The following is a 57,671-nucleotide window of genomic DNA, read 5'->3' on the forward strand; positions in this document are numbered from 1 at the left end:
TTCTAGGTGCTGATCTAAATAAGAAAGGCGATAAAACCATGATGGAAAATCAAAAGAAAAAGCTCAAAAGAACGGTATCTCTGGTTAAAATACTGGCAAAGTATGGATTTGGAGAGTTACTCAACTATACGAATAATCAGACGGAAGGAGAGATTTCATCACTCAGTGTTTATGAGCGCATCAGGATGGCGCTGGAAGAGCTGGGACCTACCTATGTGAAATTCGGACAGGCTTTTAGCAGCAGAGAGGATCTTTTGCCCAAAGAAATGATTCTGGAACTTCAGAAATTGCAGGATAATGTGGAGGCTAAGCCGATGGATGTCAGGGAATTGCTGAATACCGATTTGGGTGTAGATCCGGACGAATTCTTTGCAGAAATTGATCCGGAGCCCTTTGCTTCCGCCTCTATCTCCCAGGTATATAAGGCAACACTGATCAACGGACAGCGGGTGATCTTAAAAATAAAACGTCCCGGAATCCGGGAGGTTGTCGCTTCAGATATGCTGATCATGAAAGATATCGCAAAGCTTTTAGTCAATTACAGCGAAGCATTCAGGAGGATAAACCTGGTTGAGGTACTGGAAGCATTTGAAAAATCTATTTTTCAGGAATTGTCTTTTCTTAATGAACTGGCCAATATTGACCGTTTTTCCAGGAATTTTAAGGGGAATGAATCCATTTATCTGGCTAAGGTTTACCCGGAGTTATCCAACGACAATATCCTCTGCATGGAATTTTTGGACGGTGTAAAAATAAGTGATAAAGACGCGCTCCTTTCCATGGATTTAGATCCTGCTGCCATTGCAAGAAAAGGGCTTGATCTCTACCTGATTCAGGTATTGGAGCACGGTTTCTTTCATGCAGACCCTCATCCGGGGAACCTGATGGTACTCAGAAGCGGAAAGATTGCCTTTATTGATTTTGGTTCTATGGGGAGCCTGACACCTGTAGAAAAAGAAATGCTGGAAGATTTTGTTTCTCATTTCATGGCCCAGGACGCAAAGCGCCTAATTGCGGTCATGAAAAAGATGGCGATACGCTTCAATGTAACGGATGAAAATCAACTGGAAAAGGATATTCATGGTTTTTTTGACTTGTTGGATGGTGCCTCACTGGAGCAAATGGACATTAAAGAAGTGTTGGGTAAATTTTCGGCAATTCTGAATAACAACGAAATCCTTATGCCCGACCACCTTTATCTTCTGGTCCGTGGAATTGTACTGATCGAAGGAATTGGCCGTGCCCTTGTTCCCGATTTAAATATCATAGAAAGTTTAAGACCTTATATCTTAAAAATAGCTTTCCGTAAACTGAGCCCGGAAGAATTAAAAAAGAGTGGCTTGAAGTTGTTGAGAACGCTTACTGAGGCGATGAAAACAATGCCCGACGATGTGCAGTCTATCATCAGCAAACTGAATAGCGGGGAGTTAAAAGTTCAGCAGGAAGTACAGGGCTTATCTGCTTTGAATAAAATGATGGGCAAAGGGATCAACAGGATGGTGATGGCGGTGGTAATGTGTGGATTACTCATCAGCTCCTCCGTATTGATCTTAGCGGATAAACCGCCTAAACTTAGCGGAATACCTGTGCTTGCGTTAACAGGTTTTTTAATCAGTATCGCCTTAGGCCTTTATATTTTAATCTCTTCCCGTCCTAAAAATTAATCCCTGTAATTTAGTGAAATGAACAATACATTTGACCCCGAAAAAGATTATCTTCTCGAAGATAATTATGCCTTGCTAAGACCTTTAAAGTCAGGTGATTTTGAACTGTTAAAGAACTTTGGAATTAATGAACCGGAATTATGGAAGTTCTCTTTGCAGAATGCCGGAACTGAAGAAGGTATGCGGGAATACCTGAAAGCGGCAATGGAGAAGAGAAAAAAAGGAACAAGCTATTCTTTTATCGTGTTTGACAAGACAAAAAATGAATATGCCGGTTCTACCAGGCTTTATGACATTGATGTTGCCAGCAGGAATTTATCATTAGGATATACCTGGTATGGGAAAAACTTCCAGGGAACAGGCCTCAATAAACATTGTAAATACCTGCTTTTTGAATTCATCTTTGAGCAGATGGAATTTGAACGGGTGGAGTTCAGGTTAGACAGCGAAAATGAAAGAAGTATGCAAGCGATTAAAAGCCTTGGATGTACTTTTGAAGGTGTACTCCGAAACAATGGATACAGAACTGATGGAACGAGAAGGAACTCTGCCGTATTGAGTATGCTGAAAAGCGAATGGCTGGAATCTAAAAAGGAACTGTTAAAAAATAAGCTGATTTGAAAATAGAACATAAAGATTATAAACTTTTGCATCAGTACGAGGAGGATGAAAAACTACGAACAAGTTTCAATCTGCTGACAGAAAAAACGTATCATTTTGATTTCGAAAAATGGTATCAGGCCGGATATTGGGAGGACAACTGTGTTCTCTATTCAATTGCCGACAAAGACCAGGTGATTGCTCATGTTACGGTGAATGTCATAGACTTTATCGTGTTGGGCGAAGAAAAGAGGTTTGTGCAGTTGGGTACGGTGATGACCGATCCTGAATATAGGAACCAGGGTTTAAGTCGTATGCTGATGGAAAACATCATGCTGGAATGGGAACATAAATGTGATATGATGTACCTGTTTGCAAACGATGCGGTATTGGATTTTTACCCTAAGTTTGGTTTTGTACCGGTATCCGAATATCAGGCATTTTATAAACCGGAGGCAGTAATAAAGGGCCCGGCATTTAGAAAAATGAATATGGACGATGCTAAAGACCGTGATTTACTCTATCATACGGCAAAATACGCCAGTCCATTGTTCAAAATCTCCATGAAAGATAATGCCGGACTGGTTATGTTTTATGCCAATTATTTTGACAGGTTTAGCTTCCGGGATAATTTTTATTATATAGAAGCGCTAAAAGCAATTGCGGTTGCCGAATACGAAGAGGGGACATTGGTCCTGTACGATATTTTGGCTTTGGAAAAGATAGAAATTAAAGAAGTTATCCATGCTTTAGCAAATGGTAAGACCGGCAAGGTTTCGCTGAGATTTATGCCGGATCAGACAGAAGGTTATGAAATAAGTCTTTATAAAGAAGATAATTCTACTCTTTTTGTGCAGGCGAAGCAGCGTAAATTGTTTGAGGAACATCAGTTAATTTTCCCCATCCTGTCTCATACCTGAGTTTAGGGGTTAATAGCTAGGTTCTGTAGAGATCAAATGTTCGTCAATCTCCTTTAGCAATTTTTCGTAAAAAGCGTCGGTATTGAATTCATCTAAAGGAACATCCATATTCAGGTATTTACCATAAAAGCTCTTTACCAATAATTTAATCCGATCCGGATGGTCATCTTTATGGCCTCCCGGAATATCAGAGTATTTATCTATGTGACATACATATAGGTAATGATTGCCATTATATTCAAAACTTTTAATCTTGGAATCTAATTTATTAGGGTCAACCTCTAGAGATAACCTGACCTGGTCCTGATTTTTCATACAACTAATGTACTATTTTAAATTTTGAAACAACACAGGGCCGGTCCCATTGTCCTCTTCATTTTTATTTAAAATGCTAAAGATCTTTACGTATTTCTCTGCTCCGAACCTCATGGTTACCCGGAAGGTATAACCACCATAATTGACTTCTTTGATAAAAGCGTAGAGTACTGGCTTAAGAAATTCTATAAACCGGATCGAATATCCCTCAAAGTCAGGTTCAATGAATTTCACTTGATAAGCCTCTCTGAATTCATAGAAATTGAAGTTAATAGCCTGTTCAGTAACATCTACAAATCTTGTCTTGTAGGTGATGTTAGCATTTAAGGCATAGTTAAGCCTGATATAGGTGATGATTTTATACTGCAATAAATCTACGGTATCGCGGTAATCAATGGACAGTGTTTTCATATTCCCTCCCAGTTTTGAATTGCAATAATGCTAAAAATATTAGTAAAAATATCAATTATTTTGTCATTTAATCAATTAAATTTTGAGGGCGCAAACTAAAGGCTATCCGATGAGAGATAGCCTTTAATAACCAAAGTGTAAATTAAACGAGTACTTAATGTTTGTGCTTCGCAGCATGAAACCTTAAAAAAGCAACTGGCAATGAGTAACCAGCAGTTTTTTACGCCAGACTGAGCATCTGACTAAAATTTAAACAAAACATGGAAAAGTTTAAGCTAAGTCTGAAGACCTTCGCTACCACTTAGACGTCATGAGCGGAATCGAACCGCCATTCTAGGTTTATGAAACCTGTGCCTCGCCACTCGGCCACATGACTATTTCTGATCAGCTTTCCTGCTGATGATGGAACAAATATATAAAAGTCTACTGAATTAGTAGTATTTATTTGTAATTTTATTTTTAATCCTTATGTTTACAATATTAAGCGCATTCAGAAGGGTATAGAGCCTATTTTTTATGCCATTTGATTTAGCGCTTGAGACAGATAACTAAGAAAAAAACTAATTAATTAAAAAGAACCATGAGTAAATTCGCAAAATTAAAAGAAGTAGTAGCTGCAACAGAAGCAGACGTAGAAAAATTTTATAAAGGTGGTAACAGTGCTGCAGGTACGAGAGTACGTAAAGCCTTACAGGAGATCAAAGGCCTTGCTCAGGAGATCCGTACAGAGATCACCGAAAAGAAAAATGCCGCAAAATAATTAACGGCCTGATGCCGCAGGATCTTTAGGTACAGAACCCTAAAACCAGCTGACTCAAAATAACGGGAATGTTCTATTGGGAACGTTCCCGTTAAAATTATATATTTGCTTTCACACCTAAATATTATAATGTGAAACGGATATTTATCGCCTTATTGTCTTTATGTATTTCCACTGAACTGGTAAATGCACAAGACCTGAAATCGCCAGATGGCAAACTGCTGATGAACTTCAGCATCCAGAATGGAGGAATACCAACCTATAAGCTGACTTATAAAGGTAAAGTCGTACTTAAACCAGGTAAACTTGGCCTGGAGCTGAAGGATGAAAGACCTCCTGCGAAGTTTGGTGCCGAGATGGGAATGAAATCCGGAACTGACAACCCAAAAACTTCTTTATATAATCAATTCGCAATCGCAGAGACCAAAACAACCAGTTTCGACGAAACCTGGCAACCGGTTTGGGGCGAGCTGAAAAATATAAGAAACCATTATAATGAGCTGGCGGTTACGCTAAATCAAAAAAATACAGACAGAAATATCCTGATCCGCTTTCGCCTTTTCAATGATGGCCTGGGATTCCGTTATGAATTCCCGCAACAGAAAAATCTGAACTACTTTGTGATCAAAGAGGAAAAAACTCAGTTTGCCTTATCCGGCGACATGAAAGCATATTGGATCCCTGGAGATTATGATACCCAGGAATATGATTATACGACTTCTAAACTTTCAGAAATCAGAGGATTGTTCCGCACCGCGGTAACAGACAATTCTTCTCAGACTCAATATTCCGAAACAGGGGTTCAGGCTCCGCTGATGCTGAAAAGTAACGATGGCCTTTACATCAGTATCCATGAAGCGGCATTATTGAATTATTCTACCATGAACTTAAACCTGGATGATCAGCACATGATTCTTGAGTCCTGGTTAACTCCGGATGCAAAAGGGGATAAGGGATACATGCAATCTCCTGCAATTTCTCCCTGGAGAACGGTTATCGTGAGTGATGATGCCCGTGATATTTTAGCTTCAAAAATGACTTTGAACCTGAATGAACCTTCCAAAATAGAAGATACCTCATGGATTAAAACCAGTAAATATATAGGGGTCTGGTGGGAAATGATTACCGGGAAAAGTTCCTGGGCTTATACCGACGAATTGCCTAGTGTACAGTTGGGGGTAACGGATTATACGAAAGTAAAGCCGAATGGTAAACATGGGGCAAATACGGCACATGTAAAAGAATACATTGATTTCGCCGCCAAACATGGTTTTGACGGTGTTCTGGTAGAGGGCTGGAATGTAGGTTGGGAAGACTGGTTTGGCAACTCTAAAGATTATGTGTTTGATTTTGTAACCCCTTATCCGGATTTTAACGTAACTGAAATCAGGGATTATGCTAAGAGTAAAGGTGTGAAAATGATCATGCACCATGAGACTTCAGGTGCGGTGAGGAACTATGAACGCCATATGGATCAGGCTTATCAATTCATGAAGGACAATGGATACGATGCCGTAAAGAGCGGTTATGTAGGAAATATGATCCCTCGTGGGGAATACCATTATGGACAGTGGCTGGTGAACCATTATCAATACGCGTTGGAAAAAGCAGCAAAGTATAAAATCATGCTGAATGCACATGAAGCCGTACGTCCGACAGGAATCAACCGTACTTATCCTAACCTGATTGGTAATGAATCTGCCCGTGGTACGGAATATCAGGCATTTGGAGGTAGTAAAGCAAACCATGTTACGATTTTGCCCTTTACCCGTCTGATTGGTGGCCCGATGGATTATACCCCGGGTATTTTTGAAATGGACATCTCCAAAATCAATCCGGATAATAAATCTCACCTGAATGCAACGCTGGCCAACCAGCTGGCATTGTATGTAACGATGGCCAGCCCGCTCCAGATGGCTGCCGATCTGCCGGAAAATTACAATAGATTCCTGGATGCTTTCCAGTTTATCAAAGATGTGGCAATGGATTGGGATGATAGTAAATATCTGGAAGCCGAACCTGGTGAATATGTTTCTGTAGCCCGTAAAGCTAAGGGAACGAACAACTGGTTTGTGGGCTGTGTAGCAGGAGAAGATGGATATACTTCAAAAATTTCTTTTGACTTTTTACAGCCCGGGAAAACTTATGTGGCTACGATTTATAGCGATGCAAAGGATGCCCATTATAAAACAAACCCACAGGCTTATCAAATCCGAAAAGTCCTGGTAAACAGCAAATCAAAACTAACCCAGTTTGCTGCTCCGGGAGGGGGATATGCAATCAGTATCATTGAAACGGATAAATCTCAGGCAAAAGGACTGAAGAATCTGTAAGTATTTCAGTTAATAGAAAAGCAAAAGCCTATTTTTCAAATAAATAGGCTTTTGTTTTTTACAACGGGTGGTTCCGATTTGTACAATTTCGTGACGGATTTAAACTTGAATTTTAGTTAAATTTAAATCATGGAATTCAAACACTTCCTTCCATCGGCAATCTTAAAGCCTTACATCAGGCATTATTATAGTTTTGAGTCAGATTCAGCTACGGAATTTGATGATATTGTATTTCCAAGCGGGGATATGGAAGTGATTTTTAACCTTGGTGGAGGAACCTGGGAATCTTCGGTAGAAGGTAACTTCATCAAAACCCCGCCAATAGAATTATGGGGACAGATTACAAAACCATTGCCCATAAAATCTAAAGGAAAACACAGCATGCTGGGCATTAAGTTCTTTACCCATTCGGCCGCTTATTTTTTTAATGACGAGATCGGCGTATTTAATGATCGGATTTTTGACCTTTCCGATATCCTCGGAACTGCTGTAAAAGGCTTGCATGAGCAACTGCTGGAAACCACAGATCTGACCCAAAGGCTCGGACTACTGGAGCGGTTCTTAATTCAACGCCTGGTCGCCAACGAGAAGAAAGTGTTTAAAGTGGATAAAGTAGCCGATATTTTAAAAAGTATAAAAAGGAATCCCGAAGAAAACAGCATCGGTAACATCGCTTCCAATCATGGGATTACGCCCCGCTACCTGCAAAAGTTAATTTATCAGAATACAGGGCTCTCTGCAAAATCTTTTCATAAAATCAACAGGTTTCAGCATAGCCTGCAGCTGATGGCTAAGAATGATCAGCCTTTCACCTCCATCGCTTATGAATGTGGCTATTTCGACCAGTCGCATTTTATCAGGGATTTTAAATCGTTTACAGGTACCACTCCTTCCGACTATATCGAGAACAGATCGCCTGTTAATACCCTATTGCAATCCTAAAATTTTATTCTGTTCCGGTTTGTACAATTTCGGCGTTTTCTGCCTCAATACCTTTGTTTACAATCAATTATTAAACAAAAGTATAAAATCAATTGTATGGGAACTTTTAAAAAATTTGTAGAACTGCATCAGAATACCACTCCTTTTTTGCTGGGAAATATATGGGATGTAAAGAGTGCTCAGGTCTTCGAGGCCAGTGGTTATCAGGCAATCGGCACTTCCAGTCAGGCATTGGCAAATTCATTTGGTTATGAAGACGGAGAAAAACTGCCATTTGAAATCATACTTCAGCTGGCGAAAAGAGTGGTGGAGCTGGTTCAAATTCCCTTTTCGGTGGACCTGGAAGGGGGGCACAGCAGAACGGTCTCCGGAATCATTGAGCATATCGAAAAACTGCATGATGTTGGTGTGGCCGGAATCAACCTGGAGGATACGATTGCCGGCAGTACAAGAACGCTGCAGTCTGTTGCCAACTTCCAGCAGCTGCTGCTGGCAATATCGAACCATATCGAACGCAACAATTTAAAGATCTTTTTAAACATCCGTACGGATGGTTTTCTTCTGGGGATGCCTGCTGCCCTTCAGGAAACACTTTCCCGCATAAATGCCTATCAGAACTCCGGTGCAGACGGAATTTTTGTTCCCTGCATTACAAAGAAGGATGATATCATTGAGGTGGTAAAATCAACCAGCCTTCCAATCAATGTCATGTGTATGCCTGGCCTTCCGGATTTCAAACAGCTGGAGATGTTGGGGGTAAAGCGGATCAGCATGGGCGGATTCTTTTTTAACAGGCTTTATGAGGATGCTTTAAAACGCTCGGCAGCCATCGTTAACGAACGTGATTTTTCAGCTATTTTTTCATGATTAGTCGCCCGTATTCATTCAAATCAAACTAAAATTTATAAATATGAACTTACCAAAAAAAGCAGAAGATGCGCATGCAGCATTAGCTGCGGCCTTCAACACGGGCAATGTGGCCACCGTCATGAGTATGTACGATGTAACAGGAGTGATCGTGCCGGAACCCGGAAAATCCATATCTGGAAAAGAGAACTTTGAGGAAGCAGTCAAAGCCCTTTTATCAATTAAAGGAAAAATGGAAATCAAAACGGTTTATTGCCTTCAGGCAGGAGACATTGCGGTAGCAAGATCTGAATGGAACATCACTGATGGAGATGAAGTCAAGGTCAGTGCCAAAGGGATTGAGGTCCTTAAGCAACAGGACGATGGTGGCTGGAAGATTATCGTTGATCATGCCTTTGGGGCGGAAGCGGATCTGCTTGCCTAAAATCAGCTCTGCCGGTGCTAACCGGCAGAGCTTCCTTATAGATCTATATCTTTCATAGAAGGCATGTCTATTTCCTTGACACAGCTTGCATTGCTGGTCTGGATCACAAAATTTAGTGCACTGATGACATCAGAAAGAGGGATGAGCGTTTCATCATGTTCCGCATCTGTTGCTAAATCTCCCAGGTTAAGTGCGGTAATTCCAATGTTGTCTTTTCTCAGATGGGTTCTTAAGGACTGAACTACGCCACGCAAGGCAAATTTTGCTGCAGAAAAAATAACAGCTTGCTTATTGTGGTTTTCCAGGCCAAGAGTGGAACCTATAAATATGATTTTTGCATTCTCAGACTTTCTGAGGTTGGGTAGAAATGACTGTACAGACAGGATGAGGGAAGTTATGTTGGTATGAATAATTTCTTCGATTTCATCAACAGCCAATTGTTCGAAATCATAATCTGCGTTAAAAGCAGTTTTTTCCCAGATTCCCACATTGTAGATCAGATAGTCAATCTGTTCTCCTCCAATTGCGTGTTGAATTGCTTCTTTCGCATTTTTAACATCAGAAAGGTCGGCCTGGATCCAAAAATGTCTGTCATTTTGTGTATTCAGGAAATCCGGCCTGGTACGCGATATACCAAAGACTTTATCTTCAGCATCTGGTAACTGATTAAAAATGGCCTTCCCCAATCCTTTACTGACACCATAAATTAAAAAGGTTTTCTGTGTAAGTTTCATTTGACGTAAATTTTATTGCTGCGGATTGAAAATGTAAAACTAAATGATTAACCAGATTTTGATGTCATTTAAAAAACAAATACCGGACTGCCAATTTCGCTTAATGATTTGACAGGATCTCAGAATTAATTATGGCTATTGCAACTATCTTTATAATAGCCAATTAAACACATATGAAAAAAAATATCCTGTTGATCACGATGATGATCTTTATGACCTGTGCTGTCTTTGCCCAGAAGAATTATCTGGAAGAATCAAAAGAAGCAAAAACCAAACGCATGCAGTGGTGGGATGATGCGACCTTTGGAATGTTTATCCATTGGGGAATATATGCAGTGCCTGCCGGTGAATACAATGGTAAAGGTGGTGGAGCGGAATGGATTATGGAAACACATAAAATTCCAACCAGTGAATATGAAAAATATGCTGCCCAGTTTAACCCTCAGCAGTTTGATGCGAAACAATGGGTCAGCATTGCAAAAAATGCAGGAGTGAAATACATTGTGATCACTTCGAAACACCATGATGGCTTTAGCATGTGGGATAGTAAAATTACCAAATACGACATCATGGATGCTTCGCCTTTTAAAAGGGACATCTTAAAAGAATTGTCTGATGCCTGTAAATCAGCGGGTATAAAATTCGCCCTCTACCATTCTATTATGGATTGGCACCAGCCGGATGCAAAATCAAAAGGTTCTATCCATCAGAACACTGCTAATCCAGATTTTAACAAATACCGTGAAGAATATTTAAAACCTCAGCTGGCAGAACTGATTAAAAAATATGACCCTGCTATCCTTTGGTTTGATGGGGAATGGATTCCGGAATGGACAGAAGAGCAGGGGAAAGACCTTTATAATTACCTGCGCAACCTCAAACCTTCTTTGATCATTAATAACCGGGTAGGAAAAGGCCGTGATGGAATGCAGGGCGTGAAGAAATACAAAGATGCAGCAGGTGATTATGATACCCCGGAACAGGAGATTCTGGCAGGTGCCGGACAGGATTATTGGGAAAGCTGTATGACGATCAACAACAACTGGGGATTCGTAAAAGCAGACCACAACTGGAAATCTGCACAGACTTTAATCGATAACCTGGTAGATATTACCGCGAAAGGAGGAAACTATCTGTTAAATGTAGGGCCTTCTGCAGAAGGATTAATTCCCGGGCCAAGTGTAGAAAGATTAACGGAGATGGGCGACTGGTTAAAGGTGAACAAAGAAGCGATCTATTCGACAAAAGGTGGTCATCCTTATAATGATGGGCCGAACATCAGGTTTACTCAAAGTAAAGATGGTAAATCAACTTATGCCATTTTTAATAAAGCCGAAAACAACGAGCTGGTAATCAATGCCGTTCAACCAAAAGAGGGAGCTAAAATCTATATGCTTGGCGTTCAGCAACCGTTGGAATGGAGTAAAAAAGGAAATTCTGCAGTCATCAAATTGCCTGCAGTACTTCCCTGTAAATATGCATGGGTAATCAAAATGAATTAACCCTTTTAGGATAACCTGGTTTTGGAATCCCCGTAAAGCGGGCCTTCAAAACCAGGTTTATAATTGATCAGATACAGCTTTAACAAGAGCTGCTATTTAACTCCCTTCGGAAATTTATCCGCAATTAAGTTCAGGTTGATGCCATGTTCCATATAGGCTTTTAGCCCATCAACAACAGTAGTAAATCCGCCACTCGCCCCACTGATCTCTGCCATAAGCTGGTCTCCTGTAGTACGGAAGCCATACTGTGTGATTTTAACATAGGTGGTATCATCGCCCATCGGCTCAAATTCAAAATCAACTATAGTGGAATACTGGTCCCAGTCGACCGATATCTTTCTGTTCTCTATAATTTCCCTGACGAATACGGTGCTGGAAACGTCATACATTTCCCATTCCCAGGTGATACTTTTTCCCGTTTCAAGTTTGCCACTTCCTTTCGTGAACCAGAAATTTTTAGTGATCTCCGGATCTATAAAGGCCTGAAATACTGCGGCTGCCGGCCTTCTTATCAGCATTTGTGCTTCCACATAAGGTGTTTTCTTTGTTTCCATAGGTAGTTTAAAATAGAATGATTACCAAATTAAACATTATAACCTGAATTCTTAGCAAGGAAACAATTTAGGGCTAAAGCCATACGTTTTTTCAATACTTTCGTGATTTAAAACCAGGACAATGGATTTTTTTAGCTTAGTTCAGATTAAAGAGGTAAAAAGCAAATACCCCTTTCTACAACAATATGAAGGATTTGATTTGTATGATGACTGGAACGAGGAGGATTATTTTTTACTGGCAAATGGAGATGTTCATATCGACGGACATTTTTACCTGGATATATTTGAGGAGGAGGTAAAGAGGTGGTTAAACAGGACATTGGTACCTAAACAGCTTAATGCTAATCTAAGAATAGAAGGAATTCTGATTAACGGAAATATAGTTTGCAAGGGTTGTGTGATCAACAAAGAAGGGGATTATGGCCCCTTTGTATATGTAGGCGAAAATATAACCTGTCAAAGTCTGTTACTGGGTGGTTCTTATGTGATTGTAAATGGCAATGTAACTGCGCAGGAAGTCGTGATGACGGATTATAATCATGGTCATTTTGCATGTGAGGGCACTGTTTATGCGCCCGTGTTTATTGCAAATGATCACAATACTTACGTAAAGCAGCATGTAAATGAACGGTTCTATTATCATGACCGGTCAGCGGATCATCCAGAAGAAAACAATTGTTATGAAGATGAAGAAAGTGGAGAAAACTTTTTCTCAAAAGAACTTGCCCAACATGTAGACAATCCCTTAACCCAGACCTTCGAAGACCTGTTGATGGATCTGGAGGGAGGAGAATTTGTATTAAAGGGTCAGACTGGAACACTTAAAGATGCTGCTTACTGGCAAAAAAAAGTGGAACAGAATTACCGCAACTTAAAGCGTGTTCCCTCGGCGTACAAAACAGAAAGCTTATGCCTGCATGCCTTAAAAAACACCTTTTATGCATTGCCTTTTGTCCCCGAAAAATACATTACAGAAGACCTTTGCAGACAATTGGTAGAAAAAAATGGTTTTGCAATAAAAGAAATACCTGAACGCTTTATTTCCCCGGAGCTTTGTATGCTGGCGGCTCAAAAAGGGACGATGCTGCAGTTTATTCCAGCTCAGTTTATCACAGCAGAATTAATTATAGCTGTCTTTACCAATAGTAAGTCAGAACCGGATATTAACGATGTACCCGCATCTTTTATCACAGAGGATTTGCTGATGAGGTACCTCATGCTGGGTAAAGGTTTGTGGCTGGACAAGACCTGTAAAGAAAATAAGATCAATAAAATCGTGGTCATAAAAAGGGTTATAGATGCCGGTATCACCTATGTAGATACCATATTTGCAAATCATTGTAGCCGGGAGGCATTTGATTATGCTAAATTACGGTATGATGGGCCGGGGTATCAGCAGGATTGGAATGCATACATCAACAAGTACAGGAATAAGCTGGGAAGAATAGGAATTGTGGTTTAAGAGAAGTTTGATAAAACCTGTTATAGATAAGATGGGTTAAAAGTAATCGGGGAACAATATGCTGAATGTGGTTCCCTTTTTTATTTCAGAGCGGACTTCAATCTGTAAATGGTGGTGAACGGCAATACTTTTAACGATAGCCAATCCTAACCCATATCCCACACTTTCTTCCAGGTTTGTTTTTCTGAAGCGGTCGAAAATAAATGGCAGGTCTTCTTCCGGAATACCGACACCAGTGTCGCTGATCGTAATCTGGTACCTGTTGTTCGAATACCCGTCGTTGATCATGATTTCTCCATCCTGACGGTTAAATTTTATCGCATTGTGAATGAGGTTGAAAAACAATTGAAACAACAGATCTCTGTTTACTTGTTTTACGGTTGCATTTTCAGAGATATTCAGAAAGATCTGTATATTTTTTTCTTCTAGCCGGTGACTGATTTCTTCAACAATCTCATTAAACAATTCCAGCGGTTTGACTTCTTCTTTCCGGATGTATTGCTCGTTCTCGATTCTGGAGATTAACAACAAAGAACCGGATATCTTTTTTAGTCTGTCCACTGTTTTCATCATTTCTATAATGGCCAGGGTAGAAGGTTCATCAAGAATTTCTTCTGCAAGCAGGTTTTCCATTTTATTCTGCAAAATGCTGATGGGGGTCATCAACTCATGGGAAGCATTGGAGGTGAACTCCCTTTCCTTATGGAAGGCTTCGTTGATCTGGTTCATCAATGTGCTGAGCGATTCGTCCAGGTATTTAAAATCGGTGGTGCTGGTTGGAATGCGTTTCTGATGATCCTCAAAAGGAAATTTCCGGTTAACCAGTTTGCTTTTTATAATTTTTGCAAGCGGACGGATGATCAGGCGGGTAAAAGTAAGGTCGATTACAATCGTTAACACGATTAAGGTAATCAGCACATAAAGGGCAAAACGCTGTAAAGGTTTATTGTATTGATTGATACTGGCAGTCGTTTTTCCGATTTCCAGCAGGTAATTTTTCTGATGGTCTTTAAAAGTATGACTAAGCACCCGGTAATTGAGGGTATCTCTTTCCAGAAGACGCTGGGAATTCTTTATCGTATTGATGTTTAGGGAATCAGGTACCGGAATAATGGCTATAAACTCCTCCTTGAGCATGGTGTAGCTGCCATAATTGTCATCACCCTGGAAATAATATTCCAGTCCGTTTTTTTTAACGATGCTCAGCACTTTTTTTTGCTGCTGATGTAGGGTGTAATTGGTGTATTCTGAAGCAATTTGCCTGACCAGAAAGGGGAGAAGAAGAATGAAAAGTAATACAATCGCTAATTTAGACCCTGTAATAAAAAGGGTAAGTTTCGTTGATAATTTCATGTTATTTTTTAATTCGGTAACCTACCCCACGTACCGTCTCCAGCCATTCTGTTTCTGCCCATACATTGAGTTTCTTCCTGATGTTTTTGATGTGGGCATCAATATAATTTGAATCGTAATCATCATTCACAAAGGTTCCCCAGATGTGCTCGCTTAGCTGTGCCCGGGTGAGTACCCTGTTTTTATGAAGGAGGAGATAGGTGAAAAGGTCGAACTCTTTACGCGAAAGCCCGATTTGTTCCTCCTCAAAGAGAATTAGTCTTTTTTGAAGGTCAATATTGAATTTACCTATGGACAAGAGCTCTTCGCTGATATTGAATCTGCGGCGGGCGATGGCCTGCATTCTGGACTGGAGTTCCAAAAGATAGAAAGGTTTCGCCAGGTAATCGTCTGCCCCAAGGTCAAGTCCGGAAACCCGGTCTTTGAGGTTGGTCCTGGCCGTGATGATGATATAGACTGTATCAGGATTGTTTTTTTTAGTCTGCTTGAGGAGATCGAGCCCATTTCCGTCGGGTAAACTCAGGTCTATCAGAATATAATCATACGTATTCAGCTCTATTTTTTGAAGCGCTTCCTTGAAAGAAAAAGCAATATCACAAAGGTAAAAGGCCTTTTTTAAAAAGGCCTCCATTTCATAGGCCAGTGTTTTTTCATCTTCAACGATTAAGACTTTCATAACTAAAGTTTAAAACTGATAATAGAAAGCAAAGCCAAAAAAAGACTGCTGAGGTTTTAACTCCGGTCCTGATTCCGTACCCAGAACTGACAACTGGTAACTCGCTTCAGCGATATAATTTGCCCGGCTCAGACTAAGTGGAAGTTTAAAGTTATAAGACAACAGGTTGAAACTATCCGTCGCTACGGTGGTAGTTATAGTAGAGCCAGGTTTGCCTGGTTGGTTAACTGGTGGTTTTCCTTTTCCTCTAGCCTGATCACGCTTGCCCTTTTCTATCGTATAGGTCTCATAAAAATGTCGGGTACCTGCAATGAGCTCTATAGCAGGCTCTATGTAAATTGCATTTTTCTCATTAAATAAGCTGCCCAGACTGATTTCTTTTGAATTGGTCAGGCTTAAGAAAACATCCTGCTGTTTGCCAAAGGCATAGTCCGCACTGAGGTAAGTCTTGAGCCATGGCCATAAATAGGTAGCGGAAAGATTGATGTTATTTTCATTTGCCGCCTGTAATAGAGGGGAGTTATCGGGAAAAAAGGAACGTGTATAAGCGATGCCGGCACTCCATTTCTCGTTGATATCATAATCATATCCCAGTCCAAGATCGGTCTCAGATATTCCTGATCCATAATTCAGCAGTTTATAGGCACCTGCAGAAAAGTATAATCCTACCGGAAGTCTGAGGGTAGCATTGGCCAGCACATAAGGAAGTTTCTCGCTGGTCGTTTGTCCATAATAACTAACATTACTGTTGTACAGCGCAGCCAGGGTAAGGGTAGTCCGTTTTGAACTGTCCTGTTGTGCCAGTACGGGAACTGAAAACAGGCAGATGAGCAAAAGAAGAGGGGGGATCTTCATAGATACTACGGTCTTTTAATTTTTGGACGGATTACTTTAATTGGCTTGCCTTTAATATTGGGTTTAATAACTATGGGCCGGGATTGCTTTTTTGCTTTCGGAATTTCCCTGATATCCGGAACATCCTTGCCTTGTTTGCCCTTATCGTCATTTTTCTTTTTTTCTTTCTCCTGTGGAAGATGGCTAACGCTTTCTGTCAGAGAGAATTTTACGGTAGCAGGTTGCTTATACTCCCTTAGCGTTGATGCCCGCAGAAATACGGGGAACATCAAAATAATAATGAGATTCAATAATCTGCGGAAAATGAATGCATTGTCCATGATATAAATATAAAGATTTCAGGGTAAAAAGGCCTGATTAGACAAAGATGATTAGCCAACATGAAAATAAGATGAAAGTTTGGGTGCAAATACTCCTGGAATTTCATGTTGTTTTCATGTTTACCCCCCAACTTTGACTAACGAAAATGTGATATAGTTATTTAAAACAAAAACCTATGAAAAAGAGAATTTTATATGCTGGTCTTGCTTTATTCGTGACGGGGCTAACCGTGCTTTACGGCTGTAAAAAAGATAAGGGGAGTTCTGATGGAACAACAAAGGTAGAAATCCGCATGACGGATGCTCCCGGAGACTTTGATAAGATCAATCTGAGTGTTAAAGAAATTATACTTTTTTCAGATGGCAAACCTTATGTATTTGCATCAAGCGTTAACATTTTTAATATTCTGGATTTCAGGATTGGAACGAGCAGACCTGATATTCTGGTTGCTTCCGGAGAAATGCCTTCAGGAGAGATTACTGAAATCAGACTGGTATTGAATGATAATGGAAATACCATTGTAGTGAATGGCAATCCGGAGAATTTAACTACGCCAAGCGGACAGTCATCAGGCTGGAAAGTAAAACTGAAAGCCAATCCTACATTGGTGCCGGGCGTAACTTATTCGCTGTTACTGGATTTCGATGCCGCAAAATCAATTGTAAAAACGGGTAATGGAAAGTACATACTTAAACCTGTTGTCAGAGGAATTACCGAGGCAACTTCGGGATTGATCTCAGGTACAGTGATGCCTTTGGCAAGTCACCCTGAGGTATTGGTAATTGCAGGAACGGATACCGTAGGTACCCTTGCTGATCCTTTTACCGGAAAGTTCACTGTTGGCGGACTTGGAAATGGAAGTTACTCCGTAAAATTTGTTCCGGTTACCGGGTATAGAGATAGTACAGTAACGAATGTTCAGGTAGCTCTTGGTCAGAATACCAGTCTGGGAACTGTAGTACTTAAACAATAGGAGAGGGATGAGTACACCTGAAGGGTACTCAAAGTAAAGGGTTAATGCGCTGAAACGGCTTGAATTAAGTCGGGGGGCTTAATTGGTTTCAGAATAGTATTAACCCTATTAAATGTAAAAGCCTCCTTAGGGAGGCTTTTATGATTTTAATTTTTTTTCTGCTGACCTGGAGCAAATGGTTTTGCTGACTTCGATCCCGTCCCCTTTTTTGCCTGCCCGGGAGGCACTTTGCCGCTGTTTCCTGCAGTACGATAGCTATAGCAGGAACTGCTGAGCATGATGGTGCTGATGGCAAGTATCAAATAAATCCTTTTCATAATTTTGTTTCTTAGTCCTTTACTAATAATGTGCCAAATAAAAAAAGCCCTCTGATTTTAGAATCAGAGGGCAAATTTGGGTTGCACGCCAAATTTATGTTTTGATCTCCTGCTACACAATAATTAATGAATAAGGATTAGTTAATAGGTTGTTTTTTTATTAATAAAGGTAGTTTAAGGCAATCAGATCGTTTGCATTAAACGTTCTGTTTCCTCCGTTAGAACAAGCTAACATGAATGACTCTGCATCTGCTTTAGATGGAGTTCCAGGGATTCTGATTGCACCAACATCCGAAGCACCTTCGTTTGCTCTTCTTCCACCGCAGCTATAGGCACGGTTCATGTAATCTGTGTGACGGAATCCGATACAATGTCCAACCTCATGTTGTAATACTGAAGCCAAATACTGTAAATTAGGATTTGTGCCGTAAGCATTCACATTGGTGTTCATTTTAATCTGGTTAAACGGTTGTCCTGAAGAGGTAGGGAATCCAGCTGAGCCTAAAGTAATATAGCCTCCGCTAGGTCCTTCATTAAAACCAAAAACATCAATGTTTCCAACTGTTCCGGTAGTGGCTCTCTGGAAAGTCAATGACAAACCTTGAGCATTGTATCTGCTGATCATCTCGTCGACAGCATCGCTGTAAACCTGAGGTAGATTGGTAACAGAAACAGTAATTACTCTTGGAAGATTGGTTACCAGATTGGTAGTTCTGTACTGCTCAGTCTCCGCAATGTTTAAATTGTTACCCTTTGCAGTGCTGGCGAAGTTAGCCTCTGTTAAAAGGATATCTCCTTCCACTAAATAACCGCCTTCTACTTTCCTTGCGTTTTCAGTACTGAAGCCTAAGGAACTGATTTTGGCTAAGGTGCTTTCAGAGATTTCGTTGTTGTTTGTGGTTTCTACTGCATCTTTTTTTGTACAGGCAAATAAAGATACAGAAAGCGCTCCGATTAAAGCGAACGCTAATAGGTTGTTTTTTTTCATAAATTTAAGTTTTTCATAAATATTATGGTGCAGCTAGTAGATCTTTGATCAAATTATAATTCTTTTTTTTGTAATCAAAATATTACGAACGAAATATTTTCATTTATCATGGTTTTTGAGTGTTTAAGTTGTTTTAGTTAGCTTTTTTGCTTTTTAAGTATGGGCTTTCACCATTAATAAAGAATAAAATTTTAATCTACCAGGCTAATAGATCTCTGTAAAAGCTTTCAATACACGATCCTGCTTTCTGCTCTTCCTGTAAATCATGAGGGTAGTGGCGTTGCCCAGTTCCTTTCCAATAGAAAAGGTCTTCAGCTTTCTGTTCGGATAATACTGTTCAATCAGTTCCAGCGGCAGAATGGTGATGGCCAGGCCGGCCTCCACAAAATTAATGATACCTTCCAGGGAGTTAACTACGGTACTTTTATAATTGATGATGCCTTGATAACTGAGCCAGGATTCCAGTCTGGACCTGTAAACACAGCCTTGCTCAAATACAATAATGCTCAGCTGATGATCATTGACGATCTCATTGAGCCCGGCATACTGATCTGAACAGACGATCACCAGCTGTTCTTTTTTGATCAGCTTCTGTTCCAGGTCAGGAAGGGTAACCGGAGTGGTGATAAAGGCTGCATCTAATTTGTAATTCATCACATCCTGGATCAGGTCCGGCGACATGGCCGACTTAAATTCGAGCTCGATATCCGGATAGTCCTGGTTAAACCTTTTCATCAATTCCGGGACTTTTAAAGCCATAGTGGTTTCTATGCAACCTATTTTAAGATGGCCAATTAACTGCTCAGTGCCCGACAACTCCCTTTTAGCTTCTTCGATCAGCTGGCCAATCTGTTTACAATAATGCATCAGCGTTTCGCCGGCTGCAGTCAGCTCTACTCTTCTGGAAGTCCGGTTAAACAAAGAAACCTGAAATTCCTCTTCCAGGCTTTTAATCCTGGCGGTTACATTGGATTGAACGGTAAAGGTGGCTTCGGCTGCTTTGGTGAAACTGCCATGGGCAGCTACCGCTTCAAATATTTTAAAATCATTGGTATTCATAGCTCATCATTAAATATGATTTATTGTTGCAAAATTAATCGCTTTAAGGAATAAAAAAATACTTGTTAATTTTTCGGTTGCCGGGCTATTCTGACGACTCTACTTTTGGTTCGATCATTTGATTTCAACCACAAATGAGTAAAAATAGAAGAATATGGAAAAGAAAAATAACCACTCGAAATGGCTGGCTTTAGTCATTGTCTTAACGGCGCCGATGCTTTATGTGATCGATATTTTTATTATTAATATGGCGATACCTGCCATTAAAGAGGGAGTGGGGGCTACTGATGGAGAAATTCAGCTTGTGATTGCAGGTTACTTACTTGGAAGCGCAGCTTTTCTGATCATCGGGGGGAGGGCAGGCGATTACCTGGGCAGAAAGAAGGTCTTTTTTTGGGGGATGTTTTGTTTTACCCTCACTTCCTGCCTTTGCGGTTTGTCTGATACCGCGCTCCAGCTGAACATCACCCGTTTCTTTCAGGGTTTAAGTTCTTCAATTATGGTGCCTCAGTCGATTGCTTTTATTCAGGTTTTGTTTACCGATCCGAAAGAGCGGGCAAAAGCAATAGGCTGGTATGGGGTTACCCTAAGTATTGCCGCTATTATCGGTCAGATCCTGGGTGGCTATCTTGTGGATACTCATTTTGGAATTGAAGGCTGGCGACTGATTTTCCTGATCAACCTCCCAGTAGGAATAGCGGCTTTATGGGCAATAAAGAAGTTTTTAACGGAAACAAAGAAAGAGGAAGGGCCGGGTTTCGATTATTCGGGGGCACTCACTTTAACCATTGGGCTCATCTGCCTGATTTATCCCTTAAACGAAGGAAGGGAAAAAGGCTGGCCATTATGGAGTATAATATTGATACTGGCTTCAGTGCCCGTTTTTGCTTATTTTATTGCTGATCAGAAGCGTAAACTACTGCAGCATAAAGCCCCTTTGATTGATGTCTCCCTTTTTAGGCTGAGGGGATTCAATATCGGCTTGTTAACGGTATTGTTTCATTTTATGATGCATACCGCCTTTTTATTAATGAGTGCGATATACTTACAAAACGGGCTTGGCTTGTCGGCTTTAGATTGTGGTCTGTATTTCGTATTGCATGCGGTTTTATTTATGATATCGGCCATGCTGGCCTCCGGATGGATTGTGAAATTTGGAAAACGGGTATTGCAGCTTGGCGTATTGATCATCATGAGCTCTTTCATTCTGCAGATACTGATTTTTAGGCCGCAGGTAAGTGGTACTTATGTGATCCTGCTGATCGGATGGTATGGGTTCGGGAATGGAATGGTACTTCCTTCTCTGCTGAGCATCACCTTAGAAAGTATCCCGGCAAAGTTCGCCGGAGTTGCTGCGGGAATATTTTCTACATTCCAGCAAACCGCTTCGGCATTGGGAATCAGTATTCTGGGAGGCGTATTCTATGGAGTAATCAGCCTGGGCGGTGCCAATCCTGATTATCTGAAGGCTTTCGACTACGGCATCTCTGCTAATATTGCCTGTCTTGGTCTCGTGATATGGATGCTCTGGCTGATTCCGGGAACGGGAAAGCTGGCCGGAAAAGAAATCGATCTGGCTTAAATAACCCCTAAGATTGTCGCGATTGACCATCTTGTAACTCCATTCTTTGTTTTAACTTTATATCATCAGCTATTAAAATAGTTACACTAAATAAGCAATTATGAAAAAGCAGGAATTTAAGGTTTTAATTGACGCTCCGCGTGAAAAGGTATGGGATGTTATTATTGGCAAGGAAACTTATCCCCAATGGACTGCACCTTTTTCAGAAGGTTCCAATGTAGAAACCGATTGGAAGAAAGGAAGTAAAGCAATTTTCGGCGATGGAAAAGGTTCCGGAATGGTATCTGAAATTGCAGACAATAAACCCAATGAGTTTTTGTCGATCCGGCATCTCGGAATGATCAAGGACGGTGTGGAAGACCTGGACAGTGAAGACGTTAAAAAATGGTCGGGTGCCATGGAGAATTATACCCTTAAAAACGTAAACGGGAAAACCGAATGGACCGTAGAAATGGATATGGGGGAAGAATGGGCAGACTATATGAACGAAACCTGGCCCTTAGCATTGCAGAAAGCAAAAGAACTGGCAGAACAGTCCTGATGCTGATTGACATCAGGAAAATCAGGTTTTCATGTTTAAATATAATCTATATAGATTATATTTAAACATGCTTCACGACAACCTCATTCTCATCCTTGTCTTACTTTTGTGTGTCACCATCCTGGTGATGATTGGTCACAAACTGAAAGTTTCCTATCCCATATTTCTGGTTTTATCTGGTCTTATCATCGGATTTATCCCTGGTATCCCGCATATCTTTGTGGACCCGGATATCATATTTCTACTTTTTCTGCCTCCTTTATTATATGAAGCGGCATGGACAACTTCCTGGAAAGATTTCTGGGAATATAAAGGTGCCATCTTTTTAATGGCTGTAGGTTTGGTGCTGATCACCTCCATCGCAGTAGCCTATGCTTCGGTAGCATTTATCCCTGGCTTTACCCTGGCGCTGGGCTTTCTTTTAGGTGGCATCGTTTCCCCGCCAGATGCCATAGCGGCATCATCGGTTTTAAAAGGGGTGAAGATTCCTAAAACCATCAATTCACTGTTAGAGGGAGAGAGTCTGATTAATGACGCCTCCAGTTTAATCGTGTTCAAATTTGCACTTGCTGCCGTAATTACCGGGAATTTTGTCTTTCAGGATGCCGCCATCAACTTTGTGGTGGTTGCTGGTTTGGGAATTTTAATCGGTCTTGGGATCGGCTGTATATTTTATGCGATACACCGCTGGCTGCCTACAAATGAAAATATAGATACTGTTTTAACACTACTCACTCCTTATTTTATGTATATCGTTGCGGAGCATTTTAAGGTGTCAGGAGTGATGGCTGTGGTATCCGGTGGACTGTTCCTCTGTAGCCAGTCGCACGTCATTCTAACCCCAAATTCCAGGGTCAAGGTGAGCGCGGTATGGTCTGCAACTACATTCATGATGAATGGTGTGGTGTTTATTCTGATCGGATTGGCTTTACCTGATATTGTAGCGGGCCTGGGTTCAGAATATCCGCTGAAAACGGCAATTGGTTATGGCATCGGGATCAGCTTACTGACCTTGGTGGTGCGCTTTGTCTGGTTATTTACCACAAGCCGGTTCACCAGATTGGTGAATAAGCAATCCCGGATCCGTTATCAGGGGATGACCTGGCATTCATCCGTAGTGATCGTATGGGCAGGAATGAGGGGAGTGGTCTCCTTAGCTGCTGCATTATCAATTCCTTTATTGCTGACCGACCAGACTGCCTTTCCTTTAAGAAACCTCATTCTGTTCATCACTTTTGTGGTGATCCTGGTCACATTGGTTGTTCAGGGGCTTTCCTTACCTCTAATCATCAGATTATTGAAAATACCTGAAAACACTTATAAGCTTTCAGAACAGGAACAAAGTTCTCAGATCAGACTCAGACTGATTGATCGTTCTTTAGAAAGGATGCAGCAGAATTACCAGTCTCAATGTATCCACAATGAGTTGGTGGTTAGTTTTAAGGCCGAACTGGAAAGATCACTGGTGGATAAGAAAAATGCCATGCAGGCATTCCGGGAGGGAAAGGTTGATCTGGAAGAGCTCAAAGTGTATAAGGAAATGATGGTGGATCTGATTCACATTCAGCGACATGAATTACACCTCTTGAAAAAGGATAAAAATTATGATGATGATATCCTCAGAGAGGAAGAAAAACGATTGGATTTAGAAGAATTGAGTAGCAATGGAAAGCTTTTCTAATGATACCAAAAGACTCTCGAGGTTGACGGCAATTCTCACCCAGTTGCAAACCAAGAGACTGATCACGGCAGCTGAACTGGCAGATAAATTTTCTGTAAGCTCCAGAACAATATACAGGGATATTAAAGCCCTGGAGCAAGCTGGTATTCCTATTCTGACAGAAGAGGGGAAAGGTTATGCCATGATGGAGGGCTATCGGCTGGCGCCCGTCGCGCTCTCAGAAAGTGAAGCGAATGCCTTGATTACGGCAGAACAGCTGGTATCAAAAAATAAGGATGCTTCTTTTGTCAGAGATTATAGAGAGGCGATGAGTAAGATCAGATCGGTTTTGAAATACAATACTAAAGATAAAGTGAACCTGCTTGCTAACCGGATTCTGTTTAGCCAGAATACAGAAAATGACCGGACAAGTAATTACCTGTCTGACTTGCAGCTGGCCCTTACCAATTTTAATCTCCTGGAAATTAACTATCAATCTGCGGAATCACCTGAAATGAACAAAAGAATAGTCGAGCCTTTTGCCTTACTGAGTACGCAGGAGAATTGGCTGCTGGTGGCCTGGTGCCGATTACGTAAAGATTACAGGAACTTCAGGCTGGACCGGATTATCCATTTAAACGTTCTCAGTGATAAGTTTGAGCCGCATAACCTCAGTTTGATGGAATATTTTGAGCATTGTAAAAAAAATATAAAACCCTTGACATAGGGCTGTCACAAGCCGGTCTTACTTTTAGAAAAAGAAATCAGGTTTCAACTTAAAAAAATGTAAAAATGGCTATTTCACAAACGTTAAGAGGACTAACTACAATTTGTTATTACGCGCTGGATCATGAAGCTGCAAAGAAATGGTATGCAGAATTACTGGGAATCCCTCCATATTTTGAACGTCCGGGATATGCAGAGTTTAGGATCGGAGATTATCAGCATGAACTCGGATTGATTGACGGCCGTTATGCTCCCGAAGGATGGACACCTGGAGTGCCGGCCCCGGTTACGTACTGGCATGTAGATGAGATCAATGAGAGTCTTGATAAGCTGATCTCTTTGGGCGCCACATTACATGAACCGGTGACAGAACGGGGTCCTGGCTTCATCACGGCTTCGGTAATTGATCCTTTCGGGAATATCCTTGGTATCATGTATAATGTCCATTACCTGGAAGTGCTGAACGCAAAAAAGAGTTAAATGTTCCTGTAAAACAACTGAAAGTTATGGAAATGAATAATGGAATACCGGCCTTTTACGCCAGCACAAATGCAGAATGGCGCAATTGGCTAGCAGAAAACGGGAGTTCTGAAAAGGCGATATGCCTGATTCTGTATCATAAGAAAAGTAAAACCCCTTGTATTGATTATAAGGAATCTATTGAGCAGGCATTGTGTTTTGGCTGGATTGACAGCAAAGCAAATAAACGGGATGAGGAAAGCAGTTACCTCCAGTTTACGCCACGAAAGGCGAAAAGCAATTGGAGTAAAGTGAACAGGGAAAGGGTGGAGCGGATGCTGGAACAGGGGTTAATGATGCCTGCCGGACAGGCCATGATCGACCTTGCTAAGGCCAATGGCAGTTGGGAAGGCCTGGCTGACGCTCAGAATGCCATTATACCCTGGGACCTCCAGAAATTATTCGATAAAAATACTGAGGCATTCGAAAACTTTCAGAAGTTTTCTCCCTCTTCCAAACGGATGATCCTGGAATGGATCGCTAAGGCGAAAAAAGAAGAAACAAGGGAAAAAAGAGTAGTACAGACAGTGGAACTTGCAGCGAAAAATGTAAAAGCAAATCATTAATACAAAAGATCAACAGGTAAGCTTTCTGTTTTTTTACCATTTAAACACAATTAATAGTAATTTCACATAGTTCATCCAATTGTTGCTATGTTTAAGCGTTTTGTGTTATTTATTGGGATTACGCTGGTATTTCTGCTCAATGCTGGCAGGGGATTCTCTCAGATTGCCGAGCTGGATAAATTGAAATCCGGACTGCCCCTGATAAAAGATAGCATCAAGTATGTGAATAGCCTGAACCGCATGGCTATGCTGTCTCATCTTCGTTACCGGGATTCCTGCCTTTATTATGCGACAAAAGCAAAACAAATCGCTCTCCGGTTACAATATAAAAAAGGGATTGCCGATGCAAAGAATTGCGAGGCTGTCTATTATCTTTCTACTAATAATTACTTGTCTGCAAAATATTTCAATGAAGCACTTCAGCTCTATAAATCGATAAACGATCAGGAAAATGTTTGTCAGGTACTTATGAACATAGGAGTATTGATTTTGGTCTATGAGAATGAGAAAAGCGCGCTTAGGTATGTTAAAGAAGCTTTTGAAAAGAGCAAATCTTTAAAAAAGGATTCTATACGCTCAATCATCATTAGTAATATCCTGGATATTGATAAAAGTATCAGCCCGGAGCGTTTCAATTCCCTGTTTGAAGAGGGAATGCGTATTGCTAAAAAATATAAAGATGACCGGTTAATTATTTACTATGAGTCTCTTGAAGGAGAATTGCTTTATCAGAAAGGAAAGCAGGAGCAGGGCCTGGAGATTTTATTGAGGTCTTTGCGGAAAGCAGATAGTCTGGGACTGGAGAATTTAAAGGTTGGTATTTATTTGCCCTTGAGCAAAATGTTAATAGAGCAGGGTAAAAATGACCAGTCTAAGCATGACCTTGGAATCGGTTATCTGCAAACTGGATTGGCTGCCTCTGAAAAGTTTGGTTATGCTGAATTTTACATGCTTTTTGCGGAGAAGCTATACCAGCATTATAGAGACGATGGTCGCCATGAGAAAGCTTATCATTACGTTTCTCTTTTACTAGCCAAGAAAAACAGCATTGCACAGGCTGCAGACCAGTCTGGTTATAATTACCTGAACTACGCACTTCGTGAAAATGAAAATGAAGAACTCAGGAGTAAAGAAGGGGCAAGAAAAACCACGATCGTCTTATTGAGTTGCCTGTTTGCACTTAGTATGGCCCTGTTATTTTTCGTTTATCGCTCATTGAGGGTGAAAAGAGAACATGTGAAAGCGCAACAAAAACTGAATGAAATTACCTTAACGCAAAATGTGGAACTGCAGCAGACCAACCGCTTTAATACCATGCTGATTTCAGTGATTGCACATGATGTGAGGCAACCATTCAGTACCATTGTAATGTTGTCCAGCGTTTTTAATGATGATGTGGATTTGCTGACAGAGGAAGAAAAACTGGAAATCATGAAGGAGCTTGCTGAGACCTCTCAGAAGAGTCTCTCTTTTATGGACGGTTTGCTGGAATGGATCAAATCCAAGAAAACCACCTTTGAATATCAGCCGGAAAAACTATTGGTAAAAGACCTGATTACCGAAGCGAATACTTTCTTTAAAATTGCCCAGGAAAAGAAACACATAAAGCTGATCCTGAATATACCTGAGCTGGCAACGGTTTTAACTCATAAACAAATGTTGCTGTTCATACTCAGGAATATCCTGAACAATGCGACTAAATTTTCACCGGTTGAGGGAAGGATTTCTATTAACGCCTGGATGGAGAATGGGAACATGATCATTGCAATTCATGATCAGGGCGCTGGAATGAGTCAGAAACGGATCGATCGGCTTTTTACTGCGGGATCGGGAGATATAGACCAGCATGAAAATAATGGGGCAGGACTTGCCCTGAGTATTTCTTATGAGATGGCAATGATTATGAATGCAAAGATTTCGGTAACAAGTGAACCGGGAAAAGGAACGACCTTTTTTCTTTTGTTAAAAGAAAACGAATAAATCAGAGATCAGCTCTCCCTGCTTTCATGATCTGTAAAGATAAAGTAGAGCATGGCTTTTACAGGTTGCGTCATCGGTTTAGTTCCATTAATCCATGCAGAAAGACTGTCTTTATCTATTCCTGTATCGGCTACGATATGGTCGATGAAAATATGGTGTTTCTCCATTTTTTCTTTGATCCAGGCGGGGTCTACTACGTCAACAGGAACTGGGGTATAAACTAATGGCTGAACTGCAATAACCGGTTTTTTGGGCAAAATGCTAAAGAGGTCTCTGGTGAGCTCAATGAGTTTGACTTCATCAGCATAACTGCCAGACAAATGCCTGCCTTGCTGCGTTTTGATCATCAGCCTGTTGTGATCTGAGGAAATGATCTGGAAGGTAATGTTGGAATGTCGTAAATATAATTTCGCTCCGGTCTCCAGTTTAGCAAGGTCTTTTTGCTCTACCTGCCCGGACAGCTTCTCCATGTCTTTAATCGTATTTGTCATTGTTGGTTTTCTTAAAACGGAGCGGCTCCCTTTCGTTACCGGAAGGTGTGCAGGCTGAAAATACGAAACGTTTTCATTGATTTTTCTTTTTATTCGAATAATTGATCTTTCAGGTAGGTCAATGGTATGGGCCTGAAAATACACATTCTGATAGGAATTACTTATCTTATAGTGTATTTTGCAGTTTATTGCAATATATTGCATATTTTAATGAATTTGTTGCATATATTTGCACTTGAATCAAAGTAATTCCATGAAGCATTATTCTCCGAAAGTGGTACGGGCAGCGGTTGCTGCCATGTTTTTTATGACAGGTCTGTGCTTTTCAAGCTGGGCTTCCCGTATTGCGACCATACAGCAAAATCTTTCTCTTTCGGATGCGCAACTGGGTGCCGTATTATTTGCATTACCTGTTGGGCTGATGTTGTCTTTGCCACTATCGGGTTGGGCAGTTACTAAAATTGGCAGCCGGAGGTTGCTTGCAGCAGCATTGATTACTTATGGATTGATGCTGATCACCCTCGGAATGGCTACACAGGTTTACCAGCTGGTGATTTGCCTGGTTCTTTTCGGCCTGGCCAGTAATGCCACCAATATTTCTGTAAATACACAGGCGGTAGCCACAGAAGCTTTGTATACCAAACCGATTATGGCCTCTTTTCATGGCTTATGGAGTATGGCAGGTTTTATCGGCGCGGGAATAGGAACTTTTATGATCGGTCAGAACATCAGTCCTACTCCACATTTTCTCCTCATTGCACTGATTACGGTGCTTTCTGTTGTATTTTGCTGGCGATACCTTCATAACGACCGGAAGCCGGTAAAAACAGGTTCAGCTTTCGCCATTCCGGATAAATCATTGATCACGCTTGGCCTGATTGCCTTCTGCTCTATGGTATGCGAAGGGGCAATGTTCGACTGGAGTGTCATCTATTTTAAGAAAATCGTATTGGCAGAGAAAGGCTGGATGGCTGCAGGGTACACTGCTTTTATGTGTACGATGGCCATGGGACGTTTTGTAGCAGATCGCTTTGCCGCCCGTTTCGGATTAAAGAGAACCTTACAGGTCAGCGGAATATTGACCACCATCGGTTTAATGATCGCCGTATTGTTTCCAACATTGACTACGGCCATTATTGGCTTTATGCTTGTGGGCGCAGGCGTATCCTCTGTGGTACCTATGGTATATAGTGCGGCAGGGAAATCAAGCACAATGTCTCCGGGAGCTGCCATTGCAGCGGTTTCCACCATCAGCTTCGTGGGCTTCCTGATCGGACCACCGGTGATCGGTTTCCTGGCAGGTGCATTTACTTTAAAAGTCTCTTTTATATTTATTGCAGTGATGGGCTCTTGTGTGGTGATTTTATCAACAAAGGCTAAGCTCTAATAATTGACGTAACGTTCTTCAAATCTGCCATCTGCATACAAATCAATGAGGCCGTAACCAGGAGCAGTTTCTCTTTTATTGCCTTTCCACCAGGCACCGCTGACGGCTCCGTTGCAAATATAGGTGACATCATTATAGGTTACTTTATCTCTGAGGTGAATATGTCCGCTCAGACATAATTTAACGTTTGGATGCTGATAAAACAGCTTGATTATTTTTGCCGTATCGGTATGCATATCTCCACCCAGCATTTCCCATTTGTTAACAATATCATCTTCAATCATCAGGGTCGCTGTCAGGATCGGGATATGGGACATGATCAGTACAGGGGTATCTGCCTGTGTTTGCTGAAGCTCCTTTTCCAGCCATAGAAACTGTTCTTCTCCGAGTTTTCCAATATACCAGGTCTGATCAATATCCAGATGAACGCTGTCGAGCACAATAAACTTCCAGCCGTTTTTCATAAAGCTGTAATAGGGTTTGGAAAGTTGTAACTGGTCCAGCGCATACTTTTTACCGTAAATCGTCTGTCCTTTATTGTTTTCATCCCACCAGATGTCATGGTTCCCCAGACAATAATGCAGGGGGATGCTGCATTCTTCTTTGAGGATGCGATGGGTTAATTTCCATTGCCCCTCAATAGCGCTGAGCTGTTCCTTGTTCATGTCAAAGACGATATCTCCGCCATTGAGGATCAGGTCTGCTTTGGGCGATTGCTGCTGAACGTGATGCAGGCATTTTACATATTTTGCAGGGGCATCAAAATCATCTTTTAAATGGACATCTGTCAGATGGGCGATTCTTAAAACGGGAGCGGATGCTGTTGCGGTTTTGCTGAATCCAAAGGAAGGGGATAGGAGGATACTGCCGAGGCCAATATTTTTGAGTGCTGATCTTCTGTTCATACCCCGCAAAAATAAAATACTTACCCAGCTCTTTTACCAGGTATGGTGTTATGAATAGATTAAGGAGATGTGAAGTTATGTGCAGATTGATTGTTTGAATTGTGTAATTTTATGAAATCTGTAAAAAGCTGATATTTGCCTGTTTAGGCTATTTGTGGGCTTTTTTGTTTGCTTGTTCACGCTGCTTTAGTTGAATTCCATAAGTGTTTGTTTGAATATCATAATTTTGGCTCCTTTTAAATTGTTAATTTTGTGGCGTCTATGATTACGATTACATCCAAAACAAAAGAAATAAAAGAAGGCCATCAGGGTATCGCTACACTTCTGGCTTTTGCATTACTGCCTTTATCTGGTTTTGCTACTGATATTTATATTCCTTCACTACCAACCATGGCCGGAGAGATGCAGGTCAGCAGCATTCAGGTGCAGCTTACCCTGAGTATTTTCCTGATCAGCTATGGAATTTCACAATTGTTTATCGGAAGTGTACTGGACAGCTTTGGCAGGTATAAAGCGGGACTGGTCTCGCTGTTGATCTTTGCTGTGGCCAGTCTGGTTATTGCGGTAACCCATAACATCTATCTCATTTACCTGATGCGGGTAATTCATGGCCTTACGGTAGGAGCTATTGTGGTAGCGAAACGCGCCTATTTCGTAGATGTCTTTACCGGAGATAAGCTGAAGCATTACCTGAGCCTTTTTTCCATCATCTGGTCGACGGGTCCGATTGTGGCCCCTTTTGTAGGAGGTTACCTGCAAACGGTGTTTGGCTGGGAGTCTAACTTCTATTTCTTAGCCGGATTTGCATTGGTCTTCGCGGTTTTAGAATTGATATATAGTGGAGAAACATTGGTTCATTTTACCGAATTCCGTTTCCGTAAAATTGTAGACATTTATGTGAATATGATTAAAACAGCAAGCTTTACCCTGGGTATCGTGATGCTGGGGCTGGCTTACTGTATGGTGATGGTGTATAATATGACCGGGCCTTTTATCATTGAGCACCACTTAAATCTTACCCCGGTTATAGCAGGGTACAGCTCTCTGGTTCTGGGATTTGCCTGGATGGTGGGTGGTTTTATTGGGAAGGCTACCATCAATAAGCCTTTTTTCAGTCGGCTGGTTGTCAATGTGACCCTGCAACTGGTATTTGTCATTCTGATGATGATCAGCCTCCAGTTTGTTACAAACCTGTATTCACTGATTTTCTTTGCGTTTATCATCCATGTTGGCGCGGGCTACACGTTTAATAATTACTTCACTTTCTGTCTGGGGAAATTTCCGAAAAATGCAGGTATTGCAGGCGGACTTACCGGAGGGATCACTTATGTGATTGTTTCTTTTTTAAGTTATGGCATTGTCAATATCGTTCCTGCTAAAGACGAAGGAAACCTGAGTTATAGTTACCTGATTCTCATTTTATTGTCTATTATTGTAATGTTCTTCATTTTTAGAATGAATAAAAAAGATACCGTATCTGAACAACTTTAATTCATGGCCGCGAACAATGATTTTAAAATCAGGGCCCTTTTTCGTCCGGTTCAGCCCGCAAGGGGTTCCGGTGAAAGGGCGGTAAGTTATCTGGAATTCTTACCGGATGCCAGGCTTCAGGATTTTATTTATTGTTATTGGCAACTGAAATCAGAAACGCATTTAGCGGATGCGTATCCCTATCGGGTGGTGGCTGATGGCTGTATTGACATCTTCTTTGAGTTGAATAACCCGAAAGAAAATTACCTGATGGGCCTTAGCAACAGTTATACAGAATTTCAGCTGAGCAGTGGTTTTAACTATATCGGACTGAGGTTTCTTCCTACCCGCTTTACACAAATCTATGGGATCAGCGCAGCTGAACTGACCAATCTGTGTGAACCCATGGAACAGGTACTTCCTGAAACCTCTTCATTTATCCGAAGTAATTTCTCTGCAGAAATGAGCACTACAGAAATCGTGAATAAGTTAAATGACTATTTTTTGAACCTGATAGGAAAGGTAAAGCTGAAAAGTGATAACCGGGTTGCGGCGGCAATGGATATCATTTTACAACGTGCCGGTGTGCTGAATATTGAAAAGGATCTGGATGTAGGGATAAGCCCAAGGCAGCTCAGCAGGTTGTTCGAATACTATACGGGGGATACCATCAAGACCTTCAGTAAAATTGTCCGCTTCCAGAATTTTATCCGCAGAAAATCCGACACAGAAAATCCCGAAAAAGATCGCTATTACCTCATCGCAGGATATTATGATCAGGCGCATTTTATCAAAGAGTTTAAACAACTCTACGGCAGTACCCCTTTCAAAGCCTTCCGAAGTTAAGTTGTCCGTTTTTTACAATTTTTGTTTTGAATGCATCGCTAGATTTGTAATCAAAATAAAGCGATGAAAAGATCATGTATGCTATTTATTCTAATCCTGTTATCTGGATTATCGAATGCACAACACCTCAGATCACCACAGAAAATGAAATTAAACGCAGGAATTATTACCAGTAAGCTGGCTGAAACAAAAGAATTTTATACCAATATCTTAGGGTTTGGAATTTCTTATGAAAACGATTTTTATCTGCTGCTGCATGCCCCTGGAAAACAGGCGGAACTGAGTTTTTTACTTCCAAACCATGCTTCTCAGCAGCCATTATTTCAGCAACCTTTTCAAGGACAGGGGATGTACCTGACCATTGAAGTGGAAGATGTAGACCGTTTGTATCGAGAATTGAAAAAGAAAAAGGTAGAGATCAAAATTGACCTCCGGAATGAGCACTGGGGAGATCGTCATTTTGCCATCTCAGATCCAAATGGAATTGCGATCGATCTGGTAAAATACACCCGCCCGGAATAGTCCGGATGATCGCAGAATATTTTTGGGGCCGGAAACTTTAAATTCAGGACATTTGCATTTCAGCTAATACTTGGCATAAATACTGCTTAAAGTATTAGCTCTTAGCGTAAATTGAATGATCATATGATTTTAATAGGTTCTTATCGTAAGAATATCAGAATATCTTTAATATTTCTTTGTTTATTGGCAGCTTTTCAATTTTCTTTTGCCCAGAATAAACAACAACCTACCCAAAAAAAGCCGAAACATATTGTTACGGAATCTGAGATTCCATTGCTGGTGAATAAAGTGGAAACTTACACGCTGGCTATTGATAAGAATAATTTCATTATCAGGATCGGTTTTGATTTCAGTGTGATCGAAAAGCCTTTGTCGGAAATAGAAACAAAACTGAAAACCTTCAAAAAGAGGTTTGAAACCCAGGGGCAGAAAATGAACCTGCGCAGCTTAAATAGTGCCGTAATCCTTTTAAAGGAGCAGTCCGACAATCTGCTGAACTATAAAAAGATACTCGTTTCCTATGGGGACCAGCTCAGCAAGAGCAATATCGAAGTCAGGAAAATACTTGCTGATCCGGACCTGAATGTGATTATCCCGGATTCCGTTTTAAACGAACAGCTGAACAGTCTGGTTAAAGACGGAAAGGGACTCGATACCCTACAAAGAAAAATGCTTTCCCGTGTTAATTTATTAAGGAACAGATTGTCAATTAATCTTTTACAGCTGAGTGACCTCTCCTCAAATATGAGCTATTTGTCGATCTCTAAAAAGATAAATATGTTCTCCAGGGAGGAGGCCCCTTTATTTAAACTGAAAGCCGAAAAGTACAAGCAGTCCTTTGGGGAAACGGTTCTGAATGCCTTTGAACGTTCCGGAAAGATCATCTCCATTTATCTTGCAGGTAAAGGCCACCTCGCCACCCTCGCCTTGCTGATCTTTATTTTCATCACTGCCTGGCTGCTGTCTAACATGCGCAGAATCAAAAAACAGGAAGAGGTGGAAAGTGTGTTCATGCAGGTTAACTTCTTAAAACGGAGTGTCATTATTGGCTCCGTAATGGGTTTACTTACCTATGCTCCCTTGTTGTTTGGTAACCCGACAATGTCATTGCTGCATGCCATTGAGGCGCTCCGCATCATTGCCCTGTGTTTTTTGCTGTTCCCCTTTTTAAATGGATCATCAAAATATTTATGGACCGGTCTGGTGTTGATCTGGTTCTTCTATGCAATTGATGACATCCTCCTGGAGAGTTCTGTTGGCGAACGCTGGGGATTGTTTATTGCAGGAATATTACTGTTTTTGCTATGTGTAGATATGATTCGGAGGAGAACGCCTTTCTTTGTGAAAATTGAAGAATCTCCCGTCACTAAAGCTCTGATCATTTTCACGCTCGCACAGGTGGCGCTCTCCATCTTATTTAACTTATCGGGAAGGTTGTCTCTTGCTAAAATTTTCGGGGTGAGTGCGATCCAATGCCTGATGCTGGGAATTTCTTTGAAAGTCTTTTGTACCATGGTCCTGGAGGCAATTTACCTTCAAACGGAAGCCTATCAATCGAGCCGTTTTTCAGATTTTATCAATTTCAAAGAGTTACAGCACCGCTTTCAGCGGACCTTATGGATTCTGGCAAGTATCATCTGGACTATCGGGCTGATCAGAAACCTGACGCTCTATGACCTAATGCTTCGCCTGTCGGCCGACTTCCTGTATGAGTCCAGAAGTATTGGCAGTTACCAGTTCACTTTTGCCAGTATCGGTATTTTCTTTTGTATCATCTGGTTCTCTTCACTCATTTCCAGTTTTATCAGTTTCTTCTTTGGACATGAAAAAGCGAGTGCAGGGGGGAAAAGAAGTGGCTTAAACTCCATGATGTTGCTCATCCGTCTGGCGATATGGACGGTAGGGTTTCTGATTGCCGTAGCTGCTGCGGGAATTCCGATAGACCGGCTTTCTATCATGCTCGGAGCCCTTGGTGTGGGTATCGGTTTTGGTTTACAAAATATTGTGAACAACCTGGTTTCAGGTATCATCCTTGCTTTTGAACGTCCCATACAAATTGGTGATCAGATTGAGATTGGAAACAAATCCGGTATCGTTAAAGAAATCGGGGTCCGTTCCAGTAAAATTCACAATGCAGAAGGGGCGGATATTATTGTGCCGAATGGGGACCTGCTTTCGCAACACCTGATCAACTGGACGATGCAGAATAGAAGTAAAAGGGTGGAATTTACGATGGGGGTGCCTTATGGCAGTGATCTGGATGCGGTAATCCAGTTGATAAAAAATACCCTGAAAGAAAATGCCAATGTTCTGCCTGTTCCTGAACCAGTGGTCATTGTGCAGGACTTTGGAGAATATGCCATTACTGTCCGCAGTCTTTTATGGGTTGGGGACCTGGCTGTTGCCGGAGGGATTCGATCGGGGGCAATGATTGATGTTAAAAGAGCCTTATCTGATGCAGGAATTCAATTGCAGATCAGACCATTGAGTTAAGCCTCCAATAAGTTTGGTACTTATCGGAGGCTGGGAAAATTGTAATTTCTGTTCAAAAAGATTAAAGCAATCCGCGTTTAATCAACATGGGCTTAATCTCTGGCTGATGCCCACGGAAATTAAAAAACATCTTTCCTAAATCTTCGGTATTTCCTTTTGAAAGGATCATATCGCGGAAACGTTGTCCGTTAGCTCTGGATAGTCCGCCATTTTCCTGAAACCAGGAGTAAGCATCATTTTCCAGCATAGAAGTCCAGCTATAGGCATAATAACCCGCTGCATAACCATTGCTCCAGATGTGTAAGAAATAGCTGGAACGGTAGCGCGGAGGAACTTCTTTCAGGTTGAGGTTTGTTTTCTTCAATGCCTCAGCTTCAAATTTATCGACATCCTGTAGCGCTGCATTTGCAGGAAGGGTATGCCATTGCATATCTAAATCAGCCGCTGCAAGCGCTTCTGTAAATTCATAGCCCTGGTTAAATGAACTTGCCTTTTTGATTTTATCTAAAAGTGATTGAGGCATTGCTTCACCGGTTTTATAGTGAACAGCATAGTTTTTCAGGATCTTAGGATCTGATGCCCAATGCTCATTGAACTGAGAAGGAAATTCTACGTAATCACGTGCAACATTCGCCCCTGAAAGACTGACATATTGCTGATTGGCAAAGAGGCCATGAAGACCATGGCCAAATTCATGGAACATGGTAATTACATCATCAAAACTGATTAATGCAGGTTGTCCGGAAGCCGGTTTTGTAAAATTACATACATTATAGATCACCGGTTTTGTTTTCATCAGTTTGGATTGCGGAACCATATTGTCCATCCATGCCCCACCATTTTTGTTGTCTCTTTTGAAATAATCAGCATAGAACAACCCGATCTGACTGCCATCTTTATCGATCACATCGAATACGCGGACATCTTCCTGGTAAACGGGAAGATCCTTACGCTCTTTAAAAGTAATGCCATACAACTGGGTGGCGGCGTAAAATACCCCGTTTTCCAATACTTTATGGAGCTCAAAATAAGGTTTCACCTGATTCTCATCCAGGTCATACTTTGCTTTCCGGACCTGTTCTGCATAGTAAGTCCAATCCCATGGCTCAAGTTTAAATCCTCCTTTTTGCTGATCAATCACCGCCTGGATATCTTTGGCTTCTGCGCGGGCTTTTGCCGTTGCTGCAGGAACAAGTTGTCTGAAGAACGCTTCTACTGCTTCAGGAGTTTTGGCCATCTGGTCCTGAAGCTTCCATGTCGCATAATTCTTAAATCCTAAAAGCTGTGCCTGTTGCGCACGGATCTGTGCAATTCTTGAAATTAATTTACGGGTATCATTGGCATCACCTTTCTCAGCACGGTTCCAGGAGGCTTCAAAAAGCCGCTGGCGTGCCGCACGATCGGCCATTCCCTGAAGAGGGGGTTGCTGTGTGGTGTTGACCAGGTCTTTACCTGCGGCCAGCAATTGGGTGCTGAATTTCGTGCTTAAGGAAGATTCTTCTTTATTTAATTCTTTTAATCTGTCTTTATCGGCCTCCGACAGTTTAGCTCCTGCCAGTTCAAATTTCTGGTAATAATACTCCACTAAACGAAGCGATTCTGCATCTAATTTTAGTTTGGCGCGTTCCTTATAAACGGCTTCTACACGTTTAAATAATTTGGTGTTTAAGTAAATCGCATCAGTGTTTGCCGTGAGCTTCGGTGCTTCTTCTGCCTGTATTTTCTGTAGTTCCGGATTGGTATTGGCGCCGGTAAGTAAGCCAAATACACGGTTTACACGACCTAAGAGCTGACCACTGTTTTCAATAGCCAATATGGTGTTTTCGAAAGTTGCCGGCTCAGCCTGATCAGCGATCTTCGAAATTTCGGCCATTTGCTGTTTCATTCCTTCTTCAATAGCAGGTTTAAAATCGCTGTCTTTGATCTGATCAAAAGCCGGGGCCTGGAAAGGCAGCTTGCTGACCTGTAAGAATGGATTGGAAGGGGAAATGCTTTCGTCGCTTTCGCCAGATGAAGATTTTTGCTGGTTACAGGCACTGGTAATTGCAAGTAAGGCCATTAAGGGTAAATAAGCTATTCGTTTCATTGTTTATTTATAAAGAATAAGTCTTTTATAAAAGTAGGAAATAAAATCTTCTTCAATTGATCCGGTACTTATAAATAGAGATCAACTCATCTGTGGTCCGGAGAAAGACACTTTTAAAGCCCTTTTCCTTCCTGCCTCTGGTCTTTTCCTTGTAAATTAGCCCTGATTTAACTGCAATAAAAATAGACGATATGAAAGTTTTAGTTACCGGAAGTTCCGGACACCTGGGAGAGGCAATGGTGAGGAGGCTGAGCGAATTAAACGATGAAGTAATTGGGATAGATATCAGCAGCTCGCCCTTTACCAGTCATGTCGGTTCTATAACCGATCCGTCTTTTCTGAGGACTTGCATGGAGGGAGTAGAGACTGTTTTTCATACTGCTACGCTTCATAAACCTCATGTGGCCACTCATAGTATGGAGCAATTTATTGATACAAACATTACCGGAACCCTTTATCTCCTGCAGGAAGCTGTTGCTGCGGGCGTAAAGCGCTTTATTTTTACCAGCACCACAAGTGTATTCGGTGATGCGATGAAACCGGGTCCGGGAGCTCCGGCAGCCTGGGTAACGGAAGCGCTGGTACCGGTTCCCAAAAATATTTATGGGCTTACTAAATTAGCGGCCGAGGACCTTTGTCAGCTGTTCCATAAAAATCATGGCCTGCCTTGTATCGTCCTCAGAACATCCCGGTTCTTCCCTGAAGATGATGATGAGAAAGAAAAAAGAGAGGCTTTTCAGGGAGAAAACCTTAAAGCAAATGAATTTCTCTTTCGCCGGGTGGAATTGGAAGATGTAGTAGGGGCACAGTTAGCTGCAGCGGAAAAAGCCGGGATTTTGGGGTTTGGTAAATACATCATTACTGCGAGTTCTCCGTTTTTACCGGAAGACCTGGCTGATTTGAGAACAAATGCAGTTCAGGTGGTGGCTAAATATTATCCTGGTTACCAGGAGTTATATGAGCGTTGTGATTGGGAGATGTCTGCGGAGATCGACCGGGTATACGTGAATGAAAAAGCCAGGAAAGAGTTGGGCTGGATACCAAAATATGATTTTGGCTACCTGCTTGAACAGTTGAAAGCCGGGAATGAGCTTCGAAGTTCGCTGGCAAAACAGGTTGGAAAAAAAGGATATCATGCCCAATCATTTTCTGAAGGGCCTTATCCTGTGGATTGATGAAAAAAACAATATATATGATATATTTGTGGACATGACTAAACTAAAACACTTCTTATTATTGGTTTGCATAGCCGGATGCTTTGCAGCCTGTTCAAAAGATAAATCCGATAACGGTTATTCTGGTGAAATACCAAAATATGAAATACCTGCTGCAGCAATGGCTCAATATAAACTGGACACTGCGGCAATCCGTAAATTTGTGACTGACAACAACCTTCAAAACATGAAGAAAGATGAAAATGGCGTGTTTTATCAGATTTCAGCGCCTGGTACCGGCAATCATCATTTTACTTTGGGTTCAAACATCACCATTGTTTATGAAGGAAAATTGCTGAACGGTACAACTTTCGATAGTTCAAAAGGAAGCGAAGTGAGCTTTCCATTAGGTGCTTTAATTCCGGGTTGGATCATTGGTGTTCCAAAAATTCAACCAGGCGGAAAAATAAGACTGTTGATCCCTTCTGTTTTTTGCTATGGAACAAGAGGGCAGGGGCCAATCGCTGCTAATTCCAACCTTGATTTTACCATCAGCCTGAATAATGTAAATTAAAGGAACATCAATTTTATATAGAGAAACGGGCAATAACCTAAAAATGAGGTTATTGCCCGTTTTTTATTAATATCATTTTACTTTTTATGGTATTTATTCCCAAATGTTGTAAAGTTTGTTTACTTTTAAGATTAATGGACCTGCGTTACCCTTTATGAAGGGGCCGTATGAAGATAATTTGCTCCATTGAAGAAGACCTGAATTATGCTCGAAACAACGCCTCAGTCACTCACCGAACATAAACCCGAAAGCATACGCAGTCTGTACGACAGACATGCAGGCATGCTCCTGGGTTATATTTTCGAAGTTGTCAAAGACAGAAAACTGGCAGAAGAATACCTGGTTAAAGTTTTTTGTGACCTTTCCATTCAATTTAATGATGTCAACTGGAACGGTGTCAGCGCCTGGCCTCCGTTACAAAAATTTACAAGAGAGAAGCTATGGTCTTCAGCGGATATCCCAGTACATGCCAGTCTGAGTTCCGGGGTAAAAATGCCCGGTTCTCCGGATCATGATCTGAAGCAATTGTCGGAGGAGCAAAGGCAGGTATTTTGCGATGTTTACTATCGTGGAAAAACAATTGCAGCTATCGCAGAAACGCTAAATAAAACAGAAGATTTAACCAGGAAGACTTTAAAAGAGGCTTTCGCTATAATGAGAAAAGGTAGTGAAAATTAACGAATACATAGAAAGCGGAATATTGGAAGCGTATGTATTAGGTTCTGCCTCTGAAGCGGAAGCCAATGAGCTGTTACAGCTAAAAACGCAACACCCACAAATTGAAGAGGCACTCTTTAAACTGGAATCAGATCTGGAACGTATCGCGGAACATATGGCCATTACGCCTCCTCCCAATACCTGGGCTAAGATTGAAGGAGGAATCAATGAACTGGTTAAAGCGCCTCAATTTGGATATCTAATAGGAGAGGAACCTAAAGAAAGCAGCCGGGGTTCCAGGTCACGTAAAAGTGAGCAGTTTATAGAGATCGAAGCCGAATCCGGACACATGCGCATCCGTAAAATATGGAGGTGGGTATTTCTCGCAGTTTTTGTGCTTGGAAAGATTTTCCTTGCCTTTGCAATTTACTATTACCTGGAAAACCGTCATACACAGGAAGAAATAGAAAAGCTAAAAACCGAGTTGGAAAATAAAAGATCTGATAATTAGTGCTGGTATTGCGTTAACCTGTCCTATCTGAATCATTCTTCCGGAGCATAGTTTTGTGGTACTAATCAAAAAACAAACTATGAATCTAAAGATGAAAACTTCAGTGCTGATGGTATGCTGTCTATTGCTGCTCGGCATTACTTCCTGTAAAAAAGACGACGACAAGACCCCGGAACAATCTTCTGCAACGCCTTCAGAAATTTTAGCCTCCGTTACCTGGAAATCTACAACCGTTAAGGACCAGACAGGGAAAGATGTAACTGCCGCTAATGGTGGATACGTTGGTCTGGCAAAGTACAATTTAAACGGCGACTTTGAAATCAGGGCATTTGATGGCACATTGAGGAGCTCAGGTCAATGGGCATTGACTGCAGACGGTAAAAAGAGAATGTTAATCGGTACAACTGCTGCCGGTGCTCAGTTTTCAAGAGTGGTGGATATCCTGGTGCTCAGCAAAGAGGTTTTTACTTACCGCATTACGAACCCTCAGGGAGAGGTGGTTGATGTGGAACATGTTCCGAATTAGCCGTTTAGGATCTCCAATAATTAAAAGAAGGGGGATTTCCCCTTCTTTTAATACCATATGTTGATTTAAAACAGTGCTTTAATTTTGTCGTAAGACAGATCGTTATAATTATCTATATACAGGTCACACTTCGGAAGTTCTTCAATCGTATGAGAGCTAAGCACGCCTACTACACGCATTCCTGCATTTAAAGCTGCAGATATTCCGGAAAACGAATCTTCAAAAACAAGGCATTGATCTGGTGATACCCCAAGATTATGTGCCGATTTTAAATATACTTCAGGATCTGGCTTATGTTTTTTTACATCTTCACTGGCTAAAATTGAACCTAGTTTTTCACGAAGGTCGATTTTACTCAGGATCAGGTCAAGATTTGCATAAGGAGCTGATGTGGCTACACCAAGTTTTATCTGATGACTTTCCAGGTCTGATATGAACTGAAGGAAACCGGAAATGGGGTCCACATGAGGTTCGTAGATTTTCCGGAACAGACTTTCTTTCTCCTCTTCTAATTGCAGGAGTTCTTCTCCCTGAACGGGGCGGTTAAAAAAGTGACTGAAAATATAACTGTTACTCTTTCCGAACATGTGTTGGGCAAATTCGGCCTCTGTTGGTGCCATATTCCGAACGGAGAAAAAATCTCGAAAAGCAAGGGAATGGTATGGATTCGTATGGACGATCACACCATCCATGTCAAAGATCACTGCAATTTCTTTATTCATCCGGCAAAGTTAACATCATTTTTGAAGGAGCCGGATTTTTTGTGCAGATCAGCAAATACACGCCGATTTCCCGCAAATAATAAACCGCCGGATGGATCTACAAATAAAATGGTAATATTGATTGATAATCTAAAAAAATGAAAACAGCGTTTACCCTAATTTTAAGCCTGATGACTTCCTTTCTTTATGCGCAAAATGAGGAGAACAGGATTCAAACCGACAGTTCTTTCATCATTGCCACACAACCGGCTTCAGTCTATAAGGGCACTTATAAAAATGGCAAACCTTTCCATGGTTTTTTCAAAAAGGTACTTCCGGGATTAAACCTTTACCTGGTGGATGAATATGAAAATGGAGAAGCCCGGTATCAATATTCGAAATCTGGTCTGGAGCAACATTCCGGAGAAGGCAGTAAAATTCTTGACATCAGATCGGTTTATAAGAATGGTAAAATTACAGATGGACCAGAGTATGTGCTGCTGGAAGGGGGGCTAACCATAAAAGATTGGAAAGAGGGTAAACTGGACCATTTTACCGTAGATCTTTTTGCTATGCATTACTATAACCGGATCAGTCTGAAAAAAACGAGCGATACGATTCTGATCAGAAACCTGGAAGATACAGTATCCAATATAAAAATCTATGTCAAAGATCAACACCTGATCGCTGAAATGTCTGCATCAGGAAAACCTGTTTTTTATAGTCAGCAACTGGACAACATTAAGGGAGTGCTTCCGGCAGAAAGCAGGATTACCGGTATTAAAAAAGACGGTATTGTTTATTACAATGCCAGCAAAAATATTGAACTGACAGAAGAACCTCTCCATGATCATAAAATCAATACTAAACTTCTTATGAGTTTACTGCTGCCAAAAACAACTGATCTGAATGTTGTTTTCCAGCATCTTGGAGATCTTTTTTCTAAAGAAGAAGCCTTGTTGGTCATTTATAAAAGTGGCGCTTCAAAAGAGAAACCCGAAATTTTAAGCTTTTTACAAACTGATGCCCAGGGGAAAATTGATTCCGGAATTACCTGGACCGCAGATGCCAGGCCTTACTATGAAATTTATAATAAGGGTAAAGTCAGCAAAAAGGAATTCATCAGCTTAGCAGCTTTTCAGGCGGTGTTTATGAAATACATGCAGTAAGAAAATCCGGTTAAAATGCGGATATAATGTGTTGCATTTCCCTTTAGTTTTTATTAATGATTACTTCGTTATTAATAGGGGATTGATAGGTCATTTATTGGTCTGTCATACCTTTTAACAACGTTTTTATAACTTAGTAGCTATTAACTTTAATTAGTTACATATTAATAGTATATGCAAAATATTTCGTAAATTACTGCTATTGAACTTAATTAGTTAACTAAAAGCAGTAAAATGGGAAAATTAATAAACGGGCTATTTGGCGGATTCCATGGCAGAATCGGCAACCTGGTAGGTTATACTTTAAAAGGTAAACACATCATTAGAAAAATAGGTATCAGTACTAAACCGCTGACCCCCGCAAGAAAAGCCAATTGCCAAAAAATGAAGGTAGTAAACGAAATACTGAGCCCTTCGCTTCCTGTTATACGGGCTGGATTCCGTCTGGCAATTGTCGGAACGGATAAAAGCGAGTATAATGAAGCCGTTTCTTATAATAAACTGAATGCCCTTCAGGGTGAATATCCAAACATCAGCCTGGATTATACCAAAGTACTGGTCAGCATGGGAGATCTCCCTATGGCGGTTAATCCTGCAATCAGCCAGAATGCTGATGGCAATGAGATCGAATTTAACTGGGAAATACCGGCTGATCTGTCTTACCAATATGATAACGACCGTGCCATGCTGATGATTTATTTCCCGGCATTAAAAGTAAGCTGTTATCATCTGATCGGATCAAAAAGAGCTGAAGGTAAAGACACGATCCGTATCGATGGAGCCCATGCAGGAGAACGCATGGAAGCTTATATCTCTTTTATTAAAGACGATGGAAAACAGGTCTCAAATAGTGTTTATGCCGGTTCTTTAAATGCCGGTAAAGCAACAGAAAGCACTGTAGAAACAGCGCCAAAAACAGCAACACCAATCCTGGATTTCAGTTTTTCAGGCCCGGATTTTGAAATCATAGACGTTCCGAATCAGGAGCTGAGTTCAGCTAAAGGTTGGAATCAGTATTTCTTGAAAAACAAGGCTAGTGATGAGATTATTGGTGATTTCACCTTTAAACTCAGACAAAACAACCAGTATATAGCCGAAATTGAGATCAACATCTCTCCTGTGGAGCAGCGTAAAGGTGATACAAAAGAAGCTGCATCGGCGCTAATGTCTTTCCTGTTTGAAAAAGCAAAAGTTAACCGGATTGTAAAAACGGTGAATGCTAAAGATGAGGCTGCTATAGCCTTGCTGAGGAGCTTAGGTTTCAGTGAAGAAGGCTATTTCGTGGAAAATGCCTTCATAGATGGTAAATGGATCAATCAATATCAGTTTGCCATGCTAAAATCTGAATGGGATTTATTTAAATAAAATTTGTAATTCCTATGGGATTAGTAGATTATTTGTATATTTGCTGCTGAAGATGCTTCTTTAATCTTCCGACTTATCCAGAAAGACTGAGGGAATGGCCCTGTGATGTCTTAGCAACCTCTACCTTCTAACCGGTAAAAGGTGCTAATTCCAATTCGCAAATAGCGAATAAGATAAGCAGTTCAACAGCTACAATGCTGCTGCTTATCAAGCCATCACTCATCACTGAAAAAGAAGGAAACGGGGCGCATCCTAAACTTAAATTTAAGCATATGAACCTACTCTTACTTCCTTACGAAACTAGCTGCGCTAAATCTTTTTATCACCCTGTTGCAAATCACGATATGCGTGGGGCAACACTCATGTGTTGTTGCCGGATCTTTCGTACCAAATTCTAAACTTCTTACACTTATTTCAAAACCAATATGTTAAAAATATACAAAATTTTTATAGGGATTGCTTTGTCCTTTTTTTTCCTGCTGACCGCCGGGGCGCAGTCAGTAAAAGTTACCGGTGTGGTTAATGATAGCGCTGATGGACAGGCGATTCCAGGTGCGTCAGTGACCATCAAAGGAAAAGATAATGCTACAATTACAGATGCAAATGGTAATTTCTCCCTGCAGGCAAATGTGAATGACCTGATCCGGATCAGTTATCTCGGATATGCCAGTAAAGAAATCCGCATTACTTCAGGAACGGGGATTTTAAAGATCAGTCTTGAGCCTTCATTAAACGACCTGAATGAGGTTGTGGTTACCGCATTAGGGATTACGAAAGCCAAGAAATCATTGGGTTACGCTGTACAGGAGCTGAAATCCAAAGATATCACTACCGCAAAAGAAACCAATCTGATCAACTCACTGGCAGGAAAAATCGCCGGTGTACAAACCACCAATAGTCAGGGAGATATGGGTTCTTCGAGGATCATCATCCGTGGAGAAACTTCTATCTCCAGTCAGAATCAACCCTTATTTGTGGTAGATGGAGTTCCGGTAGACAATTCACAGTTTCTTGGCAGCGGAGGTTCCCGGGATTTTGCCAATACAATTTCTGATATCAACTCTGAAGATATTGAATCAATTAGTGTGCTGAAAGGCCCGAATGCCGCGGCTTTATATGGTTCCAGGGCTGCTGCCGGTGTTATCCTGATTAAAACAAAAACAGGAAGAGGGCAACAGGGACTGGGAATCAGTATCAATTCCAATACTACTATTTCTAATTTGCTAACACTGCCAACTTATCAGAATGCTTTTGGCCAGGGTTCAAATGGCAAATTTAGTTATGTAGATGGTAAAGGGGGAGGAGTGAACGACGGTGTGGACGAAAGCTGGGGCCCCGCATTGGATGGCCGCCTGATTCCGCAGTTTAATACAAATGGAAAACCTGAGCCCTTCATTGCCCATCCGGATAATGTGCGGGACTTTTTTGAAACCGGTTATGCCCTGAGTAATGGAGTGGCCATTGCCGGATCTGGGGAGAAACAGGACGTTCGGTTTTCTTATAACAACCTGACTCAGGGTGGGATATTACCCAACTCCTCGCAAAATAAAAATTCACTACTTCTGAATACGACTTATCGCATTACACCGAAACTGACTTTAAATGCCAATGTGAATTATATCAAAAGCAATGCAGCAAATCTGCCGGCATCAGGAGGTAAACGGGCTACCGGTCCGATGCTTCAGTTTACCTGGTTTGGCAGACAGGTAGATGTGAGCCAGCTTAAAAAATATAAAGACGACAATGGAAATAACATCAACTGGAACAACAGTTATTATAGCAATCCCTATTTCATTGCCTATGAAAATACAGTGAGCCAGAAAAGGGACCGCATCATTGGAAGTGCAGAACTGAATTATAAAATTACAGAAGCCCTGTCTGCAAATTTCAGAACCGGAAACGATTATTATACGGATCGCAGAAAGATAAAAATTGCCTATGGCACAAACGGAACTCCTTTTGGCTCCTATCAGGAGGATGCTTATACCGTGAATGAAAACAATACGGAAGGAAGATTGGAGTTTAACAGGAAGATAAACGACGACTTTTCTATTAATGTCCTGGGTGGGGTAAATGTAAGAACATCTACTTTGGAACAGAACGATCAGATGGCTACGAAACTGGCGGTAAATGGCCTCTATACTTTAAACAATTCCAGAGATCCGCTTGTATCTTCCAATTTTTACAGCAAATTGAGAACGTATAGTATCTTTGGATCTGCTCAATTTGGGTATAAAGACTATGCCTTTCTTAACGTAACTTCCAGGAACGACTGGGATTCCAGTTTACCTAAACAAAACCTCTCTTATTTCTATCCTTCAGTAAATGGAAGTGTGGTCCTGACCGAAGCTTTTGATATCAAAAGCGAGGTGTTGAGTTTTGCCAAAATCAGAGGTGGCTGGTCAAAAGTGGGGAAAGCAACCGAGCCTTATCAGCTGGTTAATACTTATAGTTTTACCGCTCCTTTTAATGGAAACCCGCAGCAGGCTGCAAGCCTGGTAGAGCTCAACCCAAATCTGTTACCTGAAATCACCAAATCTGCGGAGGCGGGAATTGAACTGGGCTTGTTTGATAACCGGGTAAAATTTGACCTGAGTGTGTACAATACCAATAGTATCAACCAGATCCTGAAAGTAAACGTGAGTTCATCAACCGGATACAATCAGAAATTAATCAATGGAGGAAGTATCAATAATAAAGGATTGGAAGTACAGCTTGGGTTAACGCCGGTGAAATTGCAGGATTTTAGCTGGGACATCAACCTGAATTATGCACTGAACCGTAGTAAGGTCACGGAGTTGGATAAAGAAGGACTGATCAGCAGTTATACGATCGGAACCAATAGAACTGTAGATGTACTTGCTGCAATCGGCAAACCTTATGGTACTTTCTTTGGAACTGCTTATCAGCGAAATGCTGACGGTGAGATCCTGGTTGGTGCAGGAGGAACACCCGTAATTAACCCGGCAAAACAATATCTGGGTAAATTTACACCCAACTGGCTTGGAGGGATCAGCAACAGTTTTACCTATAAAAATATCAACCTGAACTTCCTGGTAGATGCGAGAATCGGGGGTAAAGTATATTCCAATTCAAACCGGACCGGAACCTATACAGGGGTACTGGCAAGTACCTTAAAAGGAAGAAATACTGAAAACGGTGGTTTGAGCTACTATTTCCCTGGAAATGTGAATTCGGGAACAGCAGTTGGAATTTCCAATGGCGGACAAGCCCCGGGAGGAGAAACGGTCTACACGGATGGGATGATCTTCGATGGTGTATTGGCTGATGGTACAAGAAACAGCCGCATCGTTCCTGCCCAACAATATTATAAAGGGATTACCAATGTGGATGAACAGTTTATCTACGATGCATCGTATGTTAAATTGAGAGAGGTGAAGTTGAGTTATACCTTACCGGGCCAATGGACTAAGAAAATAGGATTTCAGAATGCGACCTTCTCCCTGGTAGGGCGAAACCTATGGATCATTCATAAAAATGTACCAAACATTGATCCTGAAACCGCATTCAATACGGGAAATGCACAAGGCCTGGAAGACCTGAGCCTTCCAACAGCAAGATCATATGGTTTTAACCTTAACCTTAAATTCTAAACATCATGAAATTCAAATATATTCCAGTTCTATTTTCCAGCATTTTTACGTTATCTCTCAGTTCCTGCAAGGATCAACTGGCAGATCTGAATAAAAATCCCAATTCTGCTGAAGTCCCGCAAGCGGATTACCTGCTTACCGGAGCTATAAAAAGTACGGCAGATACCTATTGGGGGGTAACCAATAACATGAACTCCAGTTTGTTATTCATTCAACATTGGTCGAAAATTCAATACACGGATCCAGACCGTTATATTTTTACCAATAATGACCTTCAGGAATTATGGTCGTCCGGTTACACCAAAGGAATTACCAATCTGAACAAACTGGTGAGCCTGGCTGATGAGCAGGGAAATACCAATTACAGAGGTGTGGCGAAGGTCTTGAGGTCCTGGGTGTTTTTATTGCTGACAGATGCTTATGGAGATATCCCATATTCTCAGTCTGTACAGATCAAAGCTTATGTAAATCCTGTTTATGATACGCAAAAGGATGTTTATTTTGGACTGCTTGCTGATTTAAAGTCGGCTCAGGCAGACCTGAATGCTGCGGGTAAGCCAATTCTAGGTGACATTATCTATAATGGTAAAATTGAACTCTGGAAAAAGTTCGCGAATGCTTTGAGGTTGCGTATCGCGCTCCGTATCGCGGATAAAGAGGTAGAAAAAACGAAAGCTGTACTGGCTGAGCTTACTGCAGAAGGAGGGGCGCTGATTGCGGCTAATCAGGAGAATGCACAACTGAATTATTCTACTTCGCCTAATCAGAACCCGGTGAGTAATCTATTCGATACCCGGGATGATTACAGAATGAGCAAAACTATTGTGGATACGTTGAGGTCAATGAATGATCCAAGACTTCCCATATTCGCCAGTCCGACAAAAGATGTGACAGCAAAAACCTATGTAGGTATTCCAAATGGCTTATTAACGGGAGATGCCAGTAATTATGGATTGACCAAAACGTCTAAACCTGGTGTTTATTTTCTGGCGCCTACTGCTCCGGCAGTGATCATCAGCTATGCAGAAGTGTTGTTTAACAGAGCTGAAATTGCAGCAAGAGGGCTGAGTAACGAGAACGCTGCAGCACTTTATAAGCAGGCTATCGAAGCGTCATTGCAGCAATATGGTGTTTCAGCAGCAGCGATTACTGCTTATACGCAATCTCCGGCAATACAGTATGACGCTACGAACTTTAAGAAATCTATCGGATATCAAAAATGGATTGCGTTGTTCGGGCAGGGATTAGAAGCTTTTGCGGAATGGCGCCGGCTGGACTATCCGGAACTTGTTCCGGCAGTTGCAGGGACGCTTTCGGGGAAAATTCCATTGAGGTTTATCTACCCGGGGCAGGAACAATCTTTAAATGGAGCAAATTATAGAGCAGCAGTAGCGAGGCAGGGTGCAGACCTCCTGACTACCCGTCTTTGGTTCGACCTGAAATAAACCGGGCGGAGGACCAGATCAATATAGAAGGACCATACGAAAGTATGGTCCTTTTTTAATCTTGAAAATTTGCATGTAATGCTGTAATATCCATACTTTTTACCTGCTGAAATATGCCAACTTTGTGGAGTCATCAAAAGAGAAATTATGAAAACGTTAAAAGAGAAAGTAGTCTTAATCACAGGTGCTTCGAGAGGGATAGGAGCTGCGATCGCACATAAATTAGCTGAGGCGGGAGCAAAAATAATCGTCAACTACGCCGGAAGTACGGAGGCTGCGGAACAAACCGTAAAAGAGTTGCAACAAAAAGGGGCTGAAGCCATTGCATTGCAGGCTGATGTGAGCAAAACCGCTGAAGTGAAAAGAATGTTTGATGAGGCCATTGCCCATTATGGAAGAATAGACGTTTTAGTCAATAATGCAGGGATTATGATTACGAAGCTGTTAAAGGATACAACCGATGAGGAATTTAGCAGGCAGTTTGATATCAATGTGAAAGGGACTTTCAATACCATGCGGGAAGCTGCTGATCGTCTGGCTGATAATGGCAGTATCATCAATTTCTCTACTTCGGTAAACCGCATTATGCTTCCGGGATATAGCACCTATGTGGCGACAAAAGCAGCTGTTGAACAGTTAACCAGGGTCTTTTCCAAAGAAATAGGTGGTAGGGGGATTAATGTAAACTCCGTGTCGCCAGGCCCGACAAATACCGAATTGTTTACAAACGGTAAACCTCAGGAAGTTATCGATCGTTTAGCTGCTTTGTCTGCTTTCAATAGGATTGGCGAACCTGAAGATATTGCGAAAGTGGTGTTGTTTTTAGCAAGTGATGAAGCCAGCTGGATTACTGCACAGAATCTTGGGGTAAATGGTGGAATGGCATAAAGAGAAATCTACTATATTCATAAAAAAGGCCTTCAGATATCTGGAGGCCTTTTTTATGAGCTGAATTTTATTTTGGTTCCCTTTTACGGGCATTGTCTTTATTTGAGGTCTGGTCGGATCGTTGTCCGCCACCGTTGGTAATGCCTTGTTGTTTTTTATCATCTTTAACACTGTGATGGATGCGGTCTGAAGTCGGATTACCTTGAGCCTGACCTTTCTGTGCTGGATTTTTTTCTCTGTTCATAATACTTTCCTTTCTAATGTTAATTAGTATAAGAACAAAAGAACCGGACTTAAGTTTGGAAATTGTTTCTGTAAGCACATAGGGTAGTGGAGGAGTCAAAATAAGGGGAATACTAGTATTCCCCCAAGGATTAATAACTGAACCAGGTTCTGATTTTGGCGTTGGACCTGATTCAATCTTGTCATTTAAACCTTCTCAAAGTTAAATAAATTAGCAGATAAAAGATTTTCAAATTAATTCTACTTATTTAGTAGAATTAATTTGTATTGTTGGATTCAAATTCTATATTTGTATAAACAATCTAACTCACACAGTATAACGATGTTAAGTTTAAACCTACATCCCGATTTAAGATTCATTTTTACAAATGAAGAATTGATATCCTCCCTTTCCCTGGCAGGATGTTGTTGTTGTTGTTAGTCTGCTGTGCCCCCTGTACAGCCTCCATATTTCTATTAAAAGAGCTTAATATTTAGTAAAGGAACAGAATTCAATTGGCGTTGGTACTGTTCAATCTTGTCATTTAAAATTATCATTATGAAATCTCTTGCAGAATCCTCAGGGAATTCTCTGACCGGCGTATATCCGCCCCTTCCTCACATTCTCCTTTTACTGTCACACCACAAAATCATCATATGACCATTTCAGACTTACAATTGATCGGAAAGAAGATTGCAGTAGGGATTGTAGTAGCTACCGTTCCTCTGGTCATTCTTTTGGGAGGGCTTTGGCTTATCCAGAAAATTTTAACAAAACAGCCTTCGGCTACAAACACCACCGTAAACCTTAAATAAAACATTATGAAAATTGAAGAATCAGTAAAGAAGAGAATCATTAGAAACATCTTTCTGAGCCTGTTTATTTATGCACTACCCATATTGCTGATGTTTTTCACCTTTTATTTTACGGGCCAGAGACCCTGGTTAAAGAAAACAACAAAAACAGGCCAGGTGACTAAGCCTTAATCCATTAACCAAATAAACCACCAAATAAACCACAACATGATTAAAATTATCCAACAAGTCATAGATAACCTGAATGGTTACGGACTCAGTGTATTGGTTCTCGTTTTAGGGATCCTTGAATTCTCCTTCGGCTTATATAAAAAACGCTGGAATAAAAATGAAAAATTAGTAGACATTGCCTGCTTTGTATTGCCAAAATTGGTGATCAGACCCGCTATCGCTTTCTTTGGACTGAAATTCTTACCAGCAGTGATTCCTGCGTTGAGAAATGAGTTCGACTGGGTTTCGTTCGGATGGGGATTGCTGATTATCGCGATTGCAGATGACCTGACTCAATACTGGTATCACCGTCTGCACCATGAAATTCCATGGTTATGGCGTTTTCACCGCACACACCACTCTGCTTCTTATATGGGAATGGCAATGGCCAGTCGCCAGAACGCATTGTATACACTTTTCTTTTCTCAAACTTACGTGACTACCATCCTGGTTTATCTCGGTCTTGGTGCACCAAGAATCCTGGTGGGCGCGATTAAAAGTACCATCACTACCCTGGCCCATTCCAGTATTCCATGGGACAAGCCTTTTTATAAATATAAAGTGCTGCATCCGATAGCCTGGGTGCTCGAGCGCCTGATCTCTACGCCTGCAACGCACCATGCACATCATGCCGCAACAACTGATGATGGCGTAGGGTATTACAAAGGCAATTTCGGAAACATGTTTTTCCTCTGGGATGTCATTTTTGGAACGGCACATATTTCCAGACAATATCCTTCAGCCTATGGCATTTCTCATTATGAAGGAGATCCATGGTATGCCCAATTGTTATGGCCGATTTTTAAATCACATGTACCGGGAAGCGAACTGGCAGCAGACGGGCCCATCGTAAAACAGGATATTCCGATTGAAGAAAGAGATTTATTAACCCTTAGAACGGTTCACCAACATCAGGGAGAACAGGAACTGGCGCTGAAACAAGTGCCCGCTGCGGCAGGTTAAAGCACATCAATCTCAAATCCCTAAAGATTAATCGTATAAAGAACAGGAAATCAATTGGCGTTGGACCTGCTCCTATCATGTCATTTTAAACTATACAAATATGTACTATCTTGCTAAAGAGAGGGAGCGTTATGCCCTGTCTTTAACCTATCCGGCGGACCGGAAAACTACCGCTTCCCGGAAAATCAATGCTTCATTTATAATAAAGTCAAAAGTGGGTTTTTCTGCTTTTCTGACCGCCTGCCTGGTCATCCTGTTGCTGTTTCCTTTTGGGATCAACGCACAGGAGAATCAGCCCATCATTAATTCTACACTTGTCGGCCAGGTACTGGATGCAAAAACCAAAGAGGTGCTGCCCGGAGTATTGATCCAGATTAAAGGAACGACCCATAAAGTCGCCACAGATGATAAAGGCCGGTTCAATTTCAGGACAGGTCAGAAGTTCCCATACACCCTGATCATCAGTTATATCGGTTATGAAAAGATTGAGCTGAACGTAACCGGAAGTCCCGTGGAAGTCCTGTTAAAAGAGATCAGCAATAACCTCAATGATGTGGTTGTGGTTGGTTACGGAACACAACGCAGAAAAGATGTAACGGGATCCGTATCCTCTCTGAAACTGGAGGAAGTAAAAGGGCAGGTAGTCAGTTCTGCTGAACGCCTGCTGCAGGGATCTATTCCCGGGGTGCAGGTGACACAATCTACCGGACAGCCAGGGGGAGGAGTAAGTGTGCAGGTCCGGGGCTCGGCCTCTCTGACTGCGGGTTCACAACCCTTGTATGTGATTGACGGATTTCCTTTTTATAACGATGAAAAGCTCGCAGATGCAGGGGTAAGTAATGGCCCGAAAATTAACCTGCTTTCGGCCATAAACCCAGGAGATATCGAATCCATTGATGTCCTGAAAGACGCTTCTTCTACTGCAATATACGGTTCAAGAGGAGCCAATGGGGTCATCATCATCAATACAAAAAAAGGAACTGCAGGAAAATCTTCGATTACTTTTGACAGTTATTACGGTTCTCAGAAAGTAGTGAAGACACTTCCTTTGCTCAATGCTGCCGAATGGGGGGCATTGAGAAATGACGCTTTGAACAATGCAGGAAAAGCACCTTATTATACACAGGAACAGCTGGATGCATTGGGAACAGGGACGGACTGGCAGGCTGCTGCTTTTCGTAGCGCTCCGGTTCAAAGCCACAACATTTCGGTATTAACCGGTTCTGAAAAAACAAAGTTTGCCCTTTCAGGAAATTACTTCAAACAGGAGGGGGTATTACAAAATACAGATTTCAACCGTTATTCAGGCCGTTTGAATGTAGAACATCAATACAATGAACGCCTGAAAATTGTCGCCTATATTGCCGGGAGCAATTCCAAAGCACAAATCGCCCCTCAGTCGGTGGTGCCGAATTTATTGCTGATGTCGCCGGCTGTTCCCCTATATAATGCTGATGGTACTTTTTACCTGAAAAGCCCCTATGAAGGGGCTTATGGAAATCCAATAAATACCTTGTATAATCAATTGAACGAAACCCGTACCAATCTGGTCCTGGGAAACGCTTCTGCAGATTACCGGATTATTGAAGGCCTGCAAGCAAAGGTTTCTGCCGGTATCCTGATCGTCGACAATAAGCAGAACAGATACTTACCTTCCAGCGTATATGAAGGCAGCGGCACATCTGGTCTTGGACAGGTAGGGAGTTTATTTACTACCAGATGGCTCAATGAAAATACGCTGAGCTATACGAAGAAGGTCAATGAAATTCATAATTTCAATGCTTTAATTGGCTTTACGCAGGAAGCTGCGGTAACCAAAGGTGCCATTGCTGCCGCGGCTGGCTTTGCTTCGGATGAAACGAGTTTTAACAACCTTTCCTCGGGGATTATTTCTCAAACCCCCTCTTCATCGGCTTATGATACCGCTTTAAATTCATTTCTGGCAAGGGTAAACTACGGCTATGGTAATAAATACCTTTTAACCTTAACCCTTCGTGCAGATGGCTCTTCCCGTTTTTCAAAGGGGCATCAATGGGGAACCTTTCCCTCCGCTGCGATTGCCTGGAATTTGAGTGAAGAAAACTTTCTGAAAGGTCATCCCTCCATTTCTAATTTGAAACTTCGTTTTAGCGCCGGACTAACCGGAAATCAGGAAATCCCGGCTTATCAGTCTTTTGCAAGGGAAGTTTTTTATCGTTATAACTTTAATGGCAACAATGTCTCCGGTTTTGCTCCGGGAACCAATGCCAATCCGGACCTGACCTGGGAAAAAACAGCACAGTATAACCTGGGGATTGATCTGTCTTTGTTCAATAGCCGAATTAATCTGGTTTCAGATGTTTACTATAAGAAAACAACAGATCTGTTGTATAACATCACGGTACCTTCAACAAGTGGCTTGTTAGATTTCTCCACACTTCAAAGTCAGATTTACCAGAATATCGGAGCAGTAGAGAATAAGGGATTTGAGCTGGGAATAAATACTAAAAACCTGGTCGGAGATTTCAAATGGGGAACGAATGTGATTTTTGCTGTCAACAGGAATAAAGTGTTGAGCCTGGATGGGGTAAATCAGATTATTCCTGACAGTTCCCTGCCTTCCATTGCAGCGGTAGGGTATCCGATTGGTTCCTTTATCGTGTATAAAACAAATGGATTGATTTCCGCAGGAACTCCTCCGGGTAAGGCCCTGACACCTTCTTCCAATAAAGCTGCGGGTGGACAACAATATGTAGATAAAAACGGGGATGGGGTCATTACCCAGGCCGGCGACAGGTTCATTATTTCCAATCAGCCTTTATTTACCGGTGGGTTGACCAATAATTTCAGTTTCCGTGGGTTTGACCTTTCCGTCTTTCTCCAAACTTCCTATGGAAATAAGTTATACAATCAGAACCGCGGTACTTTAGAATTAGGAACTGGTTATACGAATGCCCCACGTACCTTATTGAACCGCTATTCCGAAACAAACACCAATACCGATGTGCATAGTGCCTATACCGATCCGGCAGTAACCATTGCAGACCGATTCATTGAAAATGCTTCTTACCTGCGTTTGAAGAATCTTTCTATAGGATATACCTTACCTCAGAAGGTGCTGAACAAGGCGAGGCTGAAGAACCTCAGGTTTTATATTTCCGCACAAAACCTCTGGACCTGGACCAATTATACAGGTTATGATCCTGAAGCAAACTTTAACGGACAGTCGGCCATCAATTCGGGCGTGGACAATGGAGTTTATCCCAATAGTAAAACCTTTACGGGAGGCGCATCCCTTTCCTTTTAATTCTATAGAACATCAGAAAATGAATATCCTCAAATATTTTTCATTAATCTTCCTTATTGCCGGGTTAAGCTCCTGCGCTAAACTTAAGGAAGATCCAGGTACTTTTATTACAGCGGAAGAGTATTATAAAACAAAAGCAGATGCCATAAATGCGGTTAATGCAGCATATTTCCTTTTAAACTCAGGTGGGCCTTCTGTTCAGACCCCATACAATACCTTATTCGCTACGGGTATGGACTTCATGTCGGACGACATTGATCCGGGACCTGGGGCAACAAATGCGGATGTACGTTCGCAGGCAGTGCTCAATCATTCTTCCACCGGATTGAGGGTACTTCAGTTGTGGCAACAACACTATGCCGGGATTAAAAAGGCAAATATTGCAATAGACAAGGTGCCGGAAATTGCAGATCCGGCTTTAACTCCCGCACTGAAAACCAGATTGGTAGGGGAGGCGAAACTCTTAAGGGCCCTATATTATTTCAATCTGGTCCGTTTATTTGGCGGAGTGCCGCTGATTCTTCATGATCAGCCCGGAGTAACCATCTCTGACTTTCAGATTGCCCGTAATTCCGTGGCTGAGGTATATGCTCAGGTGGAGCAGGATTTTATAGCGGCTGCGGCGGTATTGCCGGATGTTTATACCGGCGCGGATATTGGAAGAGCTACTGCCGGCGCGGCAAAATCCCTGTTGTCAAAGGTATATCTGACCCAGGAAAAATGGACTGAAGCGGCGGCAAAGGCAGAGGAAGTAACCGGGCCTTTTCCATATGGACCAGGATCGAGTCCTTACCGGTACGATCTTTTTGCCGATTATGCACAGGTATTTCTTCCGGCGTATAAAAATGGAAAGGAACATATTTTTTCAGCCCAGTTTAAGTCCAATTCTTTAAGCCAGGGTAACAACCAGGCGCCAAGAGGTGCCCGTTCAGGGGTACCGGGGATGCAAGGCTCCTATACGGATCAGGTCAGGTTTTATACAGAAGGAACGGATAAATTTTTCAGCATCTATAAACTATATGAAGCCCATGATCAAAGAAAGAAAAGGGGGAGTTTTGTAACCCGCTTTCTGGGTTCTGATGGAAAATGGTATGGTGACCTGAATGATAAGTCTATTCCCGGAGATTCTATTCCCTATCTCAATAAGTACTGGGATCCCGATCAGTCGGCAAATTTAAGTGAATCTGCAGCCAATGTTCCTATCATCAGGTATTCTGAAGTATTGCTGATACTCGCCGAAGCAGAAAATGAAGCCAAGGGGCCTACAGCTAAAGCCTATGCTGCTTATAACCGGCTGAGGGAACGTGCAGGTTTAACGCCGGTTTCGGGATTGAATAAAAATCAGTTCAGGGAGGCCCTATACCTTGACCGCCGGTTGGAGCTGGTATGGGAAAATCAACGTTGGTTTGACCTGATCAGAGAGAAAGATGCCTCAGGAAAAATTATCCTCGAAGATGCCCTCAGGAAAGTTGGAAAAGTCAATGTGTCTGTTCCTAAACACCTGCTTTTCCCGATTCCCCAGCAGGAAATCGATTTGAACCGCAAACTCATTCAAAACCCGGGATGGTAAGTCTTCCTATAAAAAAATAAGATTATGAGTCAGCGAATTAACCTTTTAACCGCCTTATTCTTTGGACTGAATATTAGCCAGGGACTTGCTCAACCGGGAAACTCAGTACCGGGACAACGGGCCGCTGGAAAATTGCGGTCCAGGCCAAATGTCCTGATCATTCTTGCTGATGATCTTGGCTTCTCGGATATTGGTG

The 57,671-nt window shown here is 41.6% G+C and carries 55 protein-coding genes, 1 tRNA gene and 1 riboswitch (2 of these 57 only partly in view); of the genes, 39 read left to right on the forward strand and 17 right to left on the reverse strand.

The features are described from left to right. The 3 genes in view from BFS30_RS15420 to BFS30_RS15430 are tightly spaced (at most 18 nt apart) and all read left to right on the forward strand, a layout consistent with a single transcriptional unit that may run on beyond the window. On the forward strand, positions 1–1,664 hold the 3' portion of the coding sequence (locus BFS30_RS15420; protein ID WP_083252066.1) for an ABC1 kinase family protein. The gene continues 4 nt to the left of window position 1, outside the view; the window shows 1,664 of its 1,668 coding nt (coding positions 5–1,668); the start codon falls outside the window, past its left edge; its stop codon occupies positions 1,662–1,664. A gap of 18 nt (positions 1,665–1,682) precedes the next feature. Further along, positions 1,683–2,285, forward strand: coding sequence for a GNAT family N-acetyltransferase (locus BFS30_RS15425; protein ID WP_069380109.1), 603 nt, complete (start codon positions 1,683–1,685; stop codon positions 2,283–2,285). Further along, positions 2,282–3,184 carry a GNAT family N-acetyltransferase gene (locus BFS30_RS15430; protein ID WP_069380110.1) on the forward strand — a complete coding sequence of 301 codons (903 nt, stop codon included), beginning with the start codon at positions 2,282–2,284 and terminating at the stop codon, positions 3,182–3,184. The genes BFS30_RS15425 and BFS30_RS15430 overlap by 4 nt, the downstream gene beginning before the upstream one ends. A gap of 9 nt (positions 3,185–3,193) precedes the next feature. Here the strand turns inward: BFS30_RS15430 and BFS30_RS15435 are convergent, their stop codons facing one another. The 3 genes from BFS30_RS15435 to BFS30_RS15445 all read right to left on the reverse strand — a co-directional run bounded on the left by BFS30_RS15435 (position 3,194) and on the right by BFS30_RS15445 (position 4,286). Beyond that, positions 3,194–3,499 (reverse strand): hypothetical protein, encoded by a 306-nt coding sequence (locus tag BFS30_RS15435; protein ID WP_069380111.1) that lies wholly within the window; start codon positions 3,497–3,499, stop codon positions 3,194–3,196. A gap of 12 nt (positions 3,500–3,511) precedes the next feature. Further along, positions 3,512–3,910: a hypothetical protein gene (locus BFS30_RS15440; protein ID WP_069380112.1), complete on the reverse strand. Its 399-nt coding sequence runs from the start codon at positions 3,908–3,910 to the stop codon at positions 3,512–3,514. 305 nt (positions 3,911–4,215) lie between these two features. Further along, a tRNA-Met gene (locus tag BFS30_RS15445) sits at positions 4,216–4,286 on the reverse strand. 204 nt (positions 4,287–4,490) lie between these two features. Here BFS30_RS15445 and BFS30_RS15450 point away from each other — a divergent pair. The 5 genes from BFS30_RS15450 (at position 4,491) to BFS30_RS15470 (ending at position 9,236) form a co-directional block, all read left to right on the forward strand. After that, the gene (locus BFS30_RS15450; RefSeq protein WP_069380113.1) at positions 4,491–4,670 is read left to right on the forward strand and encodes a histone H1; all 180 of its coding nucleotides are present in this window, start codon (positions 4,491–4,493) and stop codon (positions 4,668–4,670) included. Positions 4,671–4,801: 131 nt separating this feature from the next. Next, positions 4,802–7,003, forward strand: coding sequence for a glycoside hydrolase family 97 protein (locus BFS30_RS15455; protein ID WP_069380114.1), 2,202 nt, complete (start codon positions 4,802–4,804; stop codon positions 7,001–7,003). A 129-nt stretch (positions 7,004–7,132) separates the two neighbouring features. Beyond that, complete coding sequence (locus BFS30_RS15460; RefSeq protein ID WP_069380115.1) at positions 7,133–7,945, forward strand: helix-turn-helix domain-containing protein; 813 nt, start codon at positions 7,133–7,135, stop codon at positions 7,943–7,945. A gap of 96 nt (positions 7,946–8,041) precedes the next feature. Continuing rightward, a complete protein-coding gene (locus BFS30_RS15465; RefSeq protein ID WP_069380116.1) occupies positions 8,042–8,812 on the forward strand; it encodes an isocitrate lyase/PEP mutase family protein in 771 nt (256 codons plus the stop codon). 43 nt (positions 8,813–8,855) lie between these two features. Beyond that, positions 8,856–9,236, forward strand: coding sequence for a YybH family protein (locus BFS30_RS15470; protein WP_069380117.1), 381 nt, complete (start codon positions 8,856–8,858; stop codon positions 9,234–9,236). A gap of 35 nt (positions 9,237–9,271) precedes the next feature. Here the strand turns inward: BFS30_RS15470 and BFS30_RS15475 are convergent, their stop codons facing one another. After that, positions 9,272–9,970: an SDR family NAD(P)-dependent oxidoreductase gene (locus tag BFS30_RS15475; protein WP_069380118.1), complete on the reverse strand. Its 699-nt coding sequence runs from the start codon at positions 9,968–9,970 to the stop codon at positions 9,272–9,274. A gap of 173 nt (positions 9,971–10,143) precedes the next feature. Here BFS30_RS15475 and BFS30_RS15480 point away from each other — a divergent pair, with 173 nt between their 5' ends. Continuing rightward, positions 10,144–11,472, forward strand: coding sequence for an alpha-L-fucosidase (locus BFS30_RS15480; RefSeq protein ID WP_069380119.1), 1,329 nt, complete (start codon positions 10,144–10,146; stop codon positions 11,470–11,472). Between the two features lie 92 nt (positions 11,473–11,564). Here BFS30_RS15480 and BFS30_RS15485 read toward each other — a convergent pair whose 3' ends face one another. Further along, the gene (locus BFS30_RS15485; protein WP_069380120.1) at positions 11,565–12,026 is read right to left on the reverse strand and encodes an SRPBCC family protein; all 462 of its coding nucleotides are present in this window, start codon (positions 12,024–12,026) and stop codon (positions 11,565–11,567) included. A gap of 121 nt (positions 12,027–12,147) precedes the next feature. Here BFS30_RS15485 and BFS30_RS15490 point away from each other — a divergent pair, with 121 nt between their 5' ends. After that, positions 12,148–13,488, forward strand: a complete 1,341-nt coding sequence (locus tag BFS30_RS15490; RefSeq protein WP_069380121.1) for a polymer-forming cytoskeletal protein — start codon at positions 12,148–12,150, stop codon at positions 13,486–13,488. Positions 13,489–13,524: 36 nt separating this feature from the next. On the opposite strand, the gene BFS30_RS15495 is transcribed toward BFS30_RS15490, so the two are convergent. The 4 genes from BFS30_RS15495 to BFS30_RS15510 are packed head-to-tail and all read right to left on the reverse strand — an operon-like array spanning position 13,525 to position 16,692. Next, the gene (locus tag BFS30_RS15495) at positions 13,525–14,841 is read right to left on the reverse strand and encodes a sensor histidine kinase (RefSeq protein ID WP_069380122.1); all 1,317 of its coding nucleotides are present in this window, start codon (positions 14,839–14,841) and stop codon (positions 13,525–13,527) included. A 1-nt stretch (position 14,842) separates the two neighbouring features. Next, positions 14,843–15,517, reverse strand: a complete 675-nt coding sequence (locus BFS30_RS15500; RefSeq protein WP_069380123.1) for a response regulator transcription factor — start codon at positions 15,515–15,517, stop codon at positions 14,843–14,845. Positions 15,518–15,526: 9 nt separating this feature from the next. Next, a complete protein-coding gene (locus BFS30_RS15505; protein WP_069380124.1) occupies positions 15,527–16,372 on the reverse strand; it encodes a hypothetical protein in 846 nt (281 codons plus the stop codon). Positions 16,373–16,377: 5 nt separating this feature from the next. Next, positions 16,378–16,692 carry a hypothetical protein gene (locus BFS30_RS15510; RefSeq protein ID WP_069380125.1) on the reverse strand — a complete coding sequence of 105 codons (315 nt, stop codon included), beginning with the start codon at positions 16,690–16,692 and terminating at the stop codon, positions 16,378–16,380. Between the two features lie 176 nt (positions 16,693–16,868). On the opposite strand from BFS30_RS15510, the gene BFS30_RS15515 reads away from it, so the two are divergent. Beyond that, complete coding sequence (locus BFS30_RS15515) at positions 16,869–17,666, forward strand: DUF4382 domain-containing protein (protein WP_069380126.1); 798 nt, start codon at positions 16,869–16,871, stop codon at positions 17,664–17,666. Positions 17,667–17,812: 146 nt separating this feature from the next. Here BFS30_RS15515 and BFS30_RS27935 read toward each other — a convergent pair whose 3' ends face one another. From BFS30_RS27935 to BFS30_RS15525, 3 genes are all read right to left on the reverse strand, one after another. Continuing rightward, positions 17,813–17,983 (reverse strand): hypothetical protein, encoded by a 171-nt coding sequence (locus BFS30_RS27935; protein ID WP_167353150.1) that lies wholly within the window; start codon positions 17,981–17,983, stop codon positions 17,813–17,815. Positions 17,984–18,143: 160 nt separating this feature from the next. After that, positions 18,144–18,971: a M57 family metalloprotease gene (locus BFS30_RS15520; RefSeq protein ID WP_069380127.1), complete on the reverse strand. Its 828-nt coding sequence runs from the start codon at positions 18,969–18,971 to the stop codon at positions 18,144–18,146. 204 nt (positions 18,972–19,175) lie between these two features. Beyond that, a complete protein-coding gene (locus BFS30_RS15525) occupies positions 19,176–20,030 on the reverse strand; it encodes a LysR family transcriptional regulator (protein WP_069380128.1) in 855 nt (284 codons plus the stop codon). Positions 20,031–20,184: 154 nt separating this feature from the next. Here BFS30_RS15525 and BFS30_RS15530 point away from each other — a divergent pair, with 154 nt between their 5' ends. From BFS30_RS15530 to BFS30_RS15560, 7 genes are all read left to right on the forward strand, one after another. Beyond that, positions 20,185–21,612 (forward strand): MFS transporter, encoded by a 1,428-nt coding sequence (locus BFS30_RS15530; protein ID WP_083252067.1) that lies wholly within the window; start codon positions 20,185–20,187, stop codon positions 21,610–21,612. Positions 21,613–21,712: 100 nt separating this feature from the next. After that, complete coding sequence (locus BFS30_RS15535; RefSeq protein ID WP_069380129.1) at positions 21,713–22,153, forward strand: SRPBCC family protein; 441 nt, start codon at positions 21,713–21,715, stop codon at positions 22,151–22,153. 67 nt (positions 22,154–22,220) lie between these two features. After that, on the forward strand, positions 22,221–23,834 hold the full coding sequence (locus tag BFS30_RS15540; protein WP_069380130.1) for a Na+/H+ antiporter: 1,614 nt from the start codon (positions 22,221–22,223) through the stop codon (positions 23,832–23,834). Beyond that, on the forward strand, positions 23,818–24,540 hold the full coding sequence (locus BFS30_RS15545; protein ID WP_069380131.1) for a helix-turn-helix transcriptional regulator: 723 nt from the start codon (positions 23,818–23,820) through the stop codon (positions 24,538–24,540). Before BFS30_RS15540 ends, BFS30_RS15545 begins: the two co-directional genes overlap by 17 nt. A 65-nt stretch (positions 24,541–24,605) precedes the next feature. Further along, positions 24,606–25,019, forward strand: coding sequence for a VOC family protein (locus BFS30_RS15550; RefSeq protein ID WP_069380132.1), 414 nt, complete (start codon positions 24,606–24,608; stop codon positions 25,017–25,019). 26 nt (positions 25,020–25,045) lie between these two features. Next, the gene (locus BFS30_RS15555; RefSeq protein WP_069380133.1) at positions 25,046–25,624 is read left to right on the forward strand and encodes a YdeI/OmpD-associated family protein; all 579 of its coding nucleotides are present in this window, start codon (positions 25,046–25,048) and stop codon (positions 25,622–25,624) included. Positions 25,625–25,711: 87 nt separating this feature from the next. Further along, the gene (locus BFS30_RS15560; protein ID WP_069380134.1) at positions 25,712–27,604 is read left to right on the forward strand and encodes a sensor histidine kinase; all 1,893 of its coding nucleotides are present in this window, start codon (positions 25,712–25,714) and stop codon (positions 27,602–27,604) included. Positions 27,605–27,612: 8 nt separating this feature from the next. Here BFS30_RS15560 and BFS30_RS15565 read toward each other — a convergent pair whose 3' ends face one another. Next, entirely contained in the window at positions 27,613–28,299 is a 687-nt protein-coding gene (locus tag BFS30_RS15565) for a hypothetical protein (protein ID WP_083252068.1), read from the reverse strand. Between the two features lie 49 nt (positions 28,300–28,348). On the opposite strand from BFS30_RS15565, the gene BFS30_RS15570 reads away from it, so the two are divergent. Then, the gene (locus BFS30_RS15570) at positions 28,349–29,482 is read left to right on the forward strand and encodes an MFS transporter (RefSeq protein ID WP_069380135.1); all 1,134 of its coding nucleotides are present in this window, start codon (positions 28,349–28,351) and stop codon (positions 29,480–29,482) included. Here BFS30_RS15570 and BFS30_RS15575 read toward each other — a convergent pair. After that, positions 29,479–30,387: a metallophosphoesterase family protein gene (locus BFS30_RS15575; protein ID WP_069380136.1), complete on the reverse strand. Its 909-nt coding sequence runs from the start codon at positions 30,385–30,387 to the stop codon at positions 29,479–29,481. The genes BFS30_RS15570 and BFS30_RS15575 overlap by 4 nt on opposite strands. A gap of 261 nt (positions 30,388–30,648) precedes the next feature. Between BFS30_RS15575 and BFS30_RS15580 the strand changes: the two genes are divergently transcribed. The 4 genes from BFS30_RS15580 to BFS30_RS15595 all read left to right on the forward strand — a co-directional run bounded on the left by BFS30_RS15580 (position 30,649) and on the right by BFS30_RS15595 (position 35,718). Beyond that, complete coding sequence (locus BFS30_RS15580) at positions 30,649–31,878, forward strand: MFS transporter (RefSeq protein WP_069380137.1); 1,230 nt, start codon at positions 30,649–30,651, stop codon at positions 31,876–31,878. 3 nt (positions 31,879–31,881) lie between these two features. Further along, entirely contained in the window at positions 31,882–32,703 is an 822-nt protein-coding gene (locus BFS30_RS15585) for a helix-turn-helix domain-containing protein (protein WP_069380138.1), read from the forward strand. 78 nt (positions 32,704–32,781) lie between these two features. Continuing rightward, positions 32,782–33,225, forward strand: coding sequence for a VOC family protein (locus BFS30_RS15590; RefSeq protein WP_237028587.1), 444 nt, complete (start codon positions 32,782–32,784; stop codon positions 33,223–33,225). 183 nt (positions 33,226–33,408) lie between these two features. Continuing rightward, on the forward strand, positions 33,409–35,718 hold the full coding sequence (locus BFS30_RS15595; RefSeq protein WP_069380140.1) for a mechanosensitive ion channel family protein: 2,310 nt from the start codon (positions 33,409–33,411) through the stop codon (positions 35,716–35,718). Positions 35,719–35,779: 61 nt separating this feature from the next. Here the strand turns inward: BFS30_RS15595 and BFS30_RS15600 are convergent, their stop codons facing one another. Next, a complete protein-coding gene (locus BFS30_RS15600) occupies positions 35,780–37,804 on the reverse strand; it encodes a M3 family metallopeptidase (protein ID WP_069380141.1) in 2,025 nt (674 codons plus the stop codon). Between the two features lie 191 nt (positions 37,805–37,995). Here BFS30_RS15600 and BFS30_RS15605 point away from each other — a divergent pair, with 191 nt between their 5' ends. From BFS30_RS15605 to BFS30_RS15625, 5 genes are all read left to right on the forward strand, one after another. Next, positions 37,996–38,979, forward strand: a complete 984-nt coding sequence (locus BFS30_RS15605; RefSeq protein ID WP_069380142.1) for an NAD-dependent epimerase/dehydratase family protein — start codon at positions 37,996–37,998, stop codon at positions 38,977–38,979. Positions 38,980–39,013: 34 nt separating this feature from the next. After that, entirely contained in the window at positions 39,014–39,532 is a 519-nt protein-coding gene (locus BFS30_RS15610; RefSeq protein WP_069380143.1) for an FKBP-type peptidyl-prolyl cis-trans isomerase, read from the forward strand. A 204-nt stretch (positions 39,533–39,736) separates the two neighbouring features. Then, a complete protein-coding gene (locus BFS30_RS15615; protein WP_069380144.1) occupies positions 39,737–40,210 on the forward strand; it encodes an RNA polymerase sigma factor in 474 nt (157 codons plus the stop codon). Then, entirely contained in the window at positions 40,200–40,700 is a 501-nt protein-coding gene (locus tag BFS30_RS15620; RefSeq protein ID WP_069380145.1) for a hypothetical protein, read from the forward strand. The genes BFS30_RS15615 and BFS30_RS15620 overlap by 11 nt, the downstream gene beginning before the upstream one ends. 79 nt (positions 40,701–40,779) lie before the next feature. After that, positions 40,780–41,226, forward strand: a complete 447-nt coding sequence (locus BFS30_RS15625; RefSeq protein ID WP_069380146.1) for a DUF4822 domain-containing protein — start codon at positions 40,780–40,782, stop codon at positions 41,224–41,226. A gap of 65 nt (positions 41,227–41,291) precedes the next feature. Here BFS30_RS15625 and BFS30_RS15630 read toward each other — a convergent pair whose 3' ends face one another. After that, positions 41,292–41,948: an HAD family hydrolase gene (locus BFS30_RS15630; RefSeq protein WP_069380147.1), complete on the reverse strand. Its 657-nt coding sequence runs from the start codon at positions 41,946–41,948 to the stop codon at positions 41,292–41,294. A gap of 137 nt (positions 41,949–42,085) precedes the next feature. Here BFS30_RS15630 and BFS30_RS15635 point away from each other — a divergent pair, with 137 nt between their 5' ends. From BFS30_RS15635 to BFS30_RS15655, 5 genes are all read left to right on the forward strand, one after another. Beyond that, complete coding sequence (locus BFS30_RS15635; protein ID WP_069380148.1) at positions 42,086–43,096, forward strand: hypothetical protein; 1,011 nt, start codon at positions 42,086–42,088, stop codon at positions 43,094–43,096. A gap of 234 nt (positions 43,097–43,330) precedes the next feature. Beyond that, positions 43,331–44,461: a GNAT family N-acetyltransferase gene (locus tag BFS30_RS15640; RefSeq protein ID WP_069380149.1), complete on the forward strand. Its 1,131-nt coding sequence runs from the start codon at positions 43,331–43,333 to the stop codon at positions 44,459–44,461. Positions 44,462–44,531: 70 nt separating this feature from the next. Next, positions 44,532–44,641: riboswitch (SAM riboswitch) on the forward strand. A 245-nt stretch (positions 44,642–44,886) separates the two neighbouring features. Next, entirely contained in the window at positions 44,887–48,075 is a 3,189-nt protein-coding gene (locus BFS30_RS15645; RefSeq protein ID WP_069380150.1) for a SusC/RagA family TonB-linked outer membrane protein, read from the forward strand. A 5-nt stretch (positions 48,076–48,080) separates the two neighbouring features. After that, positions 48,081–49,520: a SusD/RagB family nutrient-binding outer membrane lipoprotein gene (locus BFS30_RS15650; RefSeq protein WP_069380151.1), complete on the forward strand. Its 1,440-nt coding sequence runs from the start codon at positions 48,081–48,083 to the stop codon at positions 49,518–49,520. Positions 49,521–49,667: 147 nt separating this feature from the next. After that, positions 49,668–50,408: an SDR family oxidoreductase gene (locus BFS30_RS15655; RefSeq protein WP_069380152.1), complete on the forward strand. Its 741-nt coding sequence runs from the start codon at positions 49,668–49,670 to the stop codon at positions 50,406–50,408. Positions 50,409–50,475: 67 nt separating this feature from the next. Here BFS30_RS15655 and BFS30_RS27940 read toward each other — a convergent pair whose 3' ends face one another. Beyond that, positions 50,476–50,652, reverse strand: coding sequence for a hypothetical protein (locus BFS30_RS27940; RefSeq protein WP_167353151.1), 177 nt, complete (start codon positions 50,650–50,652; stop codon positions 50,476–50,478). Positions 50,653–51,287: 635 nt separating this feature from the next. On the opposite strand from BFS30_RS27940, the gene BFS30_RS27945 reads away from it, so the two are divergent. The 6 genes from BFS30_RS27945 to BFS30_RS15675 form a co-directional block, all read left to right on the forward strand. Continuing rightward, positions 51,288–51,446 (forward strand): hypothetical protein, encoded by a 159-nt coding sequence (locus BFS30_RS27945; RefSeq protein WP_167353152.1) that lies wholly within the window; start codon positions 51,288–51,290, stop codon positions 51,444–51,446. A 6-nt stretch (positions 51,447–51,452) separates the two neighbouring features. Then, positions 51,453–51,617: a hypothetical protein gene (locus tag BFS30_RS27950; protein WP_167353153.1), complete on the forward strand. Its 165-nt coding sequence runs from the start codon at positions 51,453–51,455 to the stop codon at positions 51,615–51,617. Between the two features lie 36 nt (positions 51,618–51,653). Continuing rightward, positions 51,654–52,619, forward strand: a complete 966-nt coding sequence (locus tag BFS30_RS15660) for a sterol desaturase family protein (RefSeq protein WP_083252070.1) — start codon at positions 51,654–51,656, stop codon at positions 52,617–52,619. Positions 52,620–52,719: 100 nt separating this feature from the next. Beyond that, a complete protein-coding gene (locus BFS30_RS15665) occupies positions 52,720–55,905 on the forward strand; it encodes a SusC/RagA family TonB-linked outer membrane protein (RefSeq protein WP_083252071.1) in 3,186 nt (1,061 codons plus the stop codon). A 19-nt stretch (positions 55,906–55,924) separates the two neighbouring features. Continuing rightward, entirely contained in the window at positions 55,925–57,475 is a 1,551-nt protein-coding gene (locus BFS30_RS15670; protein WP_069380153.1) for a RagB/SusD family nutrient uptake outer membrane protein, read from the forward strand. A 24-nt stretch (positions 57,476–57,499) separates the two neighbouring features. Continuing rightward, positions 57,500–57,671, forward strand: partial view of an arylsulfatase gene (locus BFS30_RS15675; RefSeq protein ID WP_069380154.1) — the 5' portion only. The gene runs 1,445 nt beyond the window's last position; 172 of the gene's 1,617 nt are visible here — the first part of the coding sequence; the start codon lies at positions 57,500–57,502; the stop codon falls past the right edge of the window.

It is taken from the genome of Pedobacter steynii (assembly GCF_001721645.1).
GTDB lineage: Bacteria > Bacteroidota > Bacteroidia > Sphingobacteriales > Sphingobacteriaceae > Pedobacter > Pedobacter steynii_A.

What these genes read in the sequence shown, in the direction of transcription:
- BFS30_RS15495 (WP_069380122.1), bottom strand. Translation starts at nt 14,841, where the DNA reads ATGAAATTATCAACGAAACTTACCCTTTTTATTACAGGGTCTAAATTA.
- BFS30_RS15515 (WP_069380126.1), top strand. Translation starts at nt 16,869, where the DNA reads ATGAAAAAGAGAATTTTATATGCTGGTCTTGCTTTATTCGTGACGGGG.
- BFS30_RS15575 (WP_069380136.1), bottom strand. Translation starts at nt 30,387, where the DNA reads ATGAACAGAAGATCAGCACTCAAAAATATTGGCCTCGGCAGTATCCTC.
- BFS30_RS15535 (WP_069380129.1), top strand. Translation starts at nt 21,713, where the DNA reads ATGAAAAAGCAGGAATTTAAGGTTTTAATTGACGCTCCGCGTGAAAAG.
- BFS30_RS15470 (WP_069380117.1), top strand. Translation starts at nt 8,856, where the DNA reads ATGAACTTACCAAAAAAAGCAGAAGATGCGCATGCAGCATTAGCTGCG.
- BFS30_RS15510 (WP_069380125.1), bottom strand. Translation starts at nt 16,692, where the DNA reads ATGGACAATGCATTCATTTTCCGCAGATTATTGAATCTCATTATTATT.
- BFS30_RS15540 (WP_069380130.1), top strand. Translation starts at nt 22,221, where the DNA reads ATGCTTCACGACAACCTCATTCTCATCCTTGTCTTACTTTTGTGTGTC.
- BFS30_RS15625 (WP_069380146.1), top strand. Translation starts at nt 40,780, where the DNA reads ATGAATCTAAAGATGAAAACTTCAGTGCTGATGGTATGCTGTCTATTG.
- BFS30_RS15440 (WP_069380112.1), bottom strand. Translation starts at nt 3,910, where the DNA reads ATGAAAACACTGTCCATTGATTACCGCGATACCGTAGATTTATTGCAG.
- BFS30_RS15530 (WP_083252067.1), top strand. Translation starts at nt 20,185, where the DNA reads ATGGAAAAGAAAAATAACCACTCGAAATGGCTGGCTTTAGTCATTGTC.
- BFS30_RS15545 (WP_069380131.1), top strand. Translation starts at nt 23,818, where the DNA reads ATGGAAAGCTTTTCTAATGATACCAAAAGACTCTCGAGGTTGACGGCA.
- BFS30_RS15670 (WP_069380153.1), top strand. Translation starts at nt 55,925, where the DNA reads ATGAATATCCTCAAATATTTTTCATTAATCTTCCTTATTGCCGGGTTA.
- BFS30_RS15645 (WP_069380150.1), top strand. Translation starts at nt 44,887, where the DNA reads ATGTTAAAAATATACAAAATTTTTATAGGGATTGCTTTGTCCTTTTTT.
- BFS30_RS15490 (WP_069380121.1), top strand. Translation starts at nt 12,148, where the DNA reads ATGGATTTTTTTAGCTTAGTTCAGATTAAAGAGGTAAAAAGCAAATAC.
- BFS30_RS27940 (WP_167353151.1), bottom strand. Translation starts at nt 50,652, where the DNA reads ATGAACAGAGAAAAAAATCCAGCACAGAAAGGTCAGGCTCAAGGTAAT.
- BFS30_RS15630 (WP_069380147.1), bottom strand. Translation starts at nt 41,948, where the DNA reads ATGAATAAAGAAATTGCAGTGATCTTTGACATGGATGGTGTGATCGTC.
- BFS30_RS15475 (WP_069380118.1), bottom strand. Translation starts at nt 9,970, where the DNA reads ATGAAACTTACACAGAAAACCTTTTTAATTTATGGTGTCAGTAAAGGA.
- BFS30_RS15560 (WP_069380134.1), top strand. Translation starts at nt 25,712, where the DNA reads ATGTTTAAGCGTTTTGTGTTATTTATTGGGATTACGCTGGTATTTCTG.
- BFS30_RS15425 (WP_069380109.1), top strand. Translation starts at nt 1,683, where the DNA reads ATGAACAATACATTTGACCCCGAAAAAGATTATCTTCTCGAAGATAAT.
- BFS30_RS15615 (WP_069380144.1), top strand. Translation starts at nt 39,737, where the DNA reads ATGCTCGAAACAACGCCTCAGTCACTCACCGAACATAAACCCGAAAGC.
- BFS30_RS15665 (WP_083252071.1), top strand. Translation starts at nt 52,720, where the DNA reads ATGTACTATCTTGCTAAAGAGAGGGAGCGTTATGCCCTGTCTTTAACC.
- BFS30_RS15655 (WP_069380152.1), top strand. Translation starts at nt 49,668, where the DNA reads ATGAAAACGTTAAAAGAGAAAGTAGTCTTAATCACAGGTGCTTCGAGA.
- BFS30_RS27945 (WP_167353152.1), top strand. Translation starts at nt 51,288, where the DNA reads ATGACCATTTCAGACTTACAATTGATCGGAAAGAAGATTGCAGTAGGG.
- BFS30_RS15450 (WP_069380113.1), top strand. Translation starts at nt 4,491, where the DNA reads ATGAGTAAATTCGCAAAATTAAAAGAAGTAGTAGCTGCAACAGAAGCA.
- BFS30_RS15580 (WP_069380137.1), top strand. Translation starts at nt 30,649, where the DNA reads ATGATTACGATTACATCCAAAACAAAAGAAATAAAAGAAGGCCATCAG.
- BFS30_RS15650 (WP_069380151.1), top strand. Translation starts at nt 48,081, where the DNA reads ATGAAATTCAAATATATTCCAGTTCTATTTTCCAGCATTTTTACGTTA.
- BFS30_RS27950 (WP_167353153.1), top strand. Translation starts at nt 51,453, where the DNA reads ATGAAAATTGAAGAATCAGTAAAGAAGAGAATCATTAGAAACATCTTT.
- BFS30_RS15465 (WP_069380116.1), top strand. Translation starts at nt 8,042, where the DNA reads ATGGGAACTTTTAAAAAATTTGTAGAACTGCATCAGAATACCACTCCT.
- BFS30_RS15460 (WP_069380115.1), top strand. Translation starts at nt 7,133, where the DNA reads ATGGAATTCAAACACTTCCTTCCATCGGCAATCTTAAAGCCTTACATC.
- BFS30_RS15555 (WP_069380133.1), top strand. Translation starts at nt 25,046, where the DNA reads ATGGAAATGAATAATGGAATACCGGCCTTTTACGCCAGCACAAATGCA.
- BFS30_RS15520 (WP_069380127.1), bottom strand. Translation starts at nt 18,971, where the DNA reads ATGAAAAAAAACAACCTATTAGCGTTCGCTTTAATCGGAGCGCTTTCT.
- BFS30_RS15480 (WP_069380119.1), top strand. Translation starts at nt 10,144, where the DNA reads ATGAAAAAAAATATCCTGTTGATCACGATGATGATCTTTATGACCTGT.
- BFS30_RS15600 (WP_069380141.1), bottom strand. Translation starts at nt 37,804, where the DNA reads ATGAAACGAATAGCTTATTTACCCTTAATGGCCTTACTTGCAATTACC.
- BFS30_RS15550 (WP_069380132.1), top strand. Translation starts at nt 24,606, where the DNA reads ATGGCTATTTCACAAACGTTAAGAGGACTAACTACAATTTGTTATTAC.
- BFS30_RS15565 (WP_083252068.1), bottom strand. Translation starts at nt 28,299, where the DNA reads ATGCAATATATTGCAATAAACTGCAAAATACACTATAAGATAAGTAAT.
- BFS30_RS15585 (WP_069380138.1), top strand. Translation starts at nt 31,882, where the DNA reads ATGGCCGCGAACAATGATTTTAAAATCAGGGCCCTTTTTCGTCCGGTT.
- BFS30_RS15640 (WP_069380149.1), top strand. Translation starts at nt 43,331, where the DNA reads ATGGGAAAATTAATAAACGGGCTATTTGGCGGATTCCATGGCAGAATC.
- BFS30_RS15435 (WP_069380111.1), bottom strand. Translation starts at nt 3,499, where the DNA reads ATGAAAAATCAGGACCAGGTCAGGTTATCTCTAGAGGTTGACCCTAAT.
- BFS30_RS27935 (WP_167353150.1), bottom strand. Translation starts at nt 17,983, where the DNA reads ATGAAAAGGATTTATTTGATACTTGCCATCAGCACCATCATGCTCAGC.
- BFS30_RS15660 (WP_083252070.1), top strand. Translation starts at nt 51,654, where the DNA reads ATGATTAAAATTATCCAACAAGTCATAGATAACCTGAATGGTTACGGA.
- BFS30_RS15485 (WP_069380120.1), bottom strand. Translation starts at nt 12,026, where the DNA reads ATGGAAACAAAGAAAACACCTTATGTGGAAGCACAAATGCTGATAAGA.
- BFS30_RS15500 (WP_069380123.1), bottom strand. Translation starts at nt 15,517, where the DNA reads ATGAAAGTCTTAATCGTTGAAGATGAAAAAACACTGGCCTATGAAATG.
- BFS30_RS15505 (WP_069380124.1), bottom strand. Translation starts at nt 16,372, where the DNA reads ATGAAGATCCCCCCTCTTCTTTTGCTCATCTGCCTGTTTTCAGTTCCC.
- BFS30_RS15610 (WP_069380143.1), top strand. Translation starts at nt 39,014, where the DNA reads ATGACTAAACTAAAACACTTCTTATTATTGGTTTGCATAGCCGGATGC.
- BFS30_RS15570 (WP_069380135.1), top strand. Translation starts at nt 28,349, where the DNA reads ATGAAGCATTATTCTCCGAAAGTGGTACGGGCAGCGGTTGCTGCCATG.
- BFS30_RS15525 (WP_069380128.1), bottom strand. Translation starts at nt 20,030, where the DNA reads ATGAATACCAATGATTTTAAAATATTTGAAGCGGTAGCTGCCCATGGC.
- BFS30_RS15635 (WP_069380148.1), top strand. Translation starts at nt 42,086, where the DNA reads ATGAAAACAGCGTTTACCCTAATTTTAAGCCTGATGACTTCCTTTCTT.
- BFS30_RS15590 (WP_237028587.1), top strand. Translation starts at nt 32,782, where the DNA reads ATGCTATTTATTCTAATCCTGTTATCTGGATTATCGAATGCACAACAC.
- BFS30_RS15605 (WP_069380142.1), top strand. Translation starts at nt 37,996, where the DNA reads ATGAAAGTTTTAGTTACCGGAAGTTCCGGACACCTGGGAGAGGCAATG.